The organism is Streptococcus sp. HMSC076H09 (assembly GCF_001811765.1).
Taxonomy (GTDB): Bacteria; Bacillota; Bacilli; order Lactobacillales; family Streptococcaceae; genus Streptococcus; species Streptococcus agalactiae.
In genome coordinates, this window is the sequence record NZ_KV806591.1 from 1 (window position 1) to 57,671 (window position 57,671).

At 34.9% G+C, this 57,671-nt stretch carries 59 protein-coding genes, 2 pseudogenes and 1 riboswitch (1 of these 62 running past the window's edge); of the genes and pseudogenes, 44 read left to right on the forward strand and 17 right to left on the reverse strand.

The annotated features are described in order from the left end of the window. Positions 1-31 precede the first annotated feature (31 nt). A pseudogene (locus HMPREF2818_RS01370) lies at positions 32-775 on the forward strand (BCCT family transporter); the annotation flags it as partial. A gap of 22 nt (positions 776-797) precedes the next feature. Here HMPREF2818_RS01370 and HMPREF2818_RS01375 read toward each other — a convergent pair. Beyond that, entirely contained in the window at positions 798-1,685 is an 888-nt protein-coding gene (locus tag HMPREF2818_RS01375; protein ID WP_000951503.1) for a polysaccharide deacetylase family protein, read from the reverse strand. Positions 1,686-1,861: 176 nt separating this feature from the next. Here HMPREF2818_RS01375 and HMPREF2818_RS01380 point away from each other — a divergent pair, with 176 nt between their 5' ends. From HMPREF2818_RS01380 to HMPREF2818_RS01445, 14 genes are all read left to right on the forward strand, one after another. Next, a complete protein-coding gene (locus HMPREF2818_RS01380) occupies positions 1,862-3,145 on the forward strand; it encodes a homoserine dehydrogenase (protein WP_000152823.1) in 1,284 nt (427 codons plus the stop codon). A gap of 1 nt (position 3,146) precedes the next feature. Beyond that, entirely contained in the window at positions 3,147-4,013 is an 867-nt protein-coding gene (gene thrB, locus HMPREF2818_RS01385) for a homoserine kinase (RefSeq protein ID WP_001220331.1), read from the forward strand. Beyond that, a complete protein-coding gene (gene rarD / locus HMPREF2818_RS01390; RefSeq protein WP_001224293.1) occupies positions 4,000-4,887 on the forward strand; it encodes an EamA family transporter RarD in 888 nt (295 codons plus the stop codon). The genes thrB and rarD overlap by 14 nt, the downstream gene beginning before the upstream one ends. 1 nt (position 4,888) lies before the next feature. After that, a complete protein-coding gene (locus tag HMPREF2818_RS01395; RefSeq protein ID WP_000222112.1) occupies positions 4,889-6,151 on the forward strand; it encodes a bifunctional folylpolyglutamate synthase/dihydrofolate synthase in 1,263 nt (420 codons plus the stop codon). A gap of 18 nt (positions 6,152-6,169) precedes the next feature. Beyond that, a complete protein-coding gene (gene folE / locus HMPREF2818_RS01400; protein WP_001133587.1) occupies positions 6,170-6,733 on the forward strand; it encodes a GTP cyclohydrolase I FolE in 564 nt (187 codons plus the stop codon). A 3-nt stretch (positions 6,734-6,736) separates the two neighbouring features. Further along, a complete protein-coding gene (gene folP, locus HMPREF2818_RS01405) occupies positions 6,737-7,540 on the forward strand; it encodes a dihydropteroate synthase (protein ID WP_000690163.1) in 804 nt (267 codons plus the stop codon). Position 7,541: 1 nt separating this feature from the next. Beyond that, entirely contained in the window at positions 7,542-7,904 is a 363-nt protein-coding gene (gene folB, locus HMPREF2818_RS01410) for a dihydroneopterin aldolase (RefSeq protein ID WP_000358071.1), read from the forward strand. Then, on the forward strand, positions 7,901-8,389 hold the full coding sequence (gene folK / locus HMPREF2818_RS01415) for a 2-amino-4-hydroxy-6-hydroxymethyldihydropteridine diphosphokinase (RefSeq protein ID WP_000214500.1): 489 nt from the start codon (positions 7,901-7,903) through the stop codon (positions 8,387-8,389). The genes folB and folK overlap by 4 nt, the downstream gene beginning before the upstream one ends. Before the next feature lie 143 nt (positions 8,390-8,532). Further along, positions 8,533-9,435: a UDP-N-acetylmuramate dehydrogenase gene (gene murB / locus HMPREF2818_RS01420; RefSeq protein ID WP_000598027.1), complete on the forward strand. Its 903-nt coding sequence runs from the start codon at positions 8,533-8,535 to the stop codon at positions 9,433-9,435. A 48-nt stretch (positions 9,436-9,483) separates the two neighbouring features. Then, entirely contained in the window at positions 9,484-10,638 is a 1,155-nt protein-coding gene (locus HMPREF2818_RS01425; RefSeq protein ID WP_000184098.1) for an ABC transporter ATP-binding protein, read from the forward strand. Then, positions 10,622-11,416, forward strand: coding sequence for an ABC transporter permease (locus tag HMPREF2818_RS01430; RefSeq protein WP_000753812.1), 795 nt, complete (start codon positions 10,622-10,624; stop codon positions 11,414-11,416). The genes HMPREF2818_RS01425 and HMPREF2818_RS01430 overlap by 17 nt, the downstream gene beginning before the upstream one ends. Beyond that, positions 11,413-12,189, forward strand: a complete 777-nt coding sequence (locus HMPREF2818_RS01435) for an ABC transporter permease (RefSeq protein WP_000712712.1) — start codon at positions 11,413-11,415, stop codon at positions 12,187-12,189. Before HMPREF2818_RS01430 ends, HMPREF2818_RS01435 begins: the two co-directional genes overlap by 4 nt. Then, positions 12,182-13,255, forward strand: coding sequence for an ABC transporter substrate-binding protein (locus HMPREF2818_RS01440; protein ID WP_001255373.1), 1,074 nt, complete (start codon positions 12,182-12,184; stop codon positions 13,253-13,255). Before HMPREF2818_RS01435 ends, HMPREF2818_RS01440 begins: the two co-directional genes overlap by 8 nt. Positions 13,256-13,363: 108 nt before the next feature. Then, complete coding sequence (locus HMPREF2818_RS01445; RefSeq protein WP_000427427.1) at positions 13,364-14,896, forward strand: ClC family H(+)/Cl(-) exchange transporter; 1,533 nt, start codon at positions 13,364-13,366, stop codon at positions 14,894-14,896. 56 nt (positions 14,897-14,952) lie between these two features. On the opposite strand, the gene HMPREF2818_RS01450 is transcribed toward HMPREF2818_RS01445, so the two are convergent. After that, the gene (locus tag HMPREF2818_RS01450) at positions 14,953-15,882 is read right to left on the reverse strand and encodes a helix-turn-helix transcriptional regulator (protein ID WP_001086430.1); all 930 of its coding nucleotides are present in this window, start codon (positions 15,880-15,882) and stop codon (positions 14,953-14,955) included. 261 nt (positions 15,883-16,143) lie between these two features. Between HMPREF2818_RS01450 and HMPREF2818_RS10455 the strand changes: the two are divergent. The 6 genes and pseudogenes from HMPREF2818_RS10455 to radC all read left to right on the forward strand — a co-directional run. Beyond that, positions 16,144-16,323: pseudogene (locus HMPREF2818_RS10455) on the forward strand (hypothetical protein); the annotation flags it as partial. A gap of 182 nt (positions 16,324-16,505) precedes the next feature. Continuing rightward, on the forward strand, positions 16,506-17,327 hold the full coding sequence (locus HMPREF2818_RS01455; RefSeq protein ID WP_000593347.1) for a Cof-type HAD-IIB family hydrolase: 822 nt from the start codon (positions 16,506-16,508) through the stop codon (positions 17,325-17,327). Positions 17,328-17,427: 100 nt separating this feature from the next. Further along, positions 17,428-18,042: an SGNH/GDSL hydrolase family protein gene (locus tag HMPREF2818_RS01460; RefSeq protein ID WP_000895129.1), complete on the forward strand. Its 615-nt coding sequence runs from the start codon at positions 17,428-17,430 to the stop codon at positions 18,040-18,042. 159 nt (positions 18,043-18,201) lie between these two features. After that, on the forward strand, positions 18,202-19,641 hold the full coding sequence (locus HMPREF2818_RS01465) for a 6-phospho-beta-glucosidase (protein WP_000989488.1): 1,440 nt from the start codon (positions 18,202-18,204) through the stop codon (positions 19,639-19,641). A 90-nt stretch (positions 19,642-19,731) separates the two neighbouring features. After that, entirely contained in the window at positions 19,732-20,865 is a 1,134-nt protein-coding gene (locus HMPREF2818_RS01470) for an AI-2E family transporter (RefSeq protein ID WP_000667240.1), read from the forward strand. 95 nt (positions 20,866-20,960) lie between these two features. Further along, complete coding sequence (gene radC, locus HMPREF2818_RS01475) at positions 20,961-21,641, forward strand: RadC family protein (protein WP_000274751.1); 681 nt, start codon at positions 20,961-20,963, stop codon at positions 21,639-21,641. A 12-nt stretch (positions 21,642-21,653) separates the two neighbouring features. Here the strand turns inward: radC and HMPREF2818_RS01480 are convergent, their stop codons facing one another. The 5 genes from HMPREF2818_RS01480 to HMPREF2818_RS01500 form a co-directional block, all read right to left on the reverse strand. Beyond that, positions 21,654-22,292 (reverse strand): redox-sensing transcriptional repressor Rex, encoded by a 639-nt coding sequence (locus HMPREF2818_RS01480; RefSeq protein ID WP_000605175.1) that lies wholly within the window; start codon positions 22,290-22,292, stop codon positions 21,654-21,656. 154 nt (positions 22,293-22,446) lie between these two features. After that, the gene (locus tag HMPREF2818_RS01485; protein ID WP_000863499.1) at positions 22,447-22,794 is read right to left on the reverse strand and encodes a DUF1831 domain-containing protein; all 348 of its coding nucleotides are present in this window, start codon (positions 22,792-22,794) and stop codon (positions 22,447-22,449) included. Between the two features lies 1 nt (position 22,795). Next, positions 22,796-23,911, reverse strand: a complete 1,116-nt coding sequence (locus HMPREF2818_RS01490; RefSeq protein ID WP_000639602.1) for a cysteine desulfurase family protein — start codon at positions 23,909-23,911, stop codon at positions 22,796-22,798. Between the two features lie 3 nt (positions 23,912-23,914). After that, positions 23,915-24,889, reverse strand: coding sequence for a ribose-phosphate diphosphokinase (locus HMPREF2818_RS01495; RefSeq protein WP_000840698.1), 975 nt, complete (start codon positions 24,887-24,889; stop codon positions 23,915-23,917). Between the two features lie 176 nt (positions 24,890-25,065). Further along, complete coding sequence (locus HMPREF2818_RS01500) at positions 25,066-25,638, reverse strand: CYTH domain-containing protein (protein WP_000149079.1); 573 nt, start codon at positions 25,636-25,638, stop codon at positions 25,066-25,068. 109 nt (positions 25,639-25,747) lie between these two features. Here HMPREF2818_RS01500 and HMPREF2818_RS01505 point away from each other — a divergent pair, with 109 nt between their 5' ends. From HMPREF2818_RS01505 to HMPREF2818_RS01530, 6 genes are all read left to right on the forward strand, one after another. After that, complete coding sequence (locus HMPREF2818_RS01505) at positions 25,748-26,419, forward strand: GTP diphosphokinase (protein ID WP_000061344.1); 672 nt, start codon at positions 25,748-25,750, stop codon at positions 26,417-26,419. Continuing rightward, entirely contained in the window at positions 26,394-27,230 is an 837-nt protein-coding gene (locus tag HMPREF2818_RS01510) for an NAD kinase (protein WP_000192908.1), read from the forward strand. Before HMPREF2818_RS01505 ends, HMPREF2818_RS01510 begins: the two co-directional genes overlap by 26 nt. Further along, on the forward strand, positions 27,227-28,111 hold the full coding sequence (locus HMPREF2818_RS01515; protein ID WP_000667471.1) for an RluA family pseudouridine synthase: 885 nt from the start codon (positions 27,227-27,229) through the stop codon (positions 28,109-28,111). Before HMPREF2818_RS01510 ends, HMPREF2818_RS01515 begins: the two co-directional genes overlap by 4 nt. 25 nt (positions 28,112-28,136) lie before the next feature. Continuing rightward, positions 28,137-29,129: a phosphate acetyltransferase gene (gene pta, locus HMPREF2818_RS01520; RefSeq protein ID WP_001257096.1), complete on the forward strand. Its 993-nt coding sequence runs from the start codon at positions 28,137-28,139 to the stop codon at positions 29,127-29,129. Between the two features lie 61 nt (positions 29,130-29,190). Beyond that, entirely contained in the window at positions 29,191-29,952 is a 762-nt protein-coding gene (locus HMPREF2818_RS01525) for an SDR family NAD(P)-dependent oxidoreductase (protein ID WP_000625604.1), read from the forward strand. Between the two features lie 134 nt (positions 29,953-30,086). Next, positions 30,087-32,087: a KUP/HAK/KT family potassium transporter gene (locus HMPREF2818_RS01530; protein WP_001164948.1), complete on the forward strand. Its 2,001-nt coding sequence runs from the start codon at positions 30,087-30,089 to the stop codon at positions 32,085-32,087. Positions 32,088-32,158: 71 nt separating this feature from the next. Here the strand turns inward: HMPREF2818_RS01530 and HMPREF2818_RS01535 are convergent, their stop codons facing one another. Beyond that, positions 32,159-32,830, reverse strand: a complete 672-nt coding sequence (locus HMPREF2818_RS01535) for a hypothetical protein (RefSeq protein ID WP_000853103.1) — start codon at positions 32,828-32,830, stop codon at positions 32,159-32,161. Positions 32,831-33,121: 291 nt separating this feature from the next. Between HMPREF2818_RS01535 and HMPREF2818_RS01540 the strand changes: the two genes are divergently transcribed. The 4 genes from HMPREF2818_RS01540 to HMPREF2818_RS01555 all read left to right on the forward strand — a co-directional run bounded on the left by HMPREF2818_RS01540 (position 33,122) and on the right by HMPREF2818_RS01555 (position 37,757). Further along, positions 33,122-34,462, forward strand: coding sequence for an MFS transporter (locus HMPREF2818_RS01540; RefSeq protein ID WP_000162151.1), 1,341 nt, complete (start codon positions 33,122-33,124; stop codon positions 34,460-34,462). 201 nt (positions 34,463-34,663) lie between these two features. Beyond that, a complete protein-coding gene (gene guaC / locus HMPREF2818_RS01545; RefSeq protein ID WP_000481330.1) occupies positions 34,664-35,647 on the forward strand; it encodes a GMP reductase in 984 nt (327 codons plus the stop codon). A 55-nt stretch (positions 35,648-35,702) separates the two neighbouring features. Further along, positions 35,703-35,798: riboswitch (purine riboswitch) on the forward strand. Between the two features lie 103 nt (positions 35,799-35,901). Then, positions 35,902-36,483, forward strand: a complete 582-nt coding sequence (locus HMPREF2818_RS01550; RefSeq protein ID WP_000770389.1) for a xanthine phosphoribosyltransferase — start codon at positions 35,902-35,904, stop codon at positions 36,481-36,483. Then, the gene (locus tag HMPREF2818_RS01555) at positions 36,483-37,757 is read left to right on the forward strand and encodes a nucleobase:cation symporter-2 family protein (protein ID WP_000671148.1); all 1,275 of its coding nucleotides are present in this window, start codon (positions 36,483-36,485) and stop codon (positions 37,755-37,757) included. The genes HMPREF2818_RS01550 and HMPREF2818_RS01555 overlap by 1 nt, the downstream gene beginning before the upstream one ends. A gap of 98 nt (positions 37,758-37,855) precedes the next feature. Here HMPREF2818_RS01555 and HMPREF2818_RS01560 read toward each other — a convergent pair whose 3' ends face one another. The 5 genes from HMPREF2818_RS01560 to HMPREF2818_RS01580 form a co-directional block, all read right to left on the reverse strand. Next, positions 37,856-38,644, reverse strand: coding sequence for a formate/nitrite transporter family protein (locus HMPREF2818_RS01560; protein ID WP_000051854.1), 789 nt, complete (start codon positions 38,642-38,644; stop codon positions 37,856-37,858). Between the two features lie 98 nt (positions 38,645-38,742). Beyond that, positions 38,743-39,978 (reverse strand): NAD(P)H-dependent oxidoreductase, encoded by a 1,236-nt coding sequence (locus HMPREF2818_RS01565; protein ID WP_000673640.1) that lies wholly within the window; start codon positions 39,976-39,978, stop codon positions 38,743-38,745. A 23-nt stretch (positions 39,979-40,001) separates the two neighbouring features. After that, a complete protein-coding gene (locus HMPREF2818_RS01570) occupies positions 40,002-40,604 on the reverse strand; it encodes an NADPH-dependent FMN reductase (RefSeq protein WP_000766628.1) in 603 nt (200 codons plus the stop codon). 17 nt (positions 40,605-40,621) lie between these two features. Beyond that, on the reverse strand, positions 40,622-41,560 hold the full coding sequence (locus tag HMPREF2818_RS01575; protein WP_001177177.1) for an FAD:protein FMN transferase: 939 nt from the start codon (positions 41,558-41,560) through the stop codon (positions 40,622-40,624). 148 nt (positions 41,561-41,708) lie between these two features. Beyond that, on the reverse strand, positions 41,709-41,891 hold the full coding sequence (locus HMPREF2818_RS01580) for a 4-oxalocrotonate tautomerase (protein WP_001117229.1): 183 nt from the start codon (positions 41,889-41,891) through the stop codon (positions 41,709-41,711). A gap of 137 nt (positions 41,892-42,028) precedes the next feature. Between HMPREF2818_RS01580 and HMPREF2818_RS01585 the strand changes: the two genes are divergently transcribed. From HMPREF2818_RS01585 to HMPREF2818_RS01630, 10 genes are all read left to right on the forward strand, one after another. Next, complete coding sequence (locus HMPREF2818_RS01585; RefSeq protein WP_000068109.1) at positions 42,029-42,598, forward strand: thymidine kinase; 570 nt, start codon at positions 42,029-42,031, stop codon at positions 42,596-42,598. A gap of 34 nt (positions 42,599-42,632) precedes the next feature. Continuing rightward, positions 42,633-43,712, forward strand: a complete 1,080-nt coding sequence (gene prfA, locus HMPREF2818_RS01590) for a peptide chain release factor 1 (protein WP_001028826.1) — start codon at positions 42,633-42,635, stop codon at positions 43,710-43,712. Beyond that, positions 43,712-44,542: a peptide chain release factor N(5)-glutamine methyltransferase gene (gene prmC, locus HMPREF2818_RS01595; protein WP_001104948.1), complete on the forward strand. Its 831-nt coding sequence runs from the start codon at positions 43,712-43,714 to the stop codon at positions 44,540-44,542. Before prfA ends, prmC begins: the two co-directional genes overlap by 1 nt. Beyond that, on the forward strand, positions 44,535-45,131 hold the full coding sequence (locus tag HMPREF2818_RS01600; RefSeq protein WP_000998735.1) for an L-threonylcarbamoyladenylate synthase: 597 nt from the start codon (positions 44,535-44,537) through the stop codon (positions 45,129-45,131). Before prmC ends, HMPREF2818_RS01600 begins: the two co-directional genes overlap by 8 nt. A 91-nt stretch (positions 45,132-45,222) precedes the next feature. Then, the gene (gene glyA, locus HMPREF2818_RS01605) at positions 45,223-46,479 is read left to right on the forward strand and encodes a serine hydroxymethyltransferase (protein WP_000575546.1); all 1,257 of its coding nucleotides are present in this window, start codon (positions 45,223-45,225) and stop codon (positions 46,477-46,479) included. A gap of 4 nt (positions 46,480-46,483) precedes the next feature. Beyond that, on the forward strand, positions 46,484-47,461 hold the full coding sequence (locus tag HMPREF2818_RS01610) for a nucleoid-associated protein (RefSeq protein ID WP_000968656.1): 978 nt from the start codon (positions 46,484-46,486) through the stop codon (positions 47,459-47,461). A gap of 1 nt (position 47,462) precedes the next feature. Beyond that, a complete protein-coding gene (locus HMPREF2818_RS01615) occupies positions 47,463-48,065 on the forward strand; it encodes a lysozyme family protein (RefSeq protein WP_000472260.1) in 603 nt (200 codons plus the stop codon). Positions 48,066-48,076: 11 nt separating this feature from the next. Further along, complete coding sequence (locus HMPREF2818_RS01620) at positions 48,077-49,798, forward strand: ABC transporter ATP-binding protein (protein WP_000826938.1); 1,722 nt, start codon at positions 48,077-48,079, stop codon at positions 49,796-49,798. Then, the gene (locus HMPREF2818_RS01625; RefSeq protein WP_000647645.1) at positions 49,799-51,532 is read left to right on the forward strand and encodes an ABC transporter ATP-binding protein; all 1,734 of its coding nucleotides are present in this window, start codon (positions 49,799-49,801) and stop codon (positions 51,530-51,532) included. Positions 51,533-51,545: 13 nt separating this feature from the next. Beyond that, positions 51,546-51,743 (forward strand): hypothetical protein, encoded by a 198-nt coding sequence (locus tag HMPREF2818_RS01630; RefSeq protein ID WP_000746856.1) that lies wholly within the window; start codon positions 51,546-51,548, stop codon positions 51,741-51,743. 52 nt (positions 51,744-51,795) lie between these two features. Here HMPREF2818_RS01630 and HMPREF2818_RS01635 read toward each other — a convergent pair whose 3' ends face one another. From HMPREF2818_RS01635 to coaB, 4 genes are all read right to left on the reverse strand, one after another. Next, positions 51,796-53,514 (reverse strand): phospho-sugar mutase, encoded by a 1,719-nt coding sequence (locus tag HMPREF2818_RS01635; protein WP_000222544.1) that lies wholly within the window; start codon positions 53,512-53,514, stop codon positions 51,796-51,798. Positions 53,515-53,623: 109 nt separating this feature from the next. Then, positions 53,624-54,196, reverse strand: coding sequence for an ECF transporter S component (locus HMPREF2818_RS01640; RefSeq protein WP_000728785.1), 573 nt, complete (start codon positions 54,194-54,196; stop codon positions 53,624-53,626). A 45-nt stretch (positions 54,197-54,241) separates the two neighbouring features. Then, complete coding sequence (gene coaC, locus HMPREF2818_RS01645; protein WP_000595815.1) at positions 54,242-54,784, reverse strand: phosphopantothenoylcysteine decarboxylase; 543 nt, start codon at positions 54,782-54,784, stop codon at positions 54,242-54,244. Next, positions 54,777-55,463, reverse strand: a complete 687-nt coding sequence (coaB, locus tag HMPREF2818_RS01650) for a phosphopantothenate--cysteine ligase (RefSeq protein ID WP_032456993.1) — start codon at positions 55,461-55,463, stop codon at positions 54,777-54,779. Before coaB ends, coaC begins: the two co-directional genes overlap by 8 nt. Positions 55,464-55,616: 153 nt before the next feature. Between coaB and HMPREF2818_RS01655 the strand changes: the two genes are divergently transcribed. The 3 genes in view from HMPREF2818_RS01655 to HMPREF2818_RS01665 are tightly spaced (each overlapping or abutting the next) and all read left to right on the forward strand, a layout consistent with a single transcriptional unit that may run on beyond the window. After that, the gene (locus tag HMPREF2818_RS01655) at positions 55,617-56,453 is read left to right on the forward strand and encodes a lipoate--protein ligase family protein (RefSeq protein WP_000455162.1); all 837 of its coding nucleotides are present in this window, start codon (positions 55,617-55,619) and stop codon (positions 56,451-56,453) included. Beyond that, complete coding sequence (locus HMPREF2818_RS01660) at positions 56,446-57,645, forward strand: NADH-dependent flavin oxidoreductase (protein WP_001067090.1); 1,200 nt, start codon at positions 56,446-56,448, stop codon at positions 57,643-57,645. The genes HMPREF2818_RS01655 and HMPREF2818_RS01660 overlap by 8 nt, the downstream gene beginning before the upstream one ends. Then, positions 57,642-57,671: the 5' portion of an LLM class flavin-dependent oxidoreductase gene (locus HMPREF2818_RS01665; RefSeq protein ID WP_000778227.1), read on the forward strand. The gene runs 957 nt beyond the window's last position; the window shows 30 of its 987 coding nt (coding positions 1-30); the start codon lies at positions 57,642-57,644; the stop codon falls past the right edge of the window. Before HMPREF2818_RS01660 ends, HMPREF2818_RS01665 begins: the two co-directional genes overlap by 4 nt.

Genomic DNA, 57,671 nt, shown 5'->3' on the forward strand with positions numbered 1-57,671 from the left:
TGAACTAGGATTTTAGTTTCGCAGGAAGTCTATTGTATTGGGACCAACGGTTCGTATTTTTGATACCCTAACAGAGTCTTTAGGCTCTTATTTACAAAATTTCTTTGGAATGAGCTTTCGTGCAGCTGCTTTTGACAATACTAAACGTTCTTGGATTGATAATTGGACGATTTTTTATTGGGCGTGGTGGATTTCCTGGTCTCCTTTTGTTGGAGTTTTCATCGCTCGTATTTCTAAAGGGCGTAGCATTCGGGAGTTTTTAACGGTAGTTCTTTTAATACCGACATTATTGAGTTTTGTATGGTTTGCAGCATTTGGCACATTATCAACTCAGGTACAACAACTGGGTATTAATTTGACAAAGTTTGCAACAGAGGAAGTATTGTTTGCTACTTTTAATCACTACACTTTAGGTTGGCTTTTATCCACTATTGCTATCATTTTAATTTTTTCATTTTTTATTACATCAGCAGATTCTGCAACGTACGTTTTGGCTATGTTGACAGAAGATGGTAATTTAAATCCAAAAAATCGAACTAAAGTAATTTGGGGGCTAGTGTTGGCAGTGATTGCTATTGTCTTACTCTTGTCTGGTGGTCTGTTAGCGCTGCAGAACGTTTTAATTATTGTCGCTCTGCCATTTTCATTCGTAATGATTTTGATGATGCTAGCGCTATTAGTGGAGCTTTTCCATGAGAAAAAAGAAATGGGCTTATCGATTTCTCCAGATCGTTATCCACGTAAAAATGAACCATTTAAATCTTATGAAGAATAAAAAGAAGCCAGAAGGCTTCTTTTTATTGGTTAATCGTTTTGATCAAATCATCATCGCTAGTAGTTGGTAAGATACGAACTCGATTAAGAGAAAGCAAACCGTTATCTTTTGTTGCAACTCCTTCGTTTGTTGTAAGCCCTAGTTTATAATATTGACTAGCAATATCCAAAGTTGTAGGATTGTAGCGTCCTGATGGATAAGCAATCGCAAGAGTATCTTGAGAGAGTTTTTGATCTAAAAACAGTTTTGATAGTGTCATTTCTTGGGTTTGTAGTTCTGGAGTTAAGAGAGAAAGATTGGGGTGAGTAACCGTATGTCCTTGGAATGACATGCCGTTTTGCTTCATTTCTAGCATTTGTTGAACGTTGAGGTTAGATTCTCGTCCTTCTTGAACAAAGCCAGTGATGATATTATTAGTGGCTTTAACCTTGTACTTTTTGAGTATAGGGTATGCCTTAGTGTAGAAATCGGCATTTCCATCATCAAAAGTAATCCAAATGACTTTTTTTTCAGGTAAAGCATTTTCGTTTAGTGCACGATATGCCTCGTTAGGGGCTAAGAAGTAATATCCTTCCTTTTTGAGACGTTTTATATGACTTTCAAAAATGTCAGGTGCCACAATTAAGTTAGCACTGGCGGCTTCAGAAGGGTCCATAACATGAACAGCATGGTACATTAAAATGGGTATTTTAACAGGAGTCTTTTGCTTAACCCATTTCTTTTTTTTGATAGATGTGACAATTTTTCGATGACTAGAGGCGTTCGTTTTTGTTTTTATTTCTTGCTTTGAACGATTGTTGAAGAATAGAAATATGCCGATTAAAGCTATTAACAAAAAAAAGACAGAAGCAATAGCTAACCATGGGGAACGTTTTCGTGGTTTACGATGACTAGTAGGTGTGTGTGCCATTTATTTCTCCTTAACTTTTAAAGTACTTTTATTGTATCATCTTTTCTGAAATAATATTCTCTTTTTAAGAACTTTCATAGGACAAGACGCGTTTACCCTATAAAAAATATTGGTAATTTGTTATAATATAGCCAATGTTTGTCTTGAAGTTAGAGACAATTTCTAAGGAGAAATTCATGACTATTAAAATAGCTTTATTAGGTTTTGGAACGGTTGCTAAGGGTATTCCATATTTGCTAAAAGAAAATCAACATAAGCTACTTTCTTTAGAAGGCGAAGATATTGTGATTGATAAAGTATTAGTAAGAGATAATGAAAGCCGCCAGCGTTTCATCAATCAGGGATTTACTTATAACTTTGTGACAGAGATAAATACTATTCTTCAAGATCCACAAATTGATATTGTAGTGGAATTAATGGGGGGGATTGAGCCAGCTAAAACTTATTTGAGTCAAGCATTAGGATTTGGTAAACATATTGTGACAGCCAATAAAGATCTCATTGCTTTACACGGAAAAGAGTTGATGGATTTAGCAGACGCTAGAGGTCTAGCTTTATTCTATGAGGGAGCAGTTGCTGGAGGCATTCCTATTTTAAGGACCCTATCGCATTCGTTTGCCTCAGATAAAATGACACGTTTATTAGGAATTCTCAACGGTACCTCCAATTTCATGTTAACAAAAATGTTTGAAGAGGGATGGTCTTATGAACAAGCTCTAAAAAAGGCACAAGAGTTAGGTTATGCCGAAAGTGATCCTACAAATGATGTTGAAGGTATTGATACTGCCTACAAAGCCACTATCTTAAGTCAATTTGGATTTGGTATGCCTATTGATTTTGATGATGTTAATTATAAGGGGATTTCTAGTATTCGCTCAGAGGACGTTGAAGTAGCTCAGGAGATGGGCTTTGCCATTAAGTTGGTAGCTGATCTTCGTGAAACTCCAACTGGTATAAGTGTAGACGTTTCTCCGACACTAATTTCTCAAGAGCATCCCTTAGCTGCAGTTAATCATGTGATGAATGCAGTATTCATTGAATCAATAGGGATTGGTCAGTCTCTTTTTTATGGACCAGGTGCGGGACAAAATCCAACAGCAACCTCTGTTTTAGCCGATATCATCGATATTAGTCGTAGTATTCGATCACAGATAAAAATTAAGCCTATGAATACTTATCATTGTCCGTGTAGGTTGTCAATGCAGTCTGATATCTTCAATGAGTACTATCTAGCTATTTCTTTGAGAAATGCTGAAGATAGTGATACACTTGGAAGGTACTTTGAGCAAGAAAATATAGGTTTGAAAAATGTTATTGAAAAAGCATTGGATGATAAACAACAAGAAATCTATGTATTAACAGATGAAGTTAGCCAAGAGAAAATAACTCAATTTATTGAGGAGTTTCCTGAGAGTGGTGTCATTCAGTTAATCAATGTATTCAAAGTAATAGGAGGGTGAAATGAGGATAATTGTACCTGCAACTAGTGCGAATATTGGTCCAGGCTTTGATTCAATAGGAGTTGCGTTATCAAAGTATTTAAGCATTGAAGTATTAGAAGAAAGTACAGAGTGGTTAGTTGAACACAATTTAGTAAATATTCCAAAAGATCATACTAACCTCCTTATTCAAACAGCTTTGCATGTTAAGTCGGATTTGGCACCACACCGCTTAAAAATGTTTTCAGATATTCCTTTGGCCAGAGGTTTAGGTTCTTCTTCCTCTGTAATTGTTGCAGGAATAGAATTAGCCAATCAATTAGGAAATTTGGCTCTTTCTCAAAAAGAAAAATTAGAGATAGCTACCCGATTAGAAGGACATCCTGATAATGTAGCACCGGCCATTTTTGGTGATTTAGTTATTTCATCAATAGTGAAAAATGATATTAAAAGTTTGGAAGTGATGTTTCCAGATAGTTCCTTTATCGCTTTTATTCCAAATTATGAATTAAAAACAAGTGATAGTCGAAATGTACTACCTCAAAAATTGAGTTATGAGGATGCAGTTGCTTCAAGCAGCGTCGCTAATGTGATGGTTGCGTCGTTGTTGAAAGGTGATTTGGTAACTGCTGGATGGGCTATAGAAAGGGACCTCTTTCATGAAAGATATCGTCAACCTTTGGTGAAGGAATTTGGAGTTATAAAACAAATCAGCACTCAAAACGGTGCGTATGCTACTTATTTGTCTGGAGCAGGACCGACGGTAATGGTTCTGTGTTCGAAAGAAAAAGAACAACCAATTGTCACAGAGTTAAGTAAATTATGTTTAGATGGACAGATTCAAGTACTTAATATTGAGCGAAAAGGAGTGAGAGTTGAGAAAAGATAATTTAGGAATTATCCTTGGCTTGTCAGCCTATGTTTTATGGGGGCTTTTATCTCTTTATTGGAAATTATTATCTGGAATTGAAGCATATAGTACGTTTGCTTATAGGATTATATTCACTGTTTTAACTATGCTTATTTATATGCTCGTTTCGGGTAGAAAAACAGTCTATTTAAAAGACTTAAAAGGCTTAGTTAATAATAAAAAGTCATTTTGGACAATGTTTGTAGCCAGTATTTTAATTTCAATTAATTGGTTGGTCTATATTTTTGCAGTCACGCATGGTCACGCTACTGAGGCAAGTCTTGGTTATTATATGATGCCGATTATTTCAATTTTGTTGTCGGTCCTTGTTTTACGTGAACACCTGGCAAGAGTAGTTAGCCTTGCAATTTTGATTGCAATCATGGGAGTTGGAATTTTAGTTTATCAAACTGGTCATTTTCCTTTAATTTCACTAACTCTAGCGCTTTCTTTTGGTTTTTATGGGTTATTAAAAAAATCAATTTCTTTATCTAGCGATTTTTCGATGCTGGTAGAAAGTAGTTTTATTGCTCCGTTTGCACTCATTTATATAGTGTTTTTCGCCAAAGATTTTTTAACTGATTATAATATATTACAATTAGTTTTACTCTCACTTTCAGGAATCATTACAGCAGTTCCTCTTTTATTATTTGCAGAAGCCATTAAGAGGGCTCCTCTAAATATTATCGGTTTTATCCAATACATCAATCCAACCATCCAATTATTGCTAGCATTGTTTATTTTTAAAGAAACTATCGTTAGTGGGGAGGTAATAGGTTTTATTTTTATCTGGCTTGCTATTTTAGTTTTTAGTATTGGACAAGTACATACGATGTTAAAGAAAGGTAAATAAGATGACTTATCAAGAAGCGCTAGAATGGATTCATAGCAAATTAGCTTTTGGTATTAAACCAGGTTTGGAACGTATGAGATGGATGCTAGAGCAGTTAGGAAACCCTCAAAACAACCTATCTGCCATTCATGTTGTTGGAACGAATGGTAAAGGATCAACAACTAGTTATTTACAACATATTTTTACAAATTCTGGTTATCAAGTTGGAACATTTACATCACCATATATTGTTGACTTTAGAGAGCGTATTAGCATTGATGGTCAAATGATTCCAGAGTCTGATTTTATCAAACTTGTTGAAACTGTTCGTCCAGTTGTTGAACGGTTGCACCTTGAGACCAACCTAGAACCAGCTACAGAATTTGAAGTTATAACAGTTTTGATGTTCTATTATTTTGGCAATAGCTGTCCAGTTGATATCGTCATTATTGAGGCTGGAATGGGCGGTTATTATGATTCTACCAACATGTTCAAGGCTTTAGCGGTTACTTGTCCGTCAATTGGATTAGATCATCAGGAGGTTTTAGGACGAACTTATGTAGATATAGCTGAACAAAAAGTAGGTGTTTTAAAAAAAGGAGTTCCATTCGTATATGCTAATGATCGTCAGGATGTTGAAGAAGTCTTTCAAATAAAAGCCAAGGAAACCCACAGCCAGACTTATCGTTTACACAATGACTTTTATATAAAAGAAGAGGAAAATTATTTTAACTATATAGGTCCTCAAGCAAATATTGATCATATTCAGTTGCAAATGCCGGGACATCACCAAGTTTCCAATGCTAGCATAGCTATAACTACCAGTTTATTATTAAGAGACAAATATCCAAAGTTAACCCTACAGACCATTAAAGATGGGCTTGAAATGACAAAATGGGTAGGCCGTACAGAATTAATCTTTCCAAATGTAATGATTGATGGCGCTCATAATAATGAAAGTGTCGATGCTCTCGTTCAAGTTATAAAAAAATATCAGCAGAAAAACGTGCATATTCTATTTGCTGCAATTAATACTAAACCGATAGAGAGTATGTTAGAATCATTGTCTAGTATCGCTCCGGTTTCGGTTACTAGCTTTGATTACCCTAAATCAATAAACTTAGACAAATATCCTAAAGCGTACACTAGAGTTAGTGATTGGAAGAAATGGCTACATGATATAAATCTGACATCAGATAAAGATTTCTATGTGATTACTGGCTCCCTTTATTTTATTTCTCAAGTTCGTCAGGAACTACTATTAATCAAAACTACAACAACTTAAAAAGGATAGGATAAATTAATGCCCAATCAAGAAAAAATGGAAAAAGCTATTTATCAATTTTTAGAGGCTTTAGGAGAAAATCCTGATCGAGAAGGATTGAAAGATACACCGAAGCGTGTGGCAAAAATGTATATAGAAATGTTCTCAGGACTTAATCAAGATCCAAAGGAGCAATTCACTGCAGTCTTTTCTGAAAATCATGAAGAGGTTGTGATTGTCAAGGATATTCCATTCTATTCCATGTGTGAACATCATTTGGTTCCTTTTTATGGTAAAGCTCATATTGCTTATTTACCAAACGATGGACGTGTTACTGGACTTAGTAAGCTTGCACGTGCAGTTGAAGTGGCGAGTAAGCGTCCTCAACTTCAGGAACGTTTAACAGCACAAGTTGCACAAGCTTTAGAGGATGCTTTGGCGCCTAAAGGTATTTTTGTTATGATAGAAGCAGAGCATATGTGTATGACAATGCGTGGCATTAAAAAACCAGGAAGTAAGACGATTACAACGGTAGCTCGTGGTTTATACAAGGACGATCGATATGAAAGACAAGAAATTCTATCGCTAATACAAAAAGGATAAAAGATGAAAATAGGACAATATGATATTACAGGTAAAGCTTGTATCATGGGGATTTTAAATGTAACGCCTGATTCCTTCTCAGATGGTGGTTCTTATACCACAATTGATTCAGCTTTAAATCAAGTTGGTGAGATGCTTGAACAAGGGGTGGCAATTGTAGATATTGGGGGAGAATCAACGCGGCCAGGTGCAGTATTTGTGACTTCTGAAGAAGAAATTAAACGTGTAGTTCCAATGATTAAAGCTATTAGAGAGGTCTACCCTGATCTTTTGTTATCAATAGATACTTATAAAACAGAGGTAGCTCAAGCAGCCCTTGATGCAGGTGTACATATTTTAAATGACGTTTGGTCAGGTTTATATGATGGTAAAATGCTATCTTTAGCAGCAGAACGAAATGTTCCAATTATTTTGATGCATAACCAGGAAGAAGCTGTTTATCAAGATATCAAAAAAGAAGTTTGTGAATTCTTACTTGAAAGAGCAGATCATGCTTTAGAAGCAGGTGTTTCAAAGGATAATATTTGGATAGATCCTGGCTTTGGTTTTGCTAAAACAGAGGAGCAAAATTTAGAACTATTAAAAGGTTTGGAACAAGTGTGTGATTTAGGTTATCCTGTGTTATTTGGGATCTCTCGAAAACGTACTGTTAATTATCTTCTAGGTGGTAATAGGGAAGTAATTGAACGTGATATGGGGACTGCTGCTTTATCGGCATGGGCAATAGCAAAGGGGTGTCAGATTGTACGTGTTCACAATGTTGAAGTAAATAAGGACATTGTGACAGTAATTAGTCAGTTGGTGTAATATGGATAAGATTTATTTAAATAAATGTCGGTTTTATGGTTATCATGGTGCTTTTTCGGAAGAACAAACATTGGGGCAAGTTTTTCAAGTTGATGCTGTTCTATCACTTGATTTGGCAAAAGCATCACAAACTGATGATTTAATTGATACGGTTCATTATGGTGAAGTTTTTGACTGTATTAAAAATCATGTTGAAAACGAACAGTATCAATTAATAGAGAAATTAGCAGGTGTTATTGTTGAAGATATTTTCTTACAGTTTCATCCAGTACAAGCTATTACATTAAAGATTACAAAAGACAATCCACCAATTAATGGGCACTATGAATCAGTTGGAATTGAATTGGAGCGCAAGCGAGCATGACAACCGTTTACTTGAGTTTAGGTAGTAATATTGGTGATAGAGAAACTTTTCTGAAGCAGGCTCTCTTTTCAATTGATCATTTGCAAAAGACAAAAGTCGCGCAAATTTCCGCTATTTATGAAACAGCTGCTTGGGGGAATACTAACCAAGAAGATTTTTTTAATATATGTTGTCAGGTAGAGACAGACTTAGCACCTTTTGAATTATTGGATTATTGTCAAGAAATTGAAAAACGCTTAAAGCGCGTGAGACATGAGCACTGGGGTCCAAGGACAATAGATATTGATATCTTACTTTTTGGTAATCAAGTGATTAACCAAGAAGATTTAGTAGTACCCCATCCGTATATGACGAAGCGAGCATTTGTTCTAGTTCCGTTACTCGAAATAGCACCTCAACTAAGTTTACCTAATGGTTCTAAGCTAGAAGACTATCTCGAAAAATTGAATTTAGGAGAAGTTCATTATTTAAAACCAGTCGAATAGTCAGTTAGGATTTTAAAATTAAAATACACAGAAATTGTGATAATGTATCGTCAACAACCTATATTTTTGGTATAATAGAAATCGGTTTTATGCCGATTTTTTGTGTCTATAAAACACAATAAAACAGAATTGAGATAAAGGTTATGATTAAAACAATACAAAAAGAATTAGAAGGTCTCGATATTCGCTTTGATGAGCCTTTAAAGAAATATACTTATACTAAAGTAGGAGGACCTGCTGATTATCTTGCATTCCCAAGGAATCGCCTTGAACTATCGCGTATTGTTAAGTTTGCTAACAGTCAAAATATTCCTTGGATGGTTTTAGGAAATGCGAGTAATATTATCGTTAGAGATGGTGGTATCCGTGGTTTTGTTATCATGTTTGATAAACTGTCAACTGTTACAGTCAACGGTTATGTTATTGAAGCAGAAGCAGGAGCTAATCTCATTGAAACAACTCGTATTGCACGTTATCATAGCTTAACTGGCTTTGAATTTGCTTGCGGAATTCCTGGAAGTGTAGGTGGAGCAGTCTTTATGAATGCTGGCGCTTACGGTGGTGAAATTGCTCATATTTTATTGTCTGCACAAGTTTTGACACCACAGGGTGAACTTAAAACGATTGAAGCTAGGAATATGCAATTTGGTTATCGTCATTCTGTCATTCAAGAGAGTGGAGATATTGTTATATCAGCTAAGTTTGCCTTAAAACCAGGAGATCATCTCATGATTACTCAGGAAATGGATCGTTTAACCTATCTCCGTGAGCTGAAACAACCTTTAGAATACCCTTCTTGTGGTTCTGTGTTCAAACGTCCCCCAGGACATTTTGCAGGGCAACTCATTAGCGAAGCACATCTTAAAGGTCAACGTATTGGTGGAGTAGAGGTTAGCCAAAAACATGCTGGTTTTATGGTTAACATTGCAGAAGGTTCAGCTCAAGATTATGAAAATCTTATTGAACATGTTATTAACACCGTTGAATCAACTTCAGGTGTCCATTTGGAACCAGAAGTTCGTATTATCGGTGAGTCGCTATTATAAAGTAGTTTAGTACTTACTTTAGTCAGAAAAATGGAGGATTTATGAGAATTGACTAACCCAATCATTGCATTTAAAAATGTATCAAAGGTATTTGAAGACAGCAACACCGTTGTCTTAAAAGATATTAATTTTGAACTTGAAGAAGGTAAATTTTACACCTTATTAGGGGCCTCAGGAAGTGGTAAATCAACTATCTTAAATATTATTGCAGGTTTGCTAGAGGCGAGTACAGGCGATATTTACTTAGATGGGAAACGCATCAATGATGTTCCCACTAATAAACGGGATGTTCATACCGTTTTCCAAAACTATGCTTTGTTTCCACATATGACGGTTTTTGAAAACGTTGCTTTTCCATTAAAGTTGAAAAAAATGGATAAGAAAGAAATTCAAAAACGTGTTCAAGAAACTCTAAAAATGGTTCGTTTAGAAGGGTTTGAAAAACGAGCCATTCAAAAATTATCAGGAGGACAACGCCAGCGTGTTGCGATAGCGCGTGCTATCATCAATCAACCTAAAGTAGTCTTACTAGATGAACCCTTATCAGCATTGGATTTGAAATTGCGTACAGAGATGCAATATGAATTGCGCGAACTGCAACAACGTTTAGGCATTACCTTTGTTTTTGTCACACATGATCAAGAAGAAGCGTTGGCAATGAGTGATTGGATTTTCGTCATGAATGAAGGTGAAATTGTTCAATCAGGAACACCAGTAGATATCTACGATGAACCTATCAATCATTTTGTAGCAACTTTTATAGGTGAATCAAATATCTTATCTGGCAAGATGATTGAGGATTATTTGGTTGAATTTAACGGTAAGCGCTTTGAGGCTGTTGATGGCGGTATGCGCCCTAATGAATCAGTCCAAGTAGTTATTCGTCCAGAAGATCTTCAAATTACCCTACCTGATGAAGGAAAACTTCAAGTTAAAGTGGACACACAACTTTTTCGAGGTGTCCACTATGAAATTATTGCTTATGATGATTTAGGTAATGAATGGATGATTCATTCAACTCGTAAAGCTATTGAGGGGGAAGTTATTGGTTTAGATTTCACTCCAGAAGATATACATATTATGCGTCTTAATGAAACAGAAGAAGAATTTGATGCGCGCATTGAAGAATATGTAGACACTGACGATCATGAGGATGGTTTAATCAATGCTATCGAGGAGGAGAGAAATGAAGAAAACCTCTAGTCTATTTTCAATTCCTTATATGGCTTGGTTATTCTTATTTGTATTAGCACCTGTTGCTTTGATTGCTTGGAACTCGTTCTTTGATATTAATGGGCACTTTACTTTAGCTAATTACCAGACGTTTTTTAGCTCAGGAACCTATCTTAAAATGAGCTTTAACTCGGTTCTATATGCAGGCATCGTTAGTTTCATAACGCTTTTGATTAGCTATCCAGCTGCTTATTTGCTTACAAAATTAAAACACAAGCAATTATGGCTAATGCTAGTTATTTTGCCAACATGGATTAATCTTTTGTTAAAAGCCTATGCTTTTATGGGGATATTTGGTCAACAAGGGGGAATTAACGCCTTCTTAACCTTTATAGGTATCGGCCCAAAACAGATTCTATTTACAGATTTTTCATTTCTTTTTGTAGCAGCTTACATTGAATTACCGTTTATGTTATTACCCATTTTTAATGCCTTGGATGATATTGATCAAAATCTCATTTATGCAAGTGATGACTTGGGTGCAAATGCATGGCAAACTTTTCAGAAGGTTATATTTCCTCTATCTCTGAATGGTGTAAGAGCAGGTGTACAATCTGTCTTTATTCCTAGTTTAAGTCTCTTTATGCTTACGCGTCTTATTGGTGGTAATCGAGTTATTACTTTAGGGACAGCCATAGAACAACATTTTTTAATCACACAAAATAAAGGTATGGGCTCAACCATAGGGGTTATTTTAATTTTAGTGATGGTTGCTATTATGTGGTTAACAAAGGAGAGGAAAGCATGAAAAAATTCGCAAATATCTATTTAGCACTTGTTTTTATTATCCTTTATATTCCTATTATTTATTTGATTTTTTATTCTTTCAATAAAGGTGGGGATATGAATTCTTTTACTGGATTCACCTTTAGTCACTATGGAGAACTGTTTCAGGATAGCCGCTTAATGCTAATTTTAGTGCAAACATTCTTTTTGGCTTTTCTTAGCGCCTTATTAGCTACAATTATTGGTACCTTTGGAGCTATTTGGATTTATCAGGTAAGACGTAGACATCAAACCTCTATTTTATCGCTTAATAATATCCTTTTAGTAGCACCAGATGTTATGATTGGTGCAAGTTTTCTCTTAGTATTTACTGTTATTGGTTTACAGTTAGGTTTCACTTCTGTATTATTGAGCCATGTTGCATTCTCTATTCCTATTGTTGTTTTAATGGTCTTACCTCGTTTAAAAGAAATGAATGATGATATGATTAATGCTTCCTATGATTTAGGAGCTTCAACTTGGCAAATGCTTAAAGAAGTTATGTTACCCTATTTGTCGTCGGGTATTATTTCAGGTTTCTTTATGGCTTTCACTTACTCGCTAGATGATTTTGCGGTTACTTTCTTTGTTACAGGTAATGGCTTTTCAACGCTTTCAGTAGAAATCTATTCACGCGCACGTCGCGGTATATCATTGGAAATTAATGCCTTGTCAACTATTGTCTTTTTATTTAGTATTTTATTGGTAATTGGTTATTACTATATTTCGAAAGAGAAGGGAGAAAAGAATGCGTAGAGTTTATTCCTTTTTAGGCGGTATTGTTCTTGTTATCCTGATCCTCTTTGGTTTAACCACTTACTTAGAAAAAAAGAGTAGTTCAACACCTAACTCAGATAAGTTAGTTATTTATAACTGGGGAGACTATATTGATCCAGCCTTATTAAAAAAATTTACAAAAGAAACTGGAATTGAAGTACAATACGAAACGTTTGACTCTAATGAGGCTATGCACACCAAAATTAAGCAGGGTGGGACGACATATGATATTGCTGTACCTAGTGATTATATGATTGACAAAATGATAAAAGAAAACCTTCTGGTTAAACTTGATCATTCAAAGATAGCTAATTGGGATGCTATTGGAGCTAGGTTTAAAAATTTGAGTTTCGATCCTAAAAATAAATATTCGATTCCTTATTTCTGGGGAACTGTTGGGATTGTTTATAATGATCAATTAGTTAAAACTCCTCCTAAACATTGGGATGATTTATGGCGTCCAGAGTTTCGAAATAAAATCATGCTAGTTGATAGTGCACGTGAGGTTATTGGAGTTGGTTTAAATTCCTTGGGATATGGATTGAATACAAAGAACATATCAGAATTAAAAGCCGCTTCTAAAAAGTTAGATGCTCTAACACCAAACGTTAAGGCTATTGTTGCTGATGAGATGAAAGGCTATATGATTCAGGGAGATGCAGCGATTGGTGTTACATTCTCTGGAGAAGCACGAGAAATGCTTGATGGGAACAAGCATTTGCATTACGTTGTTCCTAGTGAAGGATCTAACCTTTGGTTTGATAATATTGTAATCCCCAAAACAGTAAAGCATCGCAAAGAAGCTTATGCCTTTATTAATTTCATGATGGAACCTAAAAATGCGGCACAAAATGCAGAATATATTGGTTATGCGACCCCTAATCTCAAAGCAAAAGCGCTGTTACCAGCAGATATCAAAAATGATAAAGCATTTTATCCTCCTGATAAAACAATTGATCATTTAGAAGTTTACAATAACTTGGGTCAAAAATGGCTTGGTATTTACAATGATTTGTACTTACAATTTAAAATGTATCGTAAGTAATCTATTAACAAAAAGTACTTCTCTGATGAGAGGTATTTTTAGTTACCAAGAGTTCCTAGAAAGTTTGTGATATTTTTGTTAAAATAATTGTAAGAAAAGGAGGAAAATATGGAAAATCATAAAAATGAATTTCAGTTTTCACTTGAATCAATTCTGGGATTTGTTTGGAGAGGAATAGTAGTAGGCTTAATAGCAGGATTTGTTGTCAGCATATTTCGATTAGCGATTGAAAAAATTTTTTTAGTTGTTATGGAACTTTATAAAAGTGCCCATTATCAACCAATTATTTTATTAAGCATTACGGTTACTAGTATTATCGCTGCAGTGATAATAGGTTTTTTTATCAAATCTGATCCTGATATTAAAGGTTCAGGTATCCCGCATGTTGAAGGTGAACTTAAAGGAATGCTATCGCCAGACTGGTTTAGTATTGTATGGAAGAAATTCATTGCGGGTATTTTAGCTATTTCTTCGGGACTTATGCTTGGTCGCGAAGGTCCCAGTATTCAGTTAGGAGCTATGACAGGTAAGGGAATTGCACAGTATCTCAATGCTAGTCGAATGGAAAAACGTGTTTTAATTGCTAGTGGTGCGGCAGCAGGTCTTTCAGCAGCCTTCAACGCTCCTATTGCAGGCCTTTTATTTGTAGTTGAAGAAATTTACCATCATTTTTCTCGCTTAGTTTGGATAACAGCTTTGGTAGCAAGTTTAGTGGCAAACTTTGTCTCACTTAATATCTTTGGTTTAACCCCAGTTTTAGCTTTACCATCAGAATTACCATCTTTAAATCTCAACTTTTATTGGATTTTTTTACTCATGGGTCTCTTTTTGGGTATCTTAGGTTTTATCTATGAGTGGGTAATTTTAAGATTTCATGTGATCTATGATTATTTGGGCAAACTATTTCATCTACCATCTCACCTATATGGTATATTAGCGGTAATTTTTATTCTTCCTATTGGTTACTATTTCCCACAATTATTGGGGGGTGGAAATGGCTTAATTGTATCACTGCCTAGGAGTAATCTTAGTCTGATGATGTTAGGATTATTTTTCCTCATTCGTTTTTTATGGAGTATGTTGAGTTACAGTAGTGGCTTGCCAGGAGGAATTTTTTTACCAATTCTAGCTTTAGGATCTTTAGCAGGTGCTTTTTTTGCAGTAGGTATGCAGTACTTTGGTATAATATCTCATCAGCAGATATCTTTATTTGTTGTTCTAGGAATGGCGGGCTATTTTGGTGCAATCTCAAAAGCACCACTAACAGCTATGATTTTGGTTACAGAAATGGTTGGCGATTTAAAACAATTAATGGCTATTGGAATTGTAACGATGGTATCTTATATTGTCATGGATTTATTAAAGGGAGAACCTATTTATGAAGCGATGTTGGCTAAAATGACCTTCAATCCAAAAGATAAAGTAATGACACCTACATTGATTGAATTAACTGTTTCAGATAAAATATCAGGAAAGTATGTCCGAGATTTAGAATTACCAGAAAATGTGTTAATAACGACTCAAATTCATCATAAGACATCGGCTGTAGTATCAGGAAATACTATCTTGAATGCTGGCGACACCATTTTTTTAGTTGTGAATGAATCGGAAATTAAAGAAGTACGTGAACAGCTGATGTAAACTAATTAACGCTTAAATAATAAAAAATAGAAACTAGTCATGGATTTAACTAGTTTCTATTTTTTTGTATTTATATTTCTATAGACAAGCGTACTACCGTCTTTTTTGTTGGTAAATTGTTTGCGGTACTGGCGAGGAGTTGTATGATAATAGCGTTTAAATTGGCGATTAAAATTTGATAGATTATTAAAACCAACGCTGTTGGCAATATCAATAATGGCCGTAGTGGAGTTAATAAGATGCTCACTAGCTTTATTAAGACGAACTTGTATGATAAATTCTGTACAGGATGTTCCAGTATGCTGTTTAAATACGGTCATAAAATGTGTCTTACTATACCCCATATAATCAGCTAAAAATTCAATGGTAAGATTTTGCTGGTAATTATTATTAATATAATCAATCAGATCACGAATTCTCTCATTTTTTCTGTAGGTATCATCAGTATGTTTTTTAATGACATATTGATGATAATAGAGTAAATACAAGAGTTCGTTTAATTTAGCTTTTAGGAGTAGCTCAAAATGTCGATTTTCTTCTTTTGAAATATTAAAAATATCAAACAAACAATTTTTGATATCATTATATCCTGTCATACTAGGTTTGATACATTGGATAAACTTAAAAGAGCTAGTCTGCAACGGTTGTAAATAACGAAGGCTAACTTGGTCTACAATAGAATATCCTATTAAATCTAAGTGAAATTTAATGCTATCTGTGATATGCTCTTTATTTTCAATCGGATGAATAGAATGCATACCATTTGGACGGATCAAGATAATATCACCAGATTGGCTATTAAAAAAATCATAATCGATGTGATAACGTGCGGTCCCCTCGTGGACATATGAAATTTCAAGTTCCGGATGCCAGTGAAATAAAATGTCAGGGTAACCATTTCTAACCTCAGTATGCATGTGTTCGTAGGGTAATAAATGCCGGTTATCTTCTAAATTATGTGATAGTAAATTATCAAGTGAGTTCATCGTTTTTCTTTCTAAAATCGTAGGATAGTATTATTATAACAGAAAACTATCAAAAAATGGGTTTCGTAGGATAGTATTATTTTTTGAAAGGATAGTGTAAGTTTTGTATAGGAACATGACATATAATATAAGTCATAGAGAAAACGCTTTAAAATTTTTGCTTAGAGTGTTTCTAATAACTTCAAAATCCTTACAGGGTCGTTTAATCTCCTTATCTCATGTAAGGATTTTTTGTTGTATTAATATGACCAAATTTATTAATATACTCAATTATTTATTTTTTCAAAACAGAATAACTATGTGAAAAAAATAATTTTAGGTCTCTCAAAAACACGTATAGCAATTTCGAATCTCAAATATTTTATTATGACTATTGCAATAGTTACGAATCTATTATTCAACTCAACAATAAGAAAACTCTTCAGTAAATCATTATGTTAAACAAGCTCTGATAGTATGGCGATAAGTATGGGTAAAAGTCAATTTAATCTCTGAAACAAAATTTAACTTAATTAATAGAACCGTTGACGTATCAGGTATCAAATCTTTTTGGTTTATATGTGATATAATGAAAGAACATATTGAGATATTTGGCACCCTCTTGAAAGGCAAAGGTTACTTGCATGATTAAACTAATAGCAACAGATATGGATGGAACTTTTCTACGCTCAGATAAAACTTATGATAAAGCACGGTTTTCTTCTTTATTAACGTTGATGGAGAAGTATGATATTAAATTTGTAGCTGCTAGTGGTAATTTATACGATCAATTGTTGTTAAACTTTTTGGAATACCCTAATCGTATCGCCTACGTCGCTGAAAATGGTGGTCGTGTCATTGACCAAGATGGCACATTACTAAAAGAAACTTATTTATCTAATGATACAGTTGCAGCTGTTTTATCCTATTTATATCAGAACTATCCTGAGACACTCATCAGCTTATCTGGTGAAAAACGTTCATACCTTGAGCGAAGAACTCCTATTAATAGGCGGACTGAATTAGAATACTATATGCCTAATTTTATCTATAAAGACCATTTGCTGCCCTTAGATGATGACCGATATTTTCAAATGACACTTTGGGTAAATGAAAATCTTGTTTCTGAGATGTTGTTAGATATTAGTGAACACTTTAAAAATCATCATATCAGATTGACCTCTAGTGGTTTTGGTTGTATCGATGTCTTACCAGCTGATGTCAATAAAGCGGATGGTATCGCTATTCTCCTTGAAAAGTGGGGATTGAAACAGGATCAAGTGATGGTTTTTGGTGATGGGGGCAATGATGTGGAAATGTTGAGAGCAGCAAATATTTCTTACGCTATGTCAAATGCGCCAGAAGAAATTAAAGCTATTGCTAAATATCAAACAGTTAGTAACGATCAAGATGGTGTGTTAGAAACGATAGAGAACTTTCTTCACAAGATGAGTGATAATGAATAGAACCACGTAGCTTTTAACGAAGCATACTATTCAATTCTCAGGTGAAATTTTGTTATAATACAAGAAAGCCTAGAGAAATATTTAAGAATGAAGGAGAACGATGTTAGAAGTTATTGACAAAGCTTTAAGAGATTATCAAATGAAACGAGAACAGTTTTTTGAGATTAACAATCAGACAGTACAAGAAGGTGCCATTGTTTTCACAGGAGATTCTATCGTTGAGTTTTTTCCTTTAAAAAAACATTTAGGACGTGACTATCCTTTAGTTAATAGAGGAGTAGCAGGATCAGATACTTATTGGCTTTTAGAAAACTTGAGAACCCAAGTATGGGAACTATTACCATCCAAAGTATTTATTTTAATTGGAACAAATGATATTGGTTTAGGGCATTCACAGTCAGAAATCATAGCTAATATCACGGATATAATTGCAGAAATTCGTGCGGAATCTTATATGACAGAGATTAATATACTGAGTGTTTTACCTGTTAGTGAAGAAGATGACTATATAGAGCGTGTCAAGGTAAGAAATAATCAAGCAATAAAAGCTTTAAACAAAACCTTATCAGTAATTTCTGGCATTAATTATATTGAATTGTATGATTTATTAGTTGACGAAAAAGGTCAGCTTGCTAGCAGTTTTACAAAAGATGGTTTGCACCTAACAGATCAAGCCTATGCTAAAATTTCTGAAACGATAAAACTCCACCTTTAAAAGTGTTTCGATACTATTTTTAAGTATTTAAATACACAGAATTAGTGAAAAGACCTTCTAAGTAGAAAGTTCATGTCACGGGTAGTACCAGTATTTGGCGAATCAATGTCAGTAACTGGTCTTTTTTAATATTATGATAAGAAAAAACAAGAGGGGTAAATGATGGTAAAACAAGTATTTCCAAAAGGTTTTTTATGGGGCGGGGCAACTGCTGCCAATCAATGTGAAGGAGCTTACAATGTTGATGGACGTGGCCTAGCAAATGTAGATGTTGTTCCTACTGGAGAAGATCGATTTGCAATTATTTCAGGACAAAAGAAAATGTTTGATTTTGAGGAAGGATACTTTTATCCAGCAAAAGAATCAATAGATTTTTATCACCATTATAAAGAAGACCTTGCATTACTTGCAGAAATGGGTTTCAAAACCTATCGTATGTCAATAGCATGGACGCGTATTTTTCCAAAGGGTGATGAGCTATATCCAAATAAAGCTGGTCTTCGGTTTTATGAAAATATTTTTAAAGAGTGTCGTAAGTATGGTATTGAACCTTTGGTAACCATCACACATTTTGACTGTCCTATCTACCTTATTAAACATTACGGTGGGTGGCGGAGCCGTAAAATGATTGGTTTTTATGAGCGCCTTGTACGAGCTTTATTTACTCGTTTTAAGGGGTTAGTTAAATATTGGTTGACCTTTAACGAAATCAATATGATTTTACACGCTCCTTTTATGGGCGCTGGCTTATATTTTGAAGATGGTGAAAATCAAGAGCAAATTAAATATCAAGCAGCTCACCATGAGTTAGTGGCTTCGGCTATTGCAGTAAAAATTGCTCATGAAGTTGATCCAAATAATCAAATCGGATGTATGCTAGCTGCAGGTCAATACTATCCAAATACGTGTCATCCACAAGATTATTGGGCTTCGATGCAAAAAAATAGAGAAAATTATTTTTTTATTGATGTGCAAGCTCGTGGCAAATACCCTAATTATGCTAAAAAATATTTTGAGCATTTAGGTATTTCAATTCAAATGACAGCAGAAGATCTTGCTTTGTTAAGAGACTATACGGTTGATTTTATTTCATTTTCTTACTATTCAAGCCGAGTAGCTTCAGGTAATCCAACTGTCAGTGAACAGGTTCAAGAAAATATTTTCGCATCACTTAAGAATCCTTACTTGAAATCTTCTGAATGGGGATGGCAAATTGATCCGCTTGGATTACGTATTACCTTAAATGCTATCTGGGATCGTTATCAAAAACCGATGTTTATTGTTGAAAATGGACTTGGGGCAGTAGATATTCCTGATGAGAATGGTTACGTAGAAGATGATTATCGTATTGATTACCTCCGTCAGCACATTGCTGCAATGAGAGATGCTATATATGTAGATGGTGTTAATTTAATTGGCTATACTACATGGGGATGTATTGATTTAGTATCTGCAGGAACTGGTGAAATGGAAAAACGCTATGGTTTCATTTATGTTGATCGCAATAATAAAGGAGAGGGAACACTCAAGCGTTACAAGAAAAAATCGTTTTATTGGTACAAGAAGGTTATTGCAAGTAATGGCAGTCAAATAGAATAAAGAGCAGACTAATAACTGTTAACTCTCTTTTTCTCATTCATAAAATAGTGTATAATAATTGAAAGAAATTAAGATTAATAAGGAGATTTCATGAAATTTGAAAAACGGCAGGTCTATTATGTTGTCATAACATTTGCTATTTGCTATGCTATACAGGCTTATTGGGGAGCTGTTTCTAATATTTTAACTACGCTTCATAAGGCAATATTTCCTTTTTTGATGGGAGCTGGAATTGCCTATATTATTAATATTGTAATGTCAGTCTATGAGCGATTATATATAAAGCTTTTTAAAGGATCTAGACTATTAATGGCAATCAAGCGTAGTGTTTCTATGATTTTATCCTATGCAACTTTTATTGGTTTAATTGTCTGGCTATTTTCAATTGTCATTCCAGATTTGATTTCTAGTTTGAGTTCTTTATTGGTTATTGATACCGGAGCACTTGCTAAATTGGTTAATAATCTCAATGAAAATAAACAAATTTCTGAGGCTTTAAATTATATGGGAACAGATAAAGACTTAGTTTCTACTTTAAGTGGTTATAGCCAGCAGATTTTGAAGCAAGTTTTATCTGTTTTAACAAATTTACTAACCTCAGTTTCCTCTATTGCGGCAACACTCCTGAATGTTTTTGTTAGTTTTATTTTTTCAATTTACGTTTTGGCAAACAAGGAGCAGTTGGGACGTCAGTTTAATTTGTTAATTGATACCTATTTAGGTTCAACAGGCAAAACATTCCATTACGTTCGTCATATCCTTCATCAACGTTTCCATGGTTTTTTTGTAAGCCAAACTTTAGAAGCTATGATTTTAGGAAGTTTGACGGTTATTGGTATGTTGATCTTCCAATTTCCTTATGCTTTAACAGTTGGGGTTTTAGTTGCTTTTACAGCTCTAATACCGGTTGTGGGAGCCTACATTGGTGTTACAATCGGTTTCATCTTAATTGCTACTGAATCGCTTACTGAAGCATTCTTGTTTGTTCTTTTCTTGATCCTTTTACAACAATTTGAGGGAAATGTCATTTATCCGAAAGTTGTCGGTGGATCGATTGGACTGCCTTCTATGTGGGTTTTAATGGCTATTACTATCGGAGGTGCTTTATGGGGGATCTTAGGCATGTTACTTGCTGTTCCTGTTGCAGCTACTATCTATCAGATTGTAAAAGATCATATTATCAAGCGACAAACGCTTAGAAATCGTGCACGAACCTATCGTTAAATAAAAAATACTTAGATTTTTCATCTAAGTATTTTTTATTGATTTAAAACATGAGTTTTTGATTGGTTTACGAATATTATGACTGGAGGTGTTTTATGTACCATATTGAATTAAAAAAGGAAGCTTTACTACCAAGAGAACGCCTAGTTGATTTAGGCGCAGATAGATTGAGTAATCAGGAGTTATTAGCCATTCTCTTACGTACAGGTATTAAAGAAAAACCTGTTCTGGAAATTTCAACGCAAATTTTAGAAAACATAAGCAGTTTAGCAGATTTTGGTCAATTATCCTTACAGGAGTTGCAATCCATTAAAGGAATCGGTCAGGTTAAATCCGTCGAAATAAAAGCTATGCTAGAACTAGCAAAACGGATTCACAAAGCTGAATATGATCGTAAAGAGCAAATTTTAAGTAGTGAACAATTAGCGAGGAAAATGATGCTCGAATTAGGGGATAAAAAACAAGAACATTTAGTAGCTATTTATATGGATACACAAAATCGTATTATCGAACAGAGAACAATTTTTATTGGTACTGTACGTCGTTCAGTAGCAGAGCCAAGAGAAATTCTACATTATGCTTGTAAAAACATGGCAACTTCTTTGATTATCATACATAATCATCCCTCAGGTTCTCCAAAGCCCAGTGAAAGTGATTTAAGTTTCACTAAAAAAATAAAACGATCATGTGATCATCTGGGAATTGTTTGCCTAGATCACATCATCGTTGGAAAAAATAAATATTATAGTTTTCGAGAAGAAGCAGATATTTTATAAATAATGAACTATTTATTGCTGCTGGTTCATGAAATAAAGTAAAGTTTGTAATTCGCTTGTTAAATCTACATACTGAACAATGATATCTTTTGGTAATGTTAAATGAACTGGAGAAAAACTCAAGATGCCTTTTATACCTGCTTTGACTAAGATGTCAGCAACTTCTTGGGCTTCTGTACTAGGTACTGTTAGGATAGCAGTTTCAATATCACTATCTATTAAATGGTCATTGATAGTCGAAATACCGTAGACAGGAATGCCATCCTCGGTTGTTTTACCAACTAAATCATTGCTATCTAAATCAAAAGCCATTGAAATTTGCATTTTATTGCGATCGTGGAAACGATAATGCAAGAGAGCTCTACCGATATTTCCACATCCCACCAACATAACATTTGTTGTAGAATGATCGTTCAATATTTCTGCAAAGAAGTTCATAAGTTTTTTGACATCATAACCAAAACCACGGCGTCCTAGTTCACCAAAATAAGAAAAATCACGTCGAACAGTAGCAGAATCGATACCTAGGGCATCTGCAATTTGTTTGGAACTAGCTTTTTCGATGCCATCAGTATTAAAACGTTTAAAAATACGGTAGTACAGTGATAAACGTTTAGCAGTTGCTTTAGGAATAGACTTATCCATAATCACAAAATTATCTCCTTGTTAAAAATTTTATTATTCGATTTAGAATTAGTTATATAACTTAATTCTTCACATCTCTATTGTACAAAAAGATTGTGAAAGTGACAACAAAATGGTTCGCAAAAAGACCACTAAAATGTTAAAAATAGTGGTCGATAAATTATTTTGCAGTTTTCGTAAAGATATCACGCTCAACGAGGCTGTCCATTAAGAAATAAAATTTGTCTTGAAGAATTTTATGATCGGTAGATTTAAAGATATTTACTATTCTAAGGCCAGATTTATCAGTAATTAAGAGCTTAAAACCAGAAAGTTCTTTATTGATTGTAATCTTTAGAGGAAAGCCATCGCCAGAATTAGGTACTGTTTCTAGGAGACGCTCTAATTCATAATTACCTAAGCGATTTTGAGTGAATGTAGTATCGCGTAAGGTATATTTTTTAATGTTCGGGCTGATAGTATAAATGTAATTGCAGTCTGGAAGATTTATTTCTTTTTCAAATGCCATATTAATCTCCTATAATTTTTCTTAAGGTTTTAGCTAATTTAAGAATTTCTTCTTGGGTATTTAGTTCTGAAAAACTAATACGTATTGATTCATTTAGACGTGGTGAGTTGGCTCCGTACAAGCTTGTTAAGACATGGCTAGGTTCGACTGTTCCTGCAGTACATGCAGAACCTGTTGAAACTGCGAATCCAGCTAAATCTAATTGTGTCAATAACAAGCCATTATTCTGTCCAGGAAAACCTATATTAAGTACATGAGGTAAGCAGTCTTGACCGTTATTAAGATAGAAGTCAAGGTCTGAAATAGCATCTAAAAAGGTCGTTCTCAGCTGACTAATGTGAGTCCAATTTTTAAGGGTGTTAGTCGTAGCATCAGTAAGAGCTTGAGACATTCCAGCAATACCAATTATATTTTCAGTTGAAGCACGCCTTTTTTCCTCTTGGTCTCCACCATGAAGTAGACTATCAAAGTGATGGGGAGCACAGTAAAGTATCCCAACACCTTTTGGACCGTGAAATTTATGGGCAGAAGCAGCTAAAAAGTCAATTCCTAAAGAATGAGGATCAAGTTCCATTTTGCTAAAGACTTGAACGGCATCAACGTGAAAAACAGCTTGGTGGTTCCTGAGAAGCTGACCAATCTCTTGAATTGGTAAAAAGTCCCCGGTTTCATTATTAGCAAACATGAGAGATACCATAATAGTATCATCTCGTAAAGCTTCTTGAACGTCTTTTGCAGTAATTTGTCCATGGTTTGGTTTTAAGTAAGTAATATCAAAACCAAATCGCTCTGATAAGTAAGTCATAGTATGTAGGACTGAATGATGTTCAATTTCAGAGGTAATAATATGTTTACCTTTTAGCTGATTTGCAAGAGCATACCCTTTGATAGCTGTATTGTTGCTCTCAGTTCCCCCAGAAGTGAAAATAATTTCACGTGAATTAACATTTAGATATTCAGCAATAATTTGTCGACATTCACGTAAAAGTTGATTTGCTTGACGCCCAAAGGTATGTATACTAGATGGATTACCATAGTTACTTGTCATGACATTGGTCATTTTCTCAATAACAGATGGGGTTAGAGCGGTAGTAGCAGCATTGTCTAAATAAATCATCAATTAATCCTTCTTATCTGAACGATATGAAAATAATGGACTTAAAGGTTTTCTTTCATGGATACGGATAATAGCATCTGCAATGAGATGGCTAGCTGTCAGATATTTAATATTGCTAGGAATACGCTCTTTAGATAAAACAGAGTCTGTTACGATAATTTCTCTAATTGGTGCAGACTCTAAAATATCAGCTGCGCCGCCAGCAAAAAGCCCATGACTAGCAACAGCATAAATCTCAGTTGCTCCACCACGTTCTAAAATTTTTGCAGCTTCGGCAAAGGTTTTTCCTGTATTTAAAATATCATCAATAATAATAGCTTTCTTACCTTCTACCTCACCAATAATATAGCCTTCTTCACGTTCAGAATCATCTTGTGCATAATCAATGATAGCAATTGGAGAGTCAAGGTATTCTGCCAAACTACGAGCACGCTTGATTCCAGAATTTTTAGGGCTAACAACGACGACATCTTCACCAGAGAGACCGAGTTGATTATAGTGTTCAGCAAATAGTGGGACAGTAAAAAGATTGTCAACTGGGATATCGAAGAACCCTTGTACTTGTACTGCATGTAAGTCGAGGGTAAGAACTCGATCAACTCCAGCTTTAACTAACATATTAGCGACCAATTTTGCAGTAATAGGTTCACGAGATGCAGCGATGCGGTCCTGACGAGAGTAACCAAAATAAGGGACTACGATGTTAACAGTATTAGCACTTGCACGTTTGCAAGCGTCAATCATAATGAGTAATTCCCAGAGATTATCATTGACTGGGAAGCTTGTAGATTGGATGATATAGATATCGTCACCGCGCACCGTTTCCTCAATATTAATCATAATTTCGCCATCAGAGAATTGACGTGATGACATCTTACCCAAAGGAATTCCTGAAGCTTGGGAAATTTTTTCAGCAATTTCTCTATTAGCGGTTAATGAGAAAAGTTTGATTTGTTTATCGGCGTATTGTTCTGCCATGAGATAGATGACTCCTTTAGATTGATACTAATAGTTTACCAAAAAAATAGAAAAAATTCACGATAAGAAACATGAAAATGCTTGCAATAACAATGTTGAGGAGAGATAGTATGAGATTTTAAGTTCTTGCTTAAATGAGAATTATAAAAGAGATTGGAAAATCCAATCTCTCAACGTTAGTTATTCTTTAAAGTAGCAGAGAATCTAGCCACCTTACTTTTGGCGTATTTAAAATTAATATTATTTTCTTTTAAAAACTGGTCGAAATCTCTTTTCCCTTGTTTAGGTTGTTTGACTTCTAACTCAAGTTCATAATCTTTAATATCAGCATATATATTGCTGTCTAGAGCCATTAAGCCGATTGAAGTTTCCATCTCTCGTCTTGTTGTTGTAAGTTGTCCAAAGACAGCTAATTTGGTTGGATCAACTCCCTTTTCAAGGATTAAAGAAGCAATCTCAGTATCTTCAGGGAACTGGCCATTTTTAACGATATATTTAGCTTCTTCTAAAGTAAGGTCATGATTGTGCTCTAAATTTCCTACTTCTCTAGGGATTTTTAGTGTTAGTTCGGCACGGTTAGGTAACGTTCTAATGCGAAGTGACATTCGGTGTGCTTTCATTTCAAATGTTTCTGTGTCAAAATAGTAATTGGTTTGAGTAATAGGTTGAACATGAGAAAATAAGCTTGTTAGACGATTAAATTCGTCTTTATTCAATAGAGTTTTGTATTCAATTTCTAGGTGTGTCATCTTATCACTTCCTTTTCCTAAATATGGTATAATATTAATTGTTGTGTTAATTTTATAGAAAAAAAGTTTATTTTACAAGAGAGTACATTAAATATTTTGGAGGATTAGAATGTCAATGGATTGGGAAACATTTCTAGACCCTTATATTCAAACGGTTGGTGAATTAAAAATAAAGCTTCGTGGTATTCGTAAACAATTTAGAAAGCAAAATCGTCACTCTCCAATAGAATTTGTTACTGGACGCGTAAAGTCGGTTGAAAGTATTCAAGAAAAGATGGTTTTACGTGGTATTTCAGAAGAAAATCTTGCTCAGGACTTGCAAGATATTGCAGGTCTTCGTATCATGGTACAATTTGTAGATGACGTTGATGAAGTCCTTGCCTTATTGAGAAAACGTCATGACATGACAGTGGTTCAGGAGCGAGACTATATTACCCATATGAAATCTAGTGGATATCGTTCATATCATGTCGTTGTAGAGTATCCTGTAGACACAATAGATGGACAAAAGAAAGTTTTAGCAGAAATACAAATCAGAACTCTGGCTATGAATTTTTGGGCAACCATCGAACATTCATTAAATTACAAATATCAGGGGGACTTCCCTGAAGAAATTAAACAAAGACTGGAGAAAACAGCAAAAATCGCTTTAGAATTGGATGAAGAAATGCGTAAGATTCGCGAAGATATTCGTGAAGCACAGCTTTTATTTGATCCTTTAAATCGAAAATTGAGCGATGGTGTAGGAAATAGTGATGACACAGATGAATTTTACAGATAGAGCAACACGTGTTGCTATAATTGCTAACGGAAAATATCAAAGCAAGCGTGTAGCCTCAAAGCTCTTCGCTGCTTTTAAACATGATCCTGATTTTTATTTATCAAAAAAGGATCCTGATATTGTCATTTCTATTGGTGGAGATGGTATGCTTTTGTCAGCTTTCCACATGTACGAAAAACAACTGGATAAAGTAAGGTTTGTCGGTGTTCATACAGGACATTTAGGATTTTATACAGACTATCGAGATTTTGAAGTTGACACATTAATTAATAATTTGAAAAATGATAAAGGTGAACAAATCTCCTATCCCATTTTGAAAGTAACTATTACCCTTGAAGATGGTCGAATTATTCGTGCGCGTGCTTTAAATGAGTCTACTATTAAGCGTATTGAAAAAACAATGGTAGCGGATGTTGTTATTAATCAAGTGGTATTTGAAAGGTTTAGGGGAGATGGCATTTTAGTTTCTACACCAACCGGTAGTACTGCTTACAATAAATCACTAGGGGGGGCAGTACTCCACCCAACGATAGAAGCCTTGCAACTAACAGAAATTTCTAGTCTTAATAATCGCGTCTATCGTACCTTGGGGTCATCGGTTATTATCCCCAAAAAAGATGCTATAGAGATAGTCCCTAAACGAGTTGGTGTCTACACAATTTCTATAGATAACAAAACAGTCCATTACAAAAATGTTACCAAAATAGAATATAGTATTGACGAAAAAAGTATTAACTTTGTTTCAACTCCAAGTCACACTAGCTTTTGGGAACGTGTTAACGATGCTTTTATCGGAGAACCTGAACATTGAAATTTGAATACATAGCAGAAGAAAGGTGCAAAGTTAAAACACTTTTGAAAAGTCATGATGTTTCAAGGGGGTTATTAGCAAAGATTAAGTACAGAGGTGGTAAGATTTTTGTCAATGGTGAAGAGCAGAACGCTATTTTCTTATTAGAGATTGGCGATGTTGTTACGATAGATATTCCTGACGAGCCTTCTCACGAAACTTTGGAACCAGTGCCTCACGATTTAGATATTGTTTATGAGGATGATCATTTTTTGATTTTAAATAAACCTTTTGGTTTCGCTAGTATTCCTAGCTCTATTCATTCAAATACAATTGCTAATTTTATAAAACACTATTATGTGTCTAATAACTATGCCAATCAGCAGGTCCATATTGTGACCCGGTTGGATCGAGATACAAGTGGATTAATGTTATTCGCCAAGCATGGTTATGCCCATGCTCGTCTAGATAAACAACTTCAGGCTAAAGCAATTGAAAAAAGGTATTATGCATTAGTATCAGGGAGTGGTGATTTAGCAGATAGTGGTGATATTATAGCTCCTATTGCACGAGATGTTGATAGTATTATTACGAGGCGCGTCCATGAATCAGGCAAATATGCACATACTAGTTATCAAGTAGTTGCTCGTTATGGTGATGTTAGATTAGTGGATATCAAATTACATACAGGGCGTACTCATCAAATTAGAGTTCACTTTGCTCATATCGGCTTTCCTCTTTTGGGAGATGATTTGTACGGAGGACGTATGGATCTAGGAATAAACAGGCAAGCATTGCATTGTCATTCTTTGTCTTTTTACGACCCTTTTATGGGAAAAATAAATAAACAGACGCTAGACTTGACAGATGACTTTGACAGCGTTATCATGGAATTACATTAATTTAGAAGTAGAAGGTTTTATATATATGCGTTCCTTATTTGGTGGTTTAAGAGAAAAAGTTGCAAGTGATTATGTTAAGATTGTTTTCCCTGAGGGAAGCGATGAACGTGTATTACGTGCAGCAGCTCGTTTGAAATTTGAAGGTCTTGTTGATCCTGTTATTTTAGGTAAGGCTGACGAAGTTCACGATTCTTTGGCAAGACTTGGTTTTGTTGATCAAGATTATAGCGTTATTGACCCTGAACAATACGAAAAATTTGAAGAGATGAAAGAAGCTTTTGTTGAGATTCGTAAAGGCAAAGCTACTATGGAAGATGCAGATCGTCTTTTGAAGGATGTTAACTATTTTGGGGTTATGTTAGTAAAACTTGGTTTGGCAGATGGTATGGTATCAGGGGCCATTCATTCAACAGCTGATACTGTACGTCCTGCTCTTCAAATTATTAAAACAAAACCAGGAATTTCACGCACTTCAGGTGTATTCTTGATGAACCGTGAAAATACACAAGAACGTTATATTTTTGCTGACTGTGCTATTAACATTGATCCTAATGCACAAGAGCTAGCAGAAATTGCAGTAAATACTGCGGATACAGCTAAAATATTTGATATTGATCCCAAGATTGCTATGCTTAGTTTTTCAACAAAAGGAAGTGCAAAAGCGCCTCAAGCTGAAAAAGTTCAAGAAGCAGCTAAAATTGCCAAAGATTTATCTCCCGAATTAGCTGTTGATGGAGAATTACAATTTGATGCAGCTTTTGTTCCGGAAACTGCAGAAATTAAAGCTCCTAATAGTGATGTTGCTGGAAAAGCAAATGTTTTTATTTTCCCAGACCTTCAATCAGGAAATATTGGCTATAAAATTGCACAACGTTTGGGTATGTTTGAAGCAATCGGACCGATCTTACAAGGATTGAATGCTCCAGTAAATGATTTATCACGTGGATCAAGTGCTGAAGATATTTACAAACTTGCTATCATTACAGCTGCTCAAGCTATTGATGAGAAATCAAAATAAGTTATAAAACGAGAAGGATTTTTCCTAGCTCGTTTTTCTATATACTAGAGGAGGAGTGTCTATGATATCACGTAAAGTTGCGCTTGTGACGGGGGCATCTGCTGGTTTTGGTGCAGCTATTGTTACTAAATTAGTTTCAGATGGTTATAGCGTTATTGGTTGTGCTCGTCGAATGGATAAATTAAAATGCCTTGGAGAAAAGTTTTCAGAGGGTTACTTTTATCCACTTCAAATGGATATTACAAGTAGAGAATCGGTTGACAAAGCTTTAGAAAGTCTGCCTAAAAATTTGCAATCAATTGATTTGTTGGTTAATAATGCAGGCTTAGCACTTGGATTGGATAAATCATATGAAGCTGATTTTGGAGATTGGATGACTATGATTAATACTAACGTTGTAGGATTAATTTACTTGACACGATGCATTTTACCGAAAATGGTAGAAGTTAATAGAGGGTTAATTATCAATTTGGGATCAACTGCAGGAACAATTCCTTATCCAGGAGCTAATGTCTATGGCGCATCAAAAGCTTTTGTAAAACAATTTTCTCTCAACTTGCGTGCCGATTTAGCTGGAACTAAAATCAGAGTTACTAACCTAGAACCCGGTTTATGTGAAGGGACAGAATTTTCAACTGTACGTTTCAAAGGAGATCATAAAAGAGTTGAAAAACTTTATGAAGGTGCGCATGCAATTCAAGCAGAGGATATTGCTAATACCGTGTCATGGGTTGCTAGCCAACCAGAACACATTAATATTAACCGCATAGAAATAATGCCAGTCAGTCAAACTTATGGGCCTCAACCTGTTTATCGTGATTAAAATAGTAAAGACCAGGAAACGCTTTAATAATTTCTGGTCTTTTTATAGATAAGTGTTGTTTTTTTAACTTAATCTGCTATAATGAGTTCAGCCATTTTTTTGACTAATATTATTTAATCGGAGGGTTGGCAGAAATGCAACATGTCAATCATTCTTCTTTTGATAAAGCATCAAAAGCAGGATTTATTATTGCTTTAGGCATTGTTTATGGAGATATTGGTACAAGCCCACTCTATACGATGCAATCATTGGTTGAAAACCAAGGTGGTATTTCTAGTGTCACAGAATCGTTTATCTTAGGTTCTATATCTTTAATCATATGGACCTTGACACTTATTACAACTATCAAGTATGTGCTTGTAGCTTTAAAGGCGGATAATCATCACGAAGGTGGTATTTTTTCTTTATATACCCTTGTTAGAAAAATGACACCTTGGTTAATTGTGCCGGCTGTTATTGGAGGTGCAACCTTGTTGTCAGATGGAGCTTTGACGCCAGCTGTAACCGTAACTTCAGCCGTTGAAGGATTAAAAGTAGTTCCTAGTTTGCAGCATATTTTCCAGAATCAGAGTAACGTTATTTTTGCGACCTTGTTTATTTTACTGTTACTTTTTGCCATCCAAAGGTTTGGAACGGGTGTTATTGGGAAATTATTTGGGCCAATTATGTTTATATGGTTTGCCTTTTTAGGTATTAGCGGTCTCCTTAATAGTTTTGCCCATCCAGAAGTTTTCAAAGCAATTAATCCATACTACGGTTTAAAATTGTTATTTAGTCCAGAGAATCATAAAGGTATTTTTATTTTAGGATCTATTTTCCTGGCGACAACGGGGGCAGAAGCACTATACTCTGACTTAGGTCATGTTGGGCGTGGAAATATACATGTTTCATGGCCGTTTGTTAAGGTTGCCATTATACTTTCTTATTGTGGGCAAGGGGCATGGATTTTAGCTAATAAGAACGCAGGAAATGAATTGAATCCCTTTTTTGCTAGTATTCCTTCGCAATTTACAATGCATGTCGTTATTTTAGCTACTTTGGCAGCTATCATCGCTTCACAGGCACTGATTTCTGGATCATTTACCTTAGTTTCTGAAGCTATGCGACTAAAAATATTCCCACAATTTCGTTCAACTTATCCTGGTGACAATATTGGTCAAACCTACATACCTGTTATTAATTGGTTCTTATTTGCCATTACAACCTCTATTGTTTTGCTTTTTAAGACTTCAGCGCACATGGAAGCAGCATATGGATTAGCGATAACAATTACGATGCTAATGACAACTATTTTACTGTCTTTCTTTTTAATTCAAAAAGGAGTAAAAAGAGGTTTAGTCTTATTGATGATGATTTTCTTTGGTATTTTAGAGGGAATCTTCTTCCTTGCTTCAGCTGTTAAATTTATGCATGGAGGCTATGTTGTTGTTATTATAGCAGTAGCAATTATATTCATCATGACTATCTGGTATAAAGGTAGTAAAATTGTTTCGCGTTATGTTAAGTTGTTGGATTTAAAAGATTACATCGGACAATTAGATAAACTTAGACATGATCATCGTTATCCGATTTATCATACTAACGTTGTTTATTTGACAAATCGTATGGAAGGAGACATGATTGATAAGTCTATCATGTATTCTATCCTTGATAAGCGCCCTAAAAAAGCACAAGTTTATTGGTTTGTAAACATTAAGGTCACTGATGAACCTTATACAGCTGAGTATAAAGTTGACATGATGGGAACAGACTTCATTGTGAAGGTAGAACTTTACCTTGGATTTAAGATGCGTCAGACTGTGTCACGCTATCTTCGTACGATTGTAGAAGAATTACTTGAAAGTGGACGTCTGCCTAAACAAGGAAAGACATACAGCGTTAGACCTGATAGTAAAGTAGGAGATTTTAGGTTTATTGTCCTTGATGAACGTTTCTCAAGTAGTCAAAACCTAAAACCTGGTGAACGATTTGTTATGCTAATGAAATCATCTATAAAGCATTGGACAGCAACACCAATACGATGGTTTGGTCTACAATTTTCCGAAGTTACAACAGAAGTAGTTCCTTTGATTTTTACAGCTAATCGAGGTCTACCAATTAAAGAAAAAATTGAACTTACAACAACTGGAGATTGATTAATAAAAGGCGCTGGAATTAAACCAGTGCCTTTTAGTTATTAGTTTTCTTTTTTAGAGTGACGAGTGGATTATAGTTCAAAATCATCGTTAGAGATAGAAGCACCAGACGTGACATCAGACCATCCAACGATAGCTTGACCGGATTCTTTTAAATAACCCTCTAGCAGTGGTTTAATATTATGAACATGTTCAATATAACCAACGAGTTGCCCACTATCATTTTCTAAGCGTTTATAAGATTGTACTAGAATATAATCTTGTGATGCGCTAGGTAAGAGTAAATGTAGCTCTTTCGCTTTTTTCTCTATTAGGCTGTTTTGAACCCATTTGTCTATAGGATATTCTTCTTCAGGATAAATATCAAAAGGATCTTCAGGTTTATGGTTCGAATAAATTGTTTGACCGTCCTTATTATGCAATCTAAAACGATATGGGAGATGGTTAAATAAGTCAAAATTTAGCATATAGTGAAACTCGGTCATTGTTTTGGAGAGTTCCGAGAACGTTTTAATATCGTTAGCCTCTGTTTTTGAGTTAGTCTGACTAATCGCTAAGTAGTTGGAGTCAATTACCAGATGAGGTATGCTAGTTTCTATATCATGGAATGCAAAGCTACCGTCAAAATCTGCATGATTGAGAGTTGAAATATCTGTAATGATTTGTATAGAAAACAAATAATTAAAGTAAGTCTTTAACGTAATAAAGAAATTATTTTCAGATTCATTTGAGGCAAAAGCCACTATTTTCTTGGGTATTAGCATATGAACATGATAACGGTATTAAGAGTAAATTGCAATTGTTATGTTCTCTGAAGTGGTGATTGATGGGTAGAGAATAGATAAGAAAGTGAAGACATTAATATTCAAAAAACTCTTTGTTTTTCTTAGCTTTATTTGATATAATAAGAGCTGTTGATTGTCCTTTGACAACTAATATAAACAATTTAATTTTAATTCGAATGAATTAAATGGAGCACCTTGATTTAGCGGGGTGCTCTATTTTATGATAATAATCAAAGCAAGGAGATTTTAATGACTAAAAAGGGATGGCGTATTATGCCTGCCATAATTACAACGGCTATATTAGGTTTTTCAGGGATTCTTATTGAAACATCTATGAATGTCACTTTTCCGCTTTTGATGAAAGAATTTGGGGTTAACCCCGCTGTTATTCAATGGGTGACAACAGGAAATTTGTTAGCTGTTGCTGTGACTGTGCCTTTGTCAGCATTTATGATTAAAAATTTATCAGAGAGACAAATTTTTACATTGGCAAATGTGCTTTTTTTATCTGGTGTTTTAATTGATAGCTTTGCCCCTAATTTAGCTATATTGTTAGTAGGGAGAGTCTTGCAAGGTGTTGGGACAGGATTAGCCCTCCCTTTATTGTTTCATATCATTCTTACACAAATCCCGATGGAGCGTAGAGGACTAATGATGGGAGTAGCTGCTATGGTCACACTTTTAGCACCGGCAGTTGGACCTACTTATGGCGGTGTTATTTCAGGAATGTTAGGATGGAAGATGATTTTTATGCTTCTGGCACCAATACTTATCATATCCACCTTTATAGGTTTGGCTTCTATTCCCAAACGTCAAGTAAGAATTAATGATAAACTCAATTTTCCTGCCTTTGTCAGTTTAGGTATTGGCTTGGCAACCCTTCTTTTAGCTATTGAAAAGGTGTCTATTTTTTACTTATTAGTAGCTATTGTTAGTTTTGTTATTTTTTACTATTTAAATAAACAGCTAGAATTTTTGAATTTGAATGTTTTTAAAGATAAAGATTTCTCAATCTTATTGTATGGCGTACTGGCTTTTCAAATGATTCCTCTAGCACTTTCGTTCTTATTACCTAACCTCTTGCAACTTGTTTTACATCAAACTTCAACCAAAGCTGGTTTGTTTATGTTTCCAGGTGCAATAGCAGTAGTTTTTTTATCCCCTTTTGCAGGTTATCTCCTGGATAAAATTGGTGCATTTAAGCCAATTATGATAGGTATCTCCCTTTCTTTGATAGGTTTAATTGGTACAGCTATATTCATTCCTGCGAAGTCTGTTGTAGTACTTTTAGCCTTTGATATTCTTACTAAAATTGGTATGGGGATTGGAGCAAGTAATATGGTTACGACTGCTTTAACAAAACTAAAGCCAACACAATCAGCGGATGGTAATAGTATCTTGAATACACTACAACAATTTGCGGGAGCTTTTGCAACCGCAGTAGCCTCACAAATTTTTACCATCGGACAAGTAGCTATTCCGAAAAATGGAGCTATAATTGGTAGTCAATTTGCAGTTCTATTCGTTATCGTTGTTGTTATCTTAGCTATTGTAGGATTAACTTATCTTCGAAAAAGAAAAGCAATATAATAAATTAAAATCCTATAGAGTACTGCTCTATAGGATTTTAATTTCTTTTGCAAAAAACGAACATTATTCAAATAAACTGAGAAAAAATTGACTAAAAATAAATAAAGTCTATAATTTAAAAAGGAAAGGTATGTTTTTACCTAGCGATGCTTTGTTATACAAAGTTATAGGAAGGCCATTTTACTCATTAGGAGAACCATTATGTTTAACGATATTCCTGTTTTTGATTATGAAGATATTCAATTAATACCAAACAAGTGTATTATATCTAGCCGCTCACAAGCTGACACAAGTGTCAAACTTGGAAACTATACCTTTAAACTTCCAGTAATCCCTGCTAATATGCAGACTATTATTGATGAAGAGGTAGCTGAAACATTAGCGTGTGAAGGTTATTTTTATATTATGCACCGTTTTAATGAAGAAGAAAGAAAACCTTTTATCAAGCGTATGCATGATAAAGGTTTAATTGCATCGATTTCGGTTGGGGTCAAAGACTATGAATATGATTTTGTGACAAGTCTGAAAGAAGATGCTCCTGAGTTTATCACTATTGATATTGCACATGGCCATTCTAACAGTGTTATAGAGATGATCCAACACATTAAACAAGAGCTTCCAGGAACTTTCGTTATTGCTGGAAATGTAGGAACGCCTGAAGCTGTTAGAGAATTGGAAAATGCAGGTGCAGATGCAACTAAAGTTGGTATTGGACCTGGTAAAGTTTGTATTACTAAAGTCAAGACAGGTTTTGGTACTGGAGGTTGGCAATTAGCTGCCTTACGTTGGTGTTCTAAAGCTGCTCGCAAGCCAATTATTGCTGATGGTGGTATTCGAACACATGGGGATATTGCAAAATCTATCCGCTTTGGTGCTAGTATGGTAATGATTGGTTCGCTGTTTGCTGGTCACCTTGAAAGTCCTGGAAAACTTGTGGAAGTAGAAGGACAGCAATTTAAAGAATACTATGGCTCAGCTTCTGAATATCAAAAGGGAGAACATAAAAATGTTGAAGGTAAGAAAATTCTATTACCTGTTAAAGGGCGACTAGAGGATACTTTGACAGAAATGCAACAAGATTTGCAAAGTTCTATTTCTTACGCAGGTGGAAAAGAATTGGATAGCTTGAGACACGTTGATTACGTTATTGTTAAAAATTCTATTTGGAATGGTGATTCCATTTAAATTAAATCTTGAAATCTTAATTAAAAATGTTACAATAGTTATCTATCATACATAACAATTAAATATATGATTTACTTATTTATGCTGAGGATTGGCTTAGCGTCTCTACAAGACACCGTAATGTCTAACAATAAGTAAGCTAATAAATAGCTTGCCTGTTGGTTCATGTTAATGAAGCGATAAATTAGAGGAGATTTGTGTCCTCTGATTGAGGTAAGTTATTTTTTTATTTTCTAAAGAGTGAAGGGGTTATTATGAAGTTATTGGAAGAACGTATTCTTAAAGATGGTGATGTTTTAGGTGAGAACATTTTAAAGGTTGATTCCTTTTTGACTCATCAGGTAGATTTTGAGTTAATGCAGGAAATAGGTAAAGTTTTTGCTGATAAATATAAAGAAGCCGGCATTACGAAGGTTGTTACGATTGAAGCATCTGGAATTGCGCCAGCAGTGTACGCAGCTCAAGCATTGGGCGTACCAATGATATTTGCTAAAAAAGCTAAGAACATTACTATGACTGAAGGTATCTTAACTGCTGAAGTGTATTCTTTTACAAAGCAAGTTACGAGTCAAGTTTCTATTGTGAGTCGCTTTTTATCTAACGATGATACTGTACTCATCATTGATGACTTTTTAGCAAACGGTCAAGCGGCTAAAGGATTACTTGAAATTATTGGTCAAGCTGGAGCTAAGGTTGCTGGTATCGGAATCGTTATTGAAAAATCTTTCCAAGATGGGCGTGATTTGTTAGAAAAAACAGGTGTTCCAGTTACTTCTCTTGCTCGTATTAAGGCGTTTGAAAATGGTCGAGTTGTTTTTGCGGAGGCTGATGCTTAATGAAATTTAATGAGCAAAGTAATTCGCAAGCAGCACTTCTAGGCTTGCAACACCTGTTAGCTATGTATGCAGGATCCATTCTTGTACCTATCATGATTGCTAGTGCTCTTGGTTATAATGCTAAGCAACTAACTTATCTTATTGCGACAGATATTTTTATGTGTGGGATTGCCACCTTATTACAATTACGATTAAGTAAGCACTTTGGAGTGGGCCTTCCAGTTGTATTAGGGTGTGCCTTTCAGTCTGTAGCTCCTTTATCAATTATTGGTGCACAACAAGGTTCTGGCTATATGTTTGGAGCTTTAATTGCTTCAGGAATATATGTCGTTTTAGTTGCTGGCATTTTTTCTAAAGTTGCAAATTTCTTTCCTCCAATTGTAACAGGATCAGTTATTACTACAATTGGTTTGACATTAATACCAGTTGCGATGGGAAATATGGGTGATAATGCAAAAGAACCAAGCTTACAATCTTTAACTTTATCACTAGTAACGATTGGTGTTGTTTTATTAATTAATATTTTCGCAAAAGGCTTTTTGAAGTCAATTTCAATCCTTATTGGACTCATTTCAGGTACAATTCTTGCAGCATTTATGGGCTTAGTTGATGCTTCTGTGGTAGCAGAAGCACCACTTGTACATATTCCGAAGCCATTTTATTTTGGAGCTCCTAGATTTGAATTTACTTCTATTTTAATGATGTGTATTATTGCAACAGTTTCTATGGTAGAATCAACAGGTGTTTACCTTGCGCTTTCAGATATTACAAACGATAAATTAGACAGTAAGAGACTTCGTAATGGTTACCGTTCAGAAGGATTGGCAGTATTACTTGGCGGCTTATTTAATACCTTTCCATATACCGGTTTTTCTCAAAATGTAGGATTGGTACAGATATCTGGGATACGTACGCGTAAGCCGATATATTTTACAGCTCTCTTCTTAGTTATACTTGGCTTGTTACCTAAATTTGGCGCAATGGCTCAAATGATTCCAAGTCCAGTTCTTGGTGGTGCTATGTTAGTTTTATTTGGTATGGTAGCACTTCAAGGGATGAAAATGCTTAATCAGGTTGATTTTGAGCATAATGAGCATAACTTTATCATTGCAGCCGTATCAATTGCAGCAGGAGTAGGTTTTAATGGAACAAATCTCTTCATTAGTCTTCCTAATACTTTACAAATGTTTTTGACAAATGGTATTGTTATCTCAACCCTGACAGCTGTTGTTTTAAATATCATTTTGAATGGATTGCCTAAAAAATTAATATGATACTTTCCTTTATTTATCAAAAAAGTTAATTTTTAGTTATTGATTTCAAGATGATAATAGAAAAGAAAAACTGAGTAATTTATTACTCAGTTTTTCTTTTATTCATGGTGAGAAGTTTTTGTTTTATTTAACCAAGCATAGGCTAGGCCGATGAAAACGCCCCCTCCTATCCAGTTACCAAAGAATACAAGTGTCCATTGGCGGATAACGTTTAGAAGAGTAAAACCTTTAATATGTTCGATATGGCTAAAAGCAGCTAACATAAAGGATGCAAAATTAGCAATTAAGTGTTCGTTTGATAGAAAAACAAACATAAAAATAGCAGATAAAATAACCGTCATTTTTGCCGATTCTTCTTTTAATAACATGTAAGCAAGGATAGCTAAATTCACAAACATATTAGCAATAATACCTTCTAGGAAAGCTCCTGAACTAGGTTTTCTTAACTTTTTAGCAACGACATGCCCTAAAAAGCTATCATTTGTTAAATGCTGAAATGAGTACGATTGATTAAACAACCAAGCTAATATGCAAGCACCAACGAGGTTGAAAAAAGTACAATAAATTAAAATTGTCATGGCTTTTTTCCAAGAGATATTTTTATTATAGGCTCCTGCAGTGAGATAAAGCATATTAGATGTCGCCAATTCACCATTAAATATTAAAACATAAATAAGTCCAAAACTAAAGATGAAAGCAAATACAAAACCTGATAGAGCAGGAGAAATTTTACCAATAGTATCAGCTGCGACGATACCAGCAGCAGTACTCATTGTCAAATAAGCCCCTGCTAGCATTGACCTCAAGGCGTAGCGTCCTAAACTCTCTTTGTAAAGCGCTTCCTTTTTGGCGCAATTGTAAGCAATTTTTTCTTGAAAAAGTGACATAGTATATTCCTTTTATGTGATTTTATTAACTTGATTAAATATTAAAAAGGAGGATCTTGATATCTTTTTAAGGTATCAGATCCTCAAAAGCGAGGAGATTAATGTTCAGAGGCACCAGAAGTGGCATCTGTGGCTTGATCCACGGGAGCATCCCCTGTGCTAGTTGAAGCGCTAGAAGTAGCGTCAACTGCTGAAGCTCCAGGAGCAGCAGTAGTTCCACCGACCAAACGTTGTCCAGTAGTTTGGAGGTACCAATCTAACCACGGTTTAAAGTTAAAGATAATTTCATTAATACCAGCATAAGATCCGTCTGGGTAGTACATAGCTTGATAGTTGTGAGTATTGATAACTTCTGGAGGTGTACCAGGAACGACTGTACGTACATATTCTTGATTTCCATTACGAAGAGTACCGATAACCCATTCAACATTTTTCATTCGTGCCGGTGGTAAACTACCATGAACTGTAGCCATACGGTTTCCTACTTGTTCACGAACACGTTTTCCTAACATTGTATCTGGATCTGGATGATTATTATTGTAATATAGAAATTGATTATTATCATCTGCATATGTTAGCTCAAATGGCATAGCATTTAAAAACATATTAAGTTGGTTAACAGTAAGTAAACCATTGTCTAGTTTAACGTAAGCATCCCCTTCAACGGCGTTAACTTTCTCAGCTGCCTTGTCTAACCAATCAGGATCATCTGGATCGATACCAGTAATGGTTGTATCGATTTGTCCCTGACAGTAGAGGTCTTCAGATTCAATAGCTTTAGGTTTTCTCAATGATGATACAACTCCTACATATTTGATAAAATTATCAAGACAAGTTTCTAAAAATTGAACAGTCCCAGGATTGATAATATTTCCATTATCGTCAAAGGCTTCTTTAGCTTTTCCTAATAAGAATTCATTTCCTGGAAGTGTGTAAGCATTAACGCCAGGAGCATCAAGGATTTTACGAAGGTGTATTTGAGCACGTGATGTGCCTTGATCATAATATGAAGCACCGACAATCATAACAGGTTTATTTTCGAGTGGATGCACAGCAAATGAGAGCCACTCAAGCACACTTTTAAGAGCGGCCGTAATAGTATGATTATGTTCAGGAGTGGCAATAATAACGCCATCAGCTCGTGTGATCTTATTATTAAGAAGACGAAGTTGGAAACTTTCTTCCCAATTTTGGTCTTGATTAAACATTGGAATATCATCGATTTCAAGGACTTCCAATTCAAATTTGGTTTTAAAATTCTTGCGAATAAATTCAAGCAACATACGATTATATGATTGCTCTGCATTTGAGCCAACAATACCTACAAATTTCATCTTAGTTATTCCCTTCTATACTCTTATAAACTTTCCCAGTCAAAATTTTCTGCTTCTTTTTGAAGTAAATCACGAGCATTTGATAATTTACCAGTAATCTTAACAAAAAGACGAAAATCATCAAAGATAGCATCTAGCTTCTGACTTGTTTCGATATCGTGTAGGTTGCCATCTTTATCAAAGGCTTGGAGAGAGTGTGATAACAAGAATTCGTCAGGTAAAACACTTGCTTTTAGTTCAGGAGCGTTAAGTATTTGACGTAATTGTAATTGTGCACGTGATGATCCAAGTGTTCCATATGAAGCACCAGTAATCATAACGGGTTTGTTGAGAAGTGGGTAAATACCATATGATAGCCAAGCTAAAACACTCATCAAGGCCGAAGGTATAGAATGATCATATTCTGGCGTACCAATAATAACACCATCAGCTTCTTCAATTTTAGCAGCAATATCCAAAATTACTTGGGGAACATTTTTATCAGCAGGTTTATTAAATAACGGAAGGTCTTTAACTTCGATGAGTTCAATTTCTGCTTTGTCAGCAAAGTGTTGTTGCATGTATTGTAATAATTGACGATTTGTTGATTTATTTGAGTTAGTTCCAACGATGCCAATAAGTTTCATATTAGAAATCCTCTTTCTTAATGATAAAATAGTTGAAAATGATGTTTTAAGCCATCAGATAAATAGATACGGTCATCTTTAGTGATGATAATGCCTTCAATGTAGGAAACAGCGTTTAAAATATCAAGAGCCTCTTTAATGGATAAGCCAAACAACCTTGTGGTCCAGATTTCACAGTCGACGGATTGTTTAGAAACAATAGAAATGCTAGCCATCTCTGTTTGTATCGGATAACCAGTCTGTCGATCAAAAATATGATGGTATTCCTTATCGTCAATAATCAGACGGCGTTCATAAGTACCTGAGGTTACAACAGATTGGTTTTTAATTTTGACAGCTCCAATATTTTGTCCCCGTTTCTTTTTCGGATGTTGAATGCCGATAACCCAATACCCTTCTGAACGATTAGGATTATCTCCGTGAACTAAAACGTTTCCGCCTAAATTAATGATAGCAGAATCAATCATCTCATTTTTGAGATAGGTCATAATTTTGTCAGCAATATATCCTTTTGCAAGTGCACCCAAATCAATTTTCATTCCTATCTGATTTAAAAAAACAGATTGATTTTTTGAATCTAGAAGTATATGAGTTGGGTCAGATAAAATCATAGCTTCTGATATTTCACTAGGGCTAGGTAGTTTAGCATCTGAAAATCCAATTCTCCAAGTTTGCACTAAAGGACCAATAGCAATATTTAGGTTACTAGGCCTAGCTAAGCTGTGTTCTTTCCCAATTGTGATTAATTCAAAGAGGTCTGGATGTACTTGAATAGGCTTGATACCAGCGTTGTTATTTATAGCCATTAACTCTGAATTAAAGTCATTTGCACTAAAGCGATTTTTGTAGAGCTCCAAGAGTTCTATGACCTCTTGGATTTGTTTTTGAGCATTTTTAGAATTAATTTGAATATCGATAGTCGTTCCCATGAGTCTTAAACTATGAGAAAGTTGCAAATTTTCCACCTCCAAAGCAATATATTCTAATGATACCGTTTTCTAACTTGAAAATCAACACTTATTTTCAAATATTTTCAATTTGTCAAGAAATATGCTTACAAAGACTATCAAAAGAGGTTACCTGGGTAACCTCTTTTACTATTTCTTATTTTTTCTTAAGTTCACCTTGAGGATAGTAGGTTCCTTCAGGCATATCGTTGATAAAAACATGGATATTTTCTTTAGGTGCTTTTGCAATGCGTGATACTACTTCAGTAACCTCGCGAGCTAATTCATTTTTTTGTTCTTGTGAGCGTCCCTCAAACAAGTCAATTTTTACAAATGGCATAATGTTACTCCTTTATGTTATTGGGCATCATTGTAACATAATGTTGTGAAAAAGTACACACTGTTTTCAATGGCTGGGAAAACTTCAGCCTTTGTGGTAAAATAGGTAGAATACTATAGAAAGTAGGATTTTCCGCTTTGGCTCAACTCTATTATAAATATGGGACAATGAATTCTGGTAAAACCATTGAAATTTTAAAAGTTGCTCATAACTATGAAGAACAAGGAAAACCTGTGGTTATTATGACAAGCGCCTTGGACACTCGAGATGAATTTGGAGTCGTTTCAAGTCGTATTGGAATGCGCCGTGAAGCAGTTCCAATTTCAGATGATATGGACATTTTCTCCTATATTCAGAATTTACCACAAAAGCCTTATTGTGTTTTAATTGATGAATGTCAATTTTTGAGTAAGAAAAACGTCTACGATTTAGCTAGAGTAGTAGATGACTTAGATGTACCAGTCATGGCTTTTGGTTTGAAAAATGATTTCCAAAACAATCTTTTTGAAGGTTCAAAACATTTGCTATTATTGGCCGATAAGATTGATGAAATCAAAACAATTTGCCAATACTGTAGTAAGAAAGCAACCATGGTTTTAAGGACAGAAAACGGAAAACCTGTCTATGAAGGTGATCAGATACAAATTGGTGGTAATGAAACATATATCCCAGTTTGTCGAAAACATTATTTTAATCCAGATATTTAAAAGATAATCGGTTTTAAAGGAGATACAAAGAAAAATGAATATTTATGATCAATTGCAGGCAGTTGAAGATCGTTATGAAGAGTTAGGTGAGTTACTTAGTGATCCAGATGTTGTTTCAGATACAAAGCGATTTATGGAATTATCACGTGAAGAAGCTAATACTCGAGAAACTGTCACAGCTTATAGAGAATATAAGCAAGTCATTCAAAATATTTCAGATGCTGAAGAAATGATCAAGGATGCTTCTGGTGATGCTGAATTGGAAGAAATGGCTAAAGAAGAACTTAAAGAATCAAAAGCAGCTAAAGAAGAGTATGAAGAAAGATTAAAAATCCTTCTATTACCTAAAGATCCTAACGATGATAAAAACATTATTTTAGAAATTCGTGGTGCTGCTGGTGGCGATGAAGCAGCGCTTTTTGCTGGTGATCTTTTAACAATGTATCAAAAATATGCTGAAACTCAAGGATGGCGTTTTGAAGTTATGGAATCATCCGTTAATGGTGTTGGTGGTATTAAAGAAGTGGTTGCTATGGTTTCTGGTCAGTCAGTTTATTCTAAGCTTAAATATGAATCAGGAGCTCATCGTGTTCAACGTGTTCCGGTGACAGAGAGTCAGGGTCGTGTTCATACTTCAACTGCAACTGTTTTGGTAATGCCAGAAGTTGAAGAAGTAGAATACGAAATTGATCAAAAAGATCTTCGCGTCGATATTTACCACGCGTCTGGTGCTGGTGGTCAGAACGTCAATAAAGTTGCTACTGCAGTTCGTATGGTACACATTCCTACAGGAATCAAAGTTGAAATGCAAGAAGAGCGTACTCAGCAAAAAAACCGTGATAAAGCGATGAAAATCATTCGTGCTCGTGTTGCTGACCATTTTGCGCAAATTGCTCAAGATGAACAAGATGCTGAACGTAAATCAACAGTTGGTACTGGTGATCGTTCAGAACGTATTCGCACTTATAATTTCCCACAAAATCGTGTAACAGATCATCGTATTGGTTTGACACTTCAAAAATTAGATACTATTTTATCTGGAAAAATGGATGAAGTTATTGATGCACTTGTTATGTATGATCAGACTCAAAAGTTAGAAGCCTTAAATAAATAATGAATTATGCGCAGTTAATCAAGCATTACGGACAGTTATTAGAAGCTTGTGGTGAAGAAGTCGAAAATTTTATTTATGTATTAAAAGACCTAAAACAATGGTCAACAACTGATTACCTTTTAAATCAAAATAGTAGTGTGAGTGATACTGATCAGCAATTAATGGAAAATATTTTTCAACAGCTTAAAAAACATAGATCACCGCAGTATATTACAGGTAAAGCTTACTTTAGAGACCTTATTTTCTTTGTTGATGAACGAGTTTTAATTCCAAGGCCTGAGACAGAGGAGTTGGTTGATCTAATCTTATCAGAGAATAAAGTAGAAGATTGTTCTGTTTTAGATATTGGTACAGGTAGTGGAGCAATTGCCATTTCTCTAAAAAAAGAACGCCCCTCTTGGGATGTTCTAGCTAGTGACATTTCTGTATCTGCATTAGACTTGGCAAAGGAAAATGCTAATAATTGTGATGCGGAAGTGACTTTTATAGAATCAGATGTCTTTAGTAACATTTCAGGTAAATTTGATATTATTGTGTCTAATCCTCCCTATATTTCTTACAATGACAAAGACGAGGTGGGGAAGAATGTGCTAGCTTCAGAGCCTCATAGTGCCCTTTTTGCAGACGAAGAAGGATTAGCTATTTATCGTAAAATCATTGAAAACTCAAGAGAATATTTGCAACCTAGAGGTAAATTATATTTTGAAATAGGTTACAAACAAGGTGATGATTTACGAAGTTTATTGAAAAGATATTTTCCAAACAATCGTTGCAGAGTTTTGAAAGATATATTTGGTAAAGATAGAATGGTGGTATTAGATAATGAATGATTTGGGACAGATTTTAGAGGATCATGGCGCAGTTATTATGCCAACAGAAACGGTCTACGGAATCTTTGCCAAAGCTTTGAGTGAAGAAGCTGTGAACCACGTCTATGAGCTTAAAAAAAGGCCTCGTGATAAGGCTATGAACTTAAATATATGTGATTTTGAGACTATTTTAAAATATTCTAAAAATCAACCGACCTATTTAAAGCAATTGTACGATGCTTTTTTACCAGGACCGCTAACCATTATTTTGGAAGCTTCACAAGAAGTTCCGCATTGGATCAATTCTGGGTTATTAAGCGTAGGATTTCGGATGCCTAAACACCCTGTAACCCTTGATATGATTGCTAACCATGGTCCACTGATTGGTCCTTCTGCTAATATTTCTGGATGTGATAGTGGTCGTGTGTTCTCAGAAATTCAAAAACAGTTTAATCATCAAGTTTTAGGTATTGAAGATGATAAAGCATTGACAGGTGTGGATTCTACTATTATTGATTTGTCTGGTGATAGAGTTAAGATTTTAAGGCAAGGTGCAATCACGCAAGAGGTACTAACGGCTACGATACCTGAATTAATTTTTGAAAATTAATTTAATCATCTTGCAACTAATAGTAAAAATGTGATAAATATAATGATTGAAACCATTATTTAAAAGTTATAACGAGCTTAAGGAGTAAAAAATGATTTTTGATAAAGACAATTTTAAAGAATTTGACCAAGAACTTTGGCAGGCTATTCATGATGAGGAAATTCGCCAACAAAATAATATTGAATTAATTGCATCAGAAAACGTTGTTTCAAAAGCTGTTATGGCAGCACAAGGTTCTGTTTTGACAAATAAATATGCCGAAGGGTATCCTAGTCATCGTTATTATGGAGGAACAGATTGTGTTGATGTAGTTGAAAGTTTAGCTATAGAACGAGCTAAGACGTTATTTAATGCTGAGTTTGCTAATGTTCAACCACATTCTGGTAGTCAGGCTAATGCAGCAGCTTACATGGCTTTAATCGAGCCGGGAGATACTGTCTTAGGGATGGACTTAGCAGCAGGTGGGCACTTAACACATGGCGCTTCAGTTAGCTTCTCAGGAAAAACTTATCATTTTGTTTCTTACTCTGTTGATCCTAAGACGGAGATGCTAGACTATGATAACATTTTGAAAATAGCACAGGAAACGCAGCCTAAATTAATTGTTGCAGGGGCGTCGGCTTATTCTCGCATTATTGATTTTGAAAAATTTCGTCAAATAGCAGACGCAGTAGATGCTTACTTAATGGTTGATATGGCTCACATTGCAGGTTTAGTTGCTTCTGGTCATCACCCTAGTCCTATTCCTTATGCTCATGTAACGACAACGACAACACATAAGACTCTACGTGGACCTAGAGGTGGTTTGATTTTAACCAATGATGAAGCAATTGCTAAAAAAATTAATTCTGCAGTCTTTCCAGGACTCCAAGGTGGACCATTAGAACATGTAATTGCTGCAAAAGCTGTAGCTTTGAAAGAAGCCCTAGATCCTTCCTTTAAAATATACGGTGAGGATATTATTAAAAATGCTCAAGCCATGGCTAAAGTTTTTAAAGAAGATGATGACTTTCATTTGATTTCTGATGGTACTGATAATCATTTGTTCTTAGTAGACGTCACAAAAGTTATTGAGAATGGCAAAAAGGCACAAAATGTTCTTGAAGAAGTCAATATCACCCTTAACAAGAACTCTATACCGTTTGAGCGACTATCACCATTTAAAACATCAGGTATTCGAATTGGTACTCCAGCAATTACTAGTCGAGGAATGGGAGTTGAAGAATCTCGAAGAATCGCTGAATTAATGATTAAGGCACTCAAAAATCATGAAAATCAAGATGTCCTCACAGAAGTTCGTCAAGAAATTAAATCATTAACGGACGCTTTCCCTTTGTATGAGAATTAATGTTATGATGGATTTTTATATCAAACAGATTATTATACATCAGTTTTCTCCTAACGACACAGAGTTAGTGCTATCAGATACTCCGTTAACCCTAACTCCAAGGATTGATGACTACTTTCGTAAAAAATTAAGTAAAGTTTTTTCTGATGAAGCTAAGCGTGGCTATTTTGGAGAGGATAATGTATTTATGAGTCATTTACAAGATGATTTATATGTTTCTTCCTGTCAAATTGCGCAACTTTGGAAAGAAGAGTTTGTCATATCGGAAGATCAAAAAACGAATGACTTAGTTTTTATTCAATTTGACAAGGATGGAATGGAACATTTTGCTTTCCTTCGAATCTCATTAAAGGAACAATTTGCTCATGTTTCTGAAAATCAAGAGCAGCCAATTACAATAACACAGAATAACCTTCCAAGTGCTGCTCAAACTCCAGATGAAGCTTTGGTTGTTAACAAGTCATCAAAGCAATACTATTTAATTGAAAAGCGTATCAAACACAATGGTTCATTTGCTAATTATTTTTCTGAAAATTTATTACAAGTACAACCAGAACAGTCTGTTAAAAAATCTATAAAAATGGTTGAACAGACAGCTCAAAAAATTGCTGAAAATTTCAACAAAGATGATTTTTCTTTCCAATCAAAAATGAAATCGGCTATTTATAAGAATTTAGAAGAAGAGCAAGAATTGTCTCCAGAAAAATTAGCAGATCAATTATTTGATGATAATTTAACAGCCAGGCTGACTTTTGTTGATGAATTGAAAGACGCAATACCTGGATCTGTTCAAGTAAGTGATATTGATCATTCCCGTCAAATTAAGAAGTTAGAGAATCAGAAGCTATCTCTTTCAAATGGTATTGAATTGATTGTACCCAACAATGTCTACCAAGATGCCGAATCAGTTGAATTTATCCAAAACCCTGATGGTACATACTCAATACTAATCAAAAACATACAGGATATTCAAAATAAATAATATGTTTAAATTTTTAAAACGTTTGATAGCATTAATTATTATTATTTTCATTGGGTACCGTCTAGTTATCATCCATGAAAATGTTAAAAAAGTGCTTCAATATCATGATTTAGTGCAGAATACTCTTGCAGAGAATGGTTCAGAGGCTAATGTGTACTTAGTATTATCTATGATTTATACTGAAACTAAGGGAGATGCTATAGATGTGATGCAATCAAGTGAAAGTATCAGTGGAACTACGAACAGTATTACGGATAGTCACACCAGTATTAAACATGGCGTCACTCTGTTGTCACAAAATATAAGTCAAGCTAAAAAAGCTAAGGTTGATGTATGGACTGCTGTCCAAGCATATAATTTTGGTTCTTCTTATATTGATTATGTAGCGGATCATGGGGGTGAAAATTCCATTGAGTTGGCCAAAAATTACTCTAAAAATGTTGTAGCTCCCAGCCTAGGAAATTATAACGGGGACACTTACTTTTACTATCATCCTCTCGCCTTAATTTCAGGAGGGAAGCTCTATAAAAATGGTGGTAATATTTACTACTCACGTGAAGTTCAATTCAACCTTTATTTGATAAAAATAATGGAGTTGTTTTAAGAAGGGTAAGTATGAAAAGACTAACTTATTATTTTAAGGGGTATATCAAAGAAACTATCTTTGGACCCCTTTTCAAATTATTAGAAGCCTCTTTTGAACTTTTGGTACCAATCGTTATTGCAAAAATGATTGACGAGACCATTCCACGAGGGGATAGAAGTAGTTTACTGTTGCAAATTGGATTGATTTTCTTTTTGGCTGCGGTGGGTGTTGTAGTAGCGATAACTGCTCAATATTATTCTTCAAAAGCCGCAGTTGGTTATACGAGACAATTGACAGAGGATCTCTATCAAAAAGTCATGTCACTGGGTAAAAAAGACAGAGATGAATTGGGAACTGCTAGTTTGATTACTCGTTTGACTGCTGATACATTTCAAATCCAAACTGGTTTAAATCAATTTTTACGTTTATTTTTGAGGGCTCCGATTATTGTTTTTGGTGCCATAATTATGGCTTTTTCCATTAGTCCCTCATTGACTATTTGGTTCTTGATAATGGTTGTCACGTTATTTATCATTGTTTTTGTAATGTCTCGACTATTAAATCCTATTTACCTTAAAATCAGAACTTTAACCGATTATTTGGTAAAGTTGACTAGGCAACAACTTCAAGGTGTACGAGTTATCCGTGCCTTTAATCAAGTAGATAGAGAGAGTGAAGCATTTAATGATATCAATTATCACTATACGAATTTACAATTAAAAGCAGGTAGGCTTTCTAGTTTAGTAACGCCTCTAACATTTCTAGTTGTTAATATCATTTTGGTTGTGATTATTTGGCGTGGTAATTTAAATATAGCTAATCATCTTTTATCACAAGGAATGTTGGTTGCTTTAATTAATTACTTATTGCAAATTCTTGTTGAATTGTTAAAAATGACAATGTTGGTGACATCACTGAACCAAAGTTATATCAGTGCTAAGCGAATTATAGCCGTTTTTGAAAGACCGTCTGAAATAATTGATGACAAACTTGAGCCAAAATATTCGAATAAGGCTTTAGAAGTGCAAGAAATGGCATTTTCTTATCCAAACTCCTCTGAAAAAGCTTTATCTGATATTACTTTTTCTATGAATGTAGGAGAAACTTTAGGGATAATTGGTGGAACTGGCTCTGGGAAATCAACCTTGGTTAATTTACTGCTTCATATTTATAAAGTGCAAGAAGGGGATATTGATATATATCATCAGGGAAAAAGTCCAGATACAATTTCAAATTGGCGTAGCCTGGTAAGAGTTGTTCCTCAAAATGCTCAGTTGTTTAAAGGAACTATTCGTTCTAACCTTTCTTTGGGACTTGGTAAAGTTAGTGAGGAAAAACTTTGGACTGCTTTAGAAATAGCACAAGCTAGTGATTTTGTAAAAGAAAAAGATGGTCAACTTGATGCCCCTGTAGAGAGTTTTGGTAGGAATTTCTCTGGTGGTCAAAGGCAAAGGTTGACGATTGCAAGAGCTTTAGTTCAAGATAAGATTCCATTTTTGATTTTAGACGATGCAACATCTGCATTGGATTATTTAACAGAAGCTCGTTTATTTAAAGCTATAATTAAACATTTCAACCAAACTAATCTTATTATTGTATCACAGAGAATTAATAGTATACAAAATGCAGATAGAATCTTACTTCTTGATAAGGGCAAACAAGTTGGTTTTGATAATCATCAATCTTTATTAGCTCATAACAAAGTTTATAAGTCCATTTACCATTCACAAAATTTTAAGGAGGAGGAGTAAATGAAAGCAAGTCATCCTAAAAAGATACAAAAAAAGCTTGTTCAAGATCTTCTTTCTAAAAAAAGCTTAGTAGGAATGGCATTATTAGGGACGGTAGTACAAGTTTGCCTCACTGTTTATTTGCCTGTTCTAATTGGACAGGCGGTAGACGTTGTATTATCGCCTCATTCTATGATATTATTGTTACCTATAATGTGGAAGATGGTTGCAGTTATTTTAGCAAATACTATTATTCAATGGATTAATCCTCTGCTCTATAACCGCTTAATTTTTCATTATGTTGCTTCTTTAAGAAAGGCTGTAATGGAAAAGTTGAATCTATTACCTATAGCTTACCTTGATAAACGTGGCATAGGTGACTTGATTAGTCGTGTGACTACCGATACGGAGCAATTATCAAATGGTTTATTAATGGTTTTTAACCAGTTCTTTGTTGGTTTATTAACTATTCTAGTTACTATTTTTAGTATGGCAAAGATTGATTTATTAATGCTTTTTTTGGTATTATTTCTGACGCCTTTATCACTCTTTCTAGCCCGCTTTATTGCTAAAAAGAGTTATCACTTATATCAAAATCAAACGGCATCACGAGGACGACAAACTCAATTCATTGAAGAGATGGTGAGTCAAGAAAGCCTTATTCAAGCATTCAGTGCGCAAGAAGAAAGTAGTGATCATTTTAGGACTATTAATCAAGAGTATGCTAACTTTTCTCAATCAGCAATTTTTTATTCTTCAACTGTCAATCCATCAACCCGATTTATCAATAGTTTGATTTATGGCTTCTTAGCAGGGATTGGTGCCCTTCGTATTATGTCAGGTGCTTTTAGTGTTGGTCAATTAATCACTTTCTTAAATTATGTCAATCAATATACTAAGCCATTTAATGACATCTCTTCCGTCCTGTCTGAGATGCAAAGTGCTCTGGCTTGTGCAGAACGCCTTTACTCTATTTTAGAAGAATCGTCACCAAATATAACAGGTACAGAAAAACTTGATTCATCAACGGTCAAAGGTCAAATCGATTTTAAAAACGTTATTTTTGGTTATAATAAATCAAAACCACTATTGAATGGTATTAATTTACACATTCCAGCAGGAGCTAAGGTCGCTATTGTAGGACCAACAGGTGCTGGGAAGTCTACTTTAATCAATTTATTAATGCGTTTCTATGAAGTTGACGGGGGAAATATCCTTTTAGATGGTAAGCCTATTACTGATTATGAGCCATCACAATTAAGGCAAGAAATTGGAATGGTATTACAAGAAACGTGGTTAAAAAGTGCTACGATTCACGATAACATTGCATATGCCAATCCTAAAGCTAGCCGTGACGAAGTGATAGAGGCTGCAAAAGCAGCTAATGCAGATTTCTTTATCAAACAATTACCGAATGGATATGATACGTATTTAGAAGATGCTGGAGACTCGTTATCACAGGGGCAGTGTCAGCTATTGACAATTGCTCGTATTTTTCTTAAATTACCTAGAATATTGATATTAGATGAGGCAACATCGTCTATAGATACTCGTACTGAAGTTCTTGTTCAAGAAGCATTCCAAATGTTGATGAAGGGGAGAACAAGCTTTATTATTGCACATCGCTTATCTACCATTCAAACAGCAGATATTATTTTAGTTATGGTATCTGGTGAAATTGTAGAAGTGGGTAACCACTCTGAATTAATGGCTCAAAAAGGTATTTATTATCAAATGCAAAATGCACAAAAGTAGTAAGAGGAGTTATATGAAAAAAAGGCTTCAACTATTATTACTGATATTTATTTCTGCAGTTTCATGGTTTATCAGTAACCAACTAGCAACTAAGAATACGGTATTATCTGTTTTAATAGGTTTAGTTGCAGTTATTGGGATAACGTGGTTAATTGTAAGTCTGCTCTATTATTTGATCGTGAAGTTAATTGCAGTTATATTTCATGATTGAAATCGTTAGATAGATATAAAAAAAGCTAGGAGTAAGTTCCTAGCTTTTTTTATTAATTTACAAATGTTGTAATCTCTTTTTCAATATTGGCGATTTTTGTTTCTGCATCTGCTAAATCATTACCGACCGTGGCAATATAGAACTTGATTTTTGGTTCAGTTCCTGAAGGGCGAACTGCAATCCATGAATCATCAGCTAACGTGTACTTCAAAACATTACTTGGAGGAGTTGTTAAGTTAGATATTGTTCCATCATTTTTAGTAGCGGTTTGTTTTTGGAAATCTTCTAATAATACAATATCAGTATTGTTAAATTGTTTTGGACCATTTTCACGGAATTTGTCCATAATCTTCTTAATTTCAGCAGCTCCATCCACTCCTGAAAGTGTTACTGAAATCGTTTTTTCAGCAAAATAACCATATTCTTTGTAAATTTCATCAATACCATCTGCAAGTGTTAAACCACGCGAACGGTAATAAGCTGCAATCTCAGCAACCAAAAGAACTGCTTGAATAGCGTCTTTATCACGGACAAATGGTTTAATAAGATATCCGAAGCTTTCTTCAAAACCAAACATATAGGTGTGGTTATGTTTTTCTTCAAACTCTTGAATTTTCTCAGCGATGAATTTAAATCCAGTTAAAACGTTAAACATTGTAGCGCCATAACTTTCGGCAATTTTTGTTACTAATTCTGTTGATACGATTGATTTAGCGAGAGCAGCATTTTCTGGAAGTGTTCCTGCTGTTTTATGAGCTTCCAGGATGTATTTCGCAATAATCGCTCCAATTTGATTTCCAGAAAGGTTTTTATAAGAACCATCTGGTTGGCGAATTTCAACGCCTAGGCGGTCTGCATCAGGATCAGTAGCTACTAAGACATCTGCATCAACTTCTCGTCCGAGTTCTTCAGCAAGAGCAAAGGCAGCTTGGCTTTCAGGGTTAGGAGATTTGACAGTAGAAAAGTCTGGATCTGCCTTAGCTTGTGATTCTACTACAACAACAGATTCAAAACCGGCTTGAGCAAGGGCACGGCGTGTCAACATCTCACCAGTTCCGTGGAGAGGAGTATAGACAATTTTCATGTCTTTTCCAAAGTTATTGATTAAATCTTGATTGATATTAACATCTTTAACCTCTCTAAGATATTCAATATCAACATCTTCACCGATAACTTGAATAAGACCCGCTGATTTGCTTTCATCTAAATCAGCAAGTTCAACTGCAAATGGATTTTCAATAGCACGGATAAAGTCTGTTAGTGCATCAGCATCAGCTGGTGGTAGTTGACCTCCGTCTTGTCCGTAGACTTTATAACCATTGAAAGGTGCTGGATTGTGGCTTGCAGTAACCATAATACCAGCATAGGCATTTAAATGGCGAACAGCAAAAGAGAGTTCTGGTGTTGGACGAAGAGCTTCAAATACGTAAGATTTAATTCCATGCTGTGCCAAGACCTGTGCAGACTCAAAAGCAAATTCTGGAGAGAAGTGGCGTGAATCATAAGCAATGGCTACACCACGTTTTTTAGCTTCCTCTCCCTTAGTTTCGATTAATTTTGCCAATCCTTCGGTTGCTTGACGGACAACATAAATATTAATACGATTTGTACCAGCACCAATATAACCACGCATACCAGCAGTACCAAATTCTAAGTTTGTGTAAAAAGCATCTTCTTTTGTTTTTTCATCCATTGATAGTAATTCTTGACGAAGATAGTCAGGAAGCTGCTCAAAATCTAACCATTTTTGAAAATTTTCTGTGTAAGTCATTGAAATACTCCTTCAATATTTATAAACGCTTTCATTATAACATGTTTTTTTCAATATGACTATAAAATATAAGTAAGAAAAGCCAGGAAGATTTCTTCCTGGCCAGTTTTTAATGTTTAATATTGAGAATACGAGGAACAGTTAGATATACAATGATAGCTGCAATGACCATCTCAGCTAATGAATTAGATGAAATAATCCCAGCGAGCATTAGCTTGATATTCCCATTATAAGTACTTGAAAAAAAGATAAAAATTCCAGATAAAACAAATACTGTGTTTGTTAGAGAGCCTATAGCACCTGAGATAGCCAAACCAAAGCGGTCGTGTAGTAATTTGTAAACGAAATAAGGAATAATCCCGATTAGAATACGTGGTACAAGTGCAATAATTAGCGAATAAAAATTACCATTTTCAACAAAAGGTGAGAAGAGGTAACTCGTTGGTAATAGAACAATGCTGCTGTTAGCTACGCTGATCCCCCCCATTAAGGCGCCTAGAGTTGCACCAATACGAGGTCCATAGGCTATAGATGCAATAATAACTGGGATATGCATCAAAGTAGGTTTAATAGGGACTAACCAAAAACTAAAAATAAATGATGACAAAAAATGAATGACAAGCATAATAGCAAAAAAGATTGCAATTATAGCAATGTTAGAGGATTTGTTTTTCTTTTTCATTATAACTCCTTAAATTAAACTAGAAATAGTATACAAATTTACAGCCTAATTTGCAACTTCTTGTATACATTTAAGTATAGTGGAGATATCAGCCAGGGCTCCTTGACCGGTATCACCACAGGCAAGCAAACTAATACGAGGTTCAATTTCCTGATAACCTATTTTTTTCAAAATATTAATGTTACGTTGGGTGATTGTATTATGATACATCTTTGTATTCATTGCTGGTGCGATAAGTTTTGGAGTTTCATCGGGCATAGCAAGAGCAACGCTTGTTACGATGTTATCAGCGAAGCCATATGCTAGATGAGCAATAGTATTAGCAGAGGCAGGTGCAACGATAAATAAATCTGTGCGTTTTGCTAATTCGATATGGTTGATGATTTTTGGGTTATGCTCATCCATAACATCTAAATGAATAGGATTTTTTGATAATACTTGCAGAGTTAACGGTGTAATAAATTCTGTGGCAGCTTGTGTCATTATGATGTGAACATCATAGCCAATTTTAGTTAATTGACTTGTAAGGTCTGCTGCTTTATAGGCCGAAATTGAACCGGTGACGGCTAGTGTAATACGTTTAATCATATTTTTTTACCTTTTCGTAAATTAATTGAGCAATATCTTCTTTGGTGGTAGCTTTATACACATTATCATGATCAAGTAGGTAGGCTATGTGATGTTTTGAGGTAATATCAATGAGGTCATTAGCTAAAATAAACGTAGCTTTATTTTTGATTAAGCTATGACGAGCAACTTTAAAAAGATTTTCTTTAGTAACGTTCACAAGTAGTTTAAAACCTACTAGAGTAATTTGAGGATTCCATTTTTTCACAAGGCTGATAACTTTTGGTGTTTTTTTGAGAAAAAGGACTTGATATTCTGATTCAGATGATATTTTCCCTTCGTGGTTATCTTTGCGCAAAAAAGTATCTAAATCATCGCTTGATTTAACCTTTTCGAAATCAGCCATGTAGACGGGGGTATAGTCAGACACTGCCATGCTATGAATTAAAATATCATGCTCTTTCACTAATGGCTTCAAGGTTTTTATTAATGAGTCAACGTCCTCAATCTCAAATATGGATAAGTTGGTAGCAGATTCTGGTTTGACTGCATTTTTAGTAGTCACGAGTGTCACCTGATGTCCTTCTCGTAAATATTTTTCTGCAATTATTTTTCCTAAAGCTCCTGTTGCGTGATTCGTGATACTCCTAACGGTATCAATTTTCTCGGTAGTTCCACCTGATGTAATCAAAATTTTCATAGCCATATTGTACATAAAAAAATGCTTTTCGTAAATAAAAGATATATTTCTTCTTGATAGTAATTGAATTTGAGGGAAACTTACTGGAAAATTTCAAGCGATTGCGATAAAATAAATCTTGCAGAGTTTTCTAGAGAAAGGAGGTCAGATTTATTGGAATGGCAAGATCTAGCGCAATTACCTGTATCTATTTTTAAAGACTATGTTACAGATGCTCAAGACGCGGAAAAACCTTTTATATGGACAGAAGTATTTTTAAGGGAGATTAATCGCTCAAATCAAGAAATTATTTTGCATATTTGGCCGATGACTAAGACAGTCATTCTGGGGATGTTAGATCGAGAATTACCACATTTAGAATTAGCAAAAAAAGAAATCATCAGTCGTGGTTATGAACCAGTTGTTCGGAATTTTGGTGGTCTCGCAGTTGTAGCTGATGAAGGAATTTTAAATTTTTCATTGGTTATTCCAGATGTTTTTGAGAGAAAATTGTCTATCTCAGATGGGTATCTTATAATGGTCGATTTTATTAGAAGTATATTTTCGGATTTTTATCAACCTATTGAGCACTTTGAAGTAGAGACCTCCTATTGTCCTGGTAAGTTTGATCTTAGTATAAATGGCAAAAAATTTGCTGGCTTGGCTCAGCGCCGTATAAAGAATGGTATTGCGGTATCGATTTACCTTAGCGTTTGTGGCGATCAAAAAGGGCGGAGTCGAATGATTTCAGATTTTTATAAGATTGGTCTAGGTGATACGGGTAGTCCAATTGCTTATCCAAATGTAGATCCTGAAATTATGGCTAATCTATCTGATCTATTAGATTGTCCTATGACAGTAGAAGATGTTATTGATCGTATGTTGATTAGCCTTAAACAAGTAGGTTTTAATGATCGTTTACTGATGATTAGGCCCGATTTAGTTGCAGAGTTTGATAGATTTCAGGCTAAGTCTATGGCTAATAAGGGGACGGTGAGCAGAGATGAATAATGTCCAAGGTAATTTATTTCGTCCATTAACGCTTCCCAATGGATTGAGCTTAGAAAATCGTTTTGTTCTATCACCTATGGTAACTAATTCTTCTACATCAGAAGGTTTTGTAACTGATGACGACATAGCATATGCTGTTCGTCGTGCTAAATCTGCTCCATTACAAATTACTGGAGCAGCATATATCACAGAATATGGTCAGTTATTTGAATATGGTTTTAGCGTTTCAAAGGATGAGGACATTCCTGGTTTGACTAAATTGGCTAAAGCAATGAAGTCTAAGGGAGCGAAAGCTGTTTTGCAGCTGACGCATGCTGGACGTTTCTCAAGTCACACTTTGGCAAGACACGGATATGTGTATGGTCCCAGCCCTATGCAATTGCAATCGCCATACCCACATCAGGTTAAAGAACTAACACACAAAGATATACTAAGGATTATCGATGAATATGTCCAGGCTACAAGACGAGCTATACAAGCTGGATTTGATGGTGTTGAAATATCTTCTGCACAACGATTACTAATTCAAACCTTTTTCTCAACCTTCTCAAATCAAAGAAAAGATGAGTATGGTCCTCAAACTTTGACTAATCGCTGTCGTTTAGGCTTAGAAGTTTTTAAAGCGGTACAAAAAGTTATCAGAGAAGAAGCAGAGTCAGATTTTATCCTTGGTTTTAGAGCGACGCCTGAAGAAACTCGCGGTTCACAAATTGGATATAGCATTGAAGAGTTTATGGAATTTCTTGAAAAAATTTTAGCGATTGCTCAGGTAGATTATCTTGCCGTTGCAAGCTGGGGGCATGATGTCTTTAGAAATACTATACGTTCTGAGGGAGTTTACAAAGGGCAGCTGGTTAATCAAGTTATATTTGAACATTTTGGTGATAGAGTTCCAATTATGGCAACTGGAGGTATTAATAGTGCTTCAAAGGTGTTTGAAGCCTTACAACATGCTCATATGGTAGGAGCTTCCACGCCCTTAGTAGTTGATCCGGAATTTTTACAAAAAATAAAAGCTAAGCGTTCTGATCAGATTAATTTAAGGATTAAAGTGAGTGATTTAGAAGGTTTGGCGATTCCAAAAGCCTCCTTTAAAGATATTGTTCCTTTGATGGATTATGGAGAATCTTTGCCAAAGGAAGCTCGAGAAGTTTTTAGAGAACTTCGAAGCAATTATAGGGAGGAAAGATGAAATTAAGTGTCCTTGATTATGGGCTT

Coding starts and splice junctions, on each gene's coding strand:
- HMPREF2818_RS01375 (WP_000951503.1), bottom strand. CDS start 1,685: ATGGCACACACACCTACTAGTCATCGTAAACCACGAAAACGTTCCCCA.
- HMPREF2818_RS01380 (WP_000152823.1), top strand. CDS start 1,862: ATGACTATTAAAATAGCTTTATTAGGTTTTGGAACGGTTGCTAAGGGT.
- thrB (WP_001220331.1), top strand. CDS start 3,147: ATGAGGATAATTGTACCTGCAACTAGTGCGAATATTGGTCCAGGCTTT.
- HMPREF2818_RS01395 (WP_000222112.1), top strand. CDS start 4,889: ATGACTTATCAAGAAGCGCTAGAATGGATTCATAGCAAATTAGCTTTT.
- folE (WP_001133587.1), top strand. CDS start 6,170: ATGCCCAATCAAGAAAAAATGGAAAAAGCTATTTATCAATTTTTAGAG.
- folP (WP_000690163.1), top strand. CDS start 6,737: ATGAAAATAGGACAATATGATATTACAGGTAAAGCTTGTATCATGGGG.
- folB (WP_000358071.1), top strand. CDS start 7,542: ATGGATAAGATTTATTTAAATAAATGTCGGTTTTATGGTTATCATGGT.
- folK (WP_000214500.1), top strand. CDS start 7,901: ATGACAACCGTTTACTTGAGTTTAGGTAGTAATATTGGTGATAGAGAA.
- murB (WP_000598027.1), top strand. CDS start 8,533: ATGATTAAAACAATACAAAAAGAATTAGAAGGTCTCGATATTCGCTTT.
- HMPREF2818_RS01430 (WP_000753812.1), top strand. CDS start 10,622: ATGAAGAAAACCTCTAGTCTATTTTCAATTCCTTATATGGCTTGGTTA.
- HMPREF2818_RS01435 (WP_000712712.1), top strand. CDS start 11,413: ATGAAAAAATTCGCAAATATCTATTTAGCACTTGTTTTTATTATCCTT.
- HMPREF2818_RS01440 (WP_001255373.1), top strand. CDS start 12,182: ATGCGTAGAGTTTATTCCTTTTTAGGCGGTATTGTTCTTGTTATCCTG.
- HMPREF2818_RS01445 (WP_000427427.1), top strand. CDS start 13,364: ATGGAAAATCATAAAAATGAATTTCAGTTTTCACTTGAATCAATTCTG.
- HMPREF2818_RS01450 (WP_001086430.1), bottom strand. CDS start 15,882: ATGAACTCACTTGATAATTTACTATCACATAATTTAGAAGATAACCGG.
- HMPREF2818_RS01455 (WP_000593347.1), top strand. CDS start 16,506: ATGATTAAACTAATAGCAACAGATATGGATGGAACTTTTCTACGCTCA.
- HMPREF2818_RS01460 (WP_000895129.1), top strand. CDS start 17,428: ATGTTAGAAGTTATTGACAAAGCTTTAAGAGATTATCAAATGAAACGA.
- HMPREF2818_RS01465 (WP_000989488.1), top strand. CDS start 18,202: ATGATGGTAAAACAAGTATTTCCAAAAGGTTTTTTATGGGGCGGGGCA.
- HMPREF2818_RS01470 (WP_000667240.1), top strand. CDS start 19,732: ATGAAATTTGAAAAACGGCAGGTCTATTATGTTGTCATAACATTTGCT.
- radC (WP_000274751.1), top strand. CDS start 20,961: ATGTACCATATTGAATTAAAAAAGGAAGCTTTACTACCAAGAGAACGC.
- HMPREF2818_RS01485 (WP_000863499.1), bottom strand. CDS start 22,794: ATGGCATTTGAAAAAGAAATAAATCTTCCAGACTGCAATTACATTTAT.
- HMPREF2818_RS01490 (WP_000639602.1), bottom strand. CDS start 23,911: ATGATTTATTTAGACAATGCTGCTACTACCGCTCTAACCCCATCTGTT.
- HMPREF2818_RS01495 (WP_000840698.1), bottom strand. CDS start 24,889: ATGGCAGAACAATACGCCGATAAACAAATCAAACTTTTCTCATTAACC.
- HMPREF2818_RS01500 (WP_000149079.1), bottom strand. CDS start 25,638: ATGACACACCTAGAAATTGAATACAAAACTCTATTGAATAAAGACGAA.
- HMPREF2818_RS01505 (WP_000061344.1), top strand. CDS start 25,748: ATGTCAATGGATTGGGAAACATTTCTAGACCCTTATATTCAAACGGTT.
- HMPREF2818_RS01510 (WP_000192908.1), top strand. CDS start 26,394: ATGACACAGATGAATTTTACAGATAGAGCAACACGTGTTGCTATAATT.
- pta (WP_001257096.1), top strand. CDS start 28,137: ATGCGTTCCTTATTTGGTGGTTTAAGAGAAAAAGTTGCAAGTGATTAT.
- HMPREF2818_RS01525 (WP_000625604.1), top strand. CDS start 29,191: ATGATATCACGTAAAGTTGCGCTTGTGACGGGGGCATCTGCTGGTTTT.
- HMPREF2818_RS01530 (WP_001164948.1), top strand. CDS start 30,087: ATGCAACATGTCAATCATTCTTCTTTTGATAAAGCATCAAAAGCAGGA.
- HMPREF2818_RS01540 (WP_000162151.1), top strand. CDS start 33,122: ATGACTAAAAAGGGATGGCGTATTATGCCTGCCATAATTACAACGGCT.
- guaC (WP_000481330.1), top strand. CDS start 34,664: ATGTTTAACGATATTCCTGTTTTTGATTATGAAGATATTCAATTAATA.
- HMPREF2818_RS01550 (WP_000770389.1), top strand. CDS start 35,902: ATGAAGTTATTGGAAGAACGTATTCTTAAAGATGGTGATGTTTTAGGT.
- HMPREF2818_RS01555 (WP_000671148.1), top strand. CDS start 36,483: ATGAAATTTAATGAGCAAAGTAATTCGCAAGCAGCACTTCTAGGCTTG.
- HMPREF2818_RS01560 (WP_000051854.1), bottom strand. CDS start 38,644: ATGTCACTTTTTCAAGAAAAAATTGCTTACAATTGCGCCAAAAAGGAA.
- HMPREF2818_RS01565 (WP_000673640.1), bottom strand. CDS start 39,978: ATGAAATTTGTAGGTATTGTTGGCTCAAATGCAGAGCAATCATATAAT.
- HMPREF2818_RS01570 (WP_000766628.1), bottom strand. CDS start 40,604: ATGAAACTTATTGGCATCGTTGGAACTAACTCAAATAAATCAACAAAT.
- HMPREF2818_RS01580 (WP_001117229.1), bottom strand. CDS start 41,891: ATGCCATTTGTAAAAATTGACTTGTTTGAGGGACGCTCACAAGAACAA.
- prfA (WP_001028826.1), top strand. CDS start 42,633: ATGAATATTTATGATCAATTGCAGGCAGTTGAAGATCGTTATGAAGAG.
- prmC (WP_001104948.1), top strand. CDS start 43,712: ATGAATTATGCGCAGTTAATCAAGCATTACGGACAGTTATTAGAAGCT.
- HMPREF2818_RS01600 (WP_000998735.1), top strand. CDS start 44,535: ATGAATGATTTGGGACAGATTTTAGAGGATCATGGCGCAGTTATTATG.
- glyA (WP_000575546.1), top strand. CDS start 45,223: ATGATTTTTGATAAAGACAATTTTAAAGAATTTGACCAAGAACTTTGG.
- HMPREF2818_RS01610 (WP_000968656.1), top strand. CDS start 46,484: ATGATGGATTTTTATATCAAACAGATTATTATACATCAGTTTTCTCCT.
- HMPREF2818_RS01615 (WP_000472260.1), top strand. CDS start 47,463: ATGTTTAAATTTTTAAAACGTTTGATAGCATTAATTATTATTATTTTC.
- HMPREF2818_RS01620 (WP_000826938.1), top strand. CDS start 48,077: ATGAAAAGACTAACTTATTATTTTAAGGGGTATATCAAAGAAACTATC.
- HMPREF2818_RS01625 (WP_000647645.1), top strand. CDS start 49,799: ATGAAAGCAAGTCATCCTAAAAAGATACAAAAAAAGCTTGTTCAAGAT.
- HMPREF2818_RS01630 (WP_000746856.1), top strand. CDS start 51,546: ATGAAAAAAAGGCTTCAACTATTATTACTGATATTTATTTCTGCAGTT.
- HMPREF2818_RS01635 (WP_000222544.1), bottom strand. CDS start 53,514: ATGACTTACACAGAAAATTTTCAAAAATGGTTAGATTTTGAGCAGCTT.
- HMPREF2818_RS01640 (WP_000728785.1), bottom strand. CDS start 54,196: ATGAAAAAGAAAAACAAATCCTCTAACATTGCTATAATTGCAATCTTT.
- coaC (WP_000595815.1), bottom strand. CDS start 54,784: ATGATTAAACGTATTACACTAGCCGTCACCGGTTCAATTTCGGCCTAT.
- coaB (WP_032456993.1), bottom strand. CDS start 55,463: ATGAAAATTTTGATTACATCAGGTGGAACTACCGAGAAAATTGATACC.
- HMPREF2818_RS01660 (WP_001067090.1), top strand. CDS start 56,446: ATGAATAATGTCCAAGGTAATTTATTTCGTCCATTAACGCTTCCCAAT.